This is a genomic window from Xenorhabdus beddingii, from assembly GCF_002127545.1.
GTDB classification, from domain to species: Bacteria; Pseudomonadota; Gammaproteobacteria; order Enterobacterales; family Enterobacteriaceae; genus Xenorhabdus; species Xenorhabdus beddingii.
Genome location: NZ_MUBK01000002.1, coordinates 1 through 57,671, shown reverse-complemented (window position 1 = coordinate 57,671; position 57,671 = coordinate 1). Strand labels below are relative to the sequence as shown.

The 57,671-nt window shown below is 46.4% G+C and carries 54 protein-coding genes, 3 tRNA genes, 3 other RNA genes and 2 pseudogenes (1 of these 62 running past the window's edge); 17 read left to right on the top strand and 45 right to left on the bottom strand.

Features of this window, described 5'->3' with window-relative positions; translation table 11 throughout:
* The 3 genes from Xbed_RS01495 to Xbed_RS01485 form a co-directional block, all read left to right on the top strand.
* Nucleotides 1-493 carry the 3' portion of a hypothetical protein gene (locus tag Xbed_RS01495; RefSeq protein WP_086111180.1) on the top strand. The gene continues 125 nt to the left of window position 1, outside the view, so only the last 493 of its 618 coding nucleotides appear in the window; the start codon falls outside the window, past its left edge; it ends in the stop codon at nucleotides 491-493.
* 65 nt (nucleotides 494-558) lie between these two features.
* Entirely contained in the window at nucleotides 559-1,578 is a 1,020-nt protein-coding gene (locus tag Xbed_RS01490; protein WP_086111179.1) for an NADP-dependent oxidoreductase, read from the top strand.
* Between the two features lie 122 nt (nucleotides 1,579-1,700).
* The gene (locus tag Xbed_RS01485) at nucleotides 1,701-2,675 is read left to right on the top strand and encodes an HlyD family secretion protein (RefSeq protein WP_244182383.1); all 975 of its coding nucleotides are present in this window, start codon (nucleotides 1,701-1,703) and stop codon (nucleotides 2,673-2,675) included.
* A gap of 133 nt (nucleotides 2,676-2,808) precedes the next feature.
* Here the strand turns inward: Xbed_RS01485 and Xbed_RS19675 are convergent, their stop codons facing one another.
* From Xbed_RS19675 to bioB, 6 genes are all read right to left on the bottom strand, one after another.
* Nucleotides 2,809-2,988 (bottom strand): hypothetical protein, encoded by a 180-nt coding sequence (locus Xbed_RS19675; protein ID WP_167371851.1) that lies wholly within the window; start codon nucleotides 2,986-2,988, stop codon nucleotides 2,809-2,811.
* A gap of 364 nt (nucleotides 2,989-3,352) precedes the next feature.
* A complete protein-coding gene (gene uvrB, locus Xbed_RS01480; protein ID WP_086111177.1) occupies nucleotides 3,353-5,380 on the bottom strand; it encodes an excinuclease ABC subunit UvrB in 2,028 nt (675 codons plus the stop codon).
* A 670-nt stretch (nucleotides 5,381-6,050) separates the two neighbouring features.
* Nucleotides 6,051-6,734 carry a dethiobiotin synthase gene (gene bioD, locus Xbed_RS01470; RefSeq protein ID WP_086111175.1) on the bottom strand — a complete coding sequence of 228 codons (684 nt, stop codon included), beginning with the start codon at nucleotides 6,732-6,734 and terminating at the stop codon, nucleotides 6,051-6,053.
* Complete coding sequence (gene bioC, locus Xbed_RS01465; RefSeq protein ID WP_086111174.1) at nucleotides 6,724-7,497, bottom strand: malonyl-ACP O-methyltransferase BioC; 774 nt, start codon at nucleotides 7,495-7,497, stop codon at nucleotides 6,724-6,726. The genes bioD and bioC overlap by 11 nt, the downstream gene beginning before the upstream one ends.
* The gene (gene bioF / locus Xbed_RS01460) at nucleotides 7,481-8,644 is read right to left on the bottom strand and encodes an 8-amino-7-oxononanoate synthase (protein ID WP_086111342.1); all 1,164 of its coding nucleotides are present in this window, start codon (nucleotides 8,642-8,644) and stop codon (nucleotides 7,481-7,483) included. Before bioF ends, bioC begins: the two co-directional genes overlap by 17 nt.
* Nucleotides 8,644-9,684 (bottom strand): biotin synthase BioB, encoded by a 1,041-nt coding sequence (bioB, locus tag Xbed_RS01455; protein WP_086111173.1) that lies wholly within the window; start codon nucleotides 9,682-9,684, stop codon nucleotides 8,644-8,646. The genes bioF and bioB overlap by 1 nt, the downstream gene beginning before the upstream one ends.
* A 96-nt stretch (nucleotides 9,685-9,780) precedes the next feature.
* Here bioB and bioA point away from each other — a divergent pair, with 96 nt between their 5' ends.
* Complete coding sequence (bioA, locus tag Xbed_RS01450; RefSeq protein WP_086111172.1) at nucleotides 9,781-11,049, top strand: adenosylmethionine--8-amino-7-oxononanoate transaminase; 1,269 nt, start codon at nucleotides 9,781-9,783, stop codon at nucleotides 11,047-11,049.
* Between the two features lie 157 nt (nucleotides 11,050-11,206).
* Here bioA and Xbed_RS01445 read toward each other — a convergent pair whose 3' ends face one another.
* From Xbed_RS01445 to Xbed_RS19305, 5 genes and pseudogenes are all read right to left on the bottom strand, one after another.
* A complete protein-coding gene (locus Xbed_RS01445) occupies nucleotides 11,207-11,965 on the bottom strand; it encodes an SDR family NAD(P)-dependent oxidoreductase (protein WP_086111171.1) in 759 nt (252 codons plus the stop codon).
* Nucleotides 11,966-12,091: 126 nt separating this feature from the next.
* Nucleotides 12,092-13,063, bottom strand: a complete 972-nt coding sequence (locus tag Xbed_RS01440; RefSeq protein ID WP_086111170.1) for a LysR substrate-binding domain-containing protein — start codon at nucleotides 13,061-13,063, stop codon at nucleotides 12,092-12,094.
* A gap of 28 nt (nucleotides 13,064-13,091) precedes the next feature.
* Complete coding sequence (locus tag Xbed_RS01435; protein WP_086111169.1) at nucleotides 13,092-13,313, bottom strand: dienelactone hydrolase family protein; 222 nt, start codon at nucleotides 13,311-13,313, stop codon at nucleotides 13,092-13,094.
* A gap of 131 nt (nucleotides 13,314-13,444) precedes the next feature.
* Nucleotides 13,445-14,599, bottom strand: coding sequence for an MFS transporter (locus tag Xbed_RS01430; protein ID WP_086111168.1), 1,155 nt, complete (start codon nucleotides 14,597-14,599; stop codon nucleotides 13,445-13,447).
* Nucleotides 14,600-14,903: 304 nt separating this feature from the next.
* Nucleotides 14,904-15,054, bottom strand: a pseudogene (locus Xbed_RS19305) (IS982 family transposase); the annotation flags it as partial.
* A gap of 119 nt (nucleotides 15,055-15,173) precedes the next feature.
* Here Xbed_RS19305 and Xbed_RS01425 point away from each other — a divergent pair.
* A complete protein-coding gene (locus Xbed_RS01425) occupies nucleotides 15,174-15,797 on the top strand; it encodes a hypothetical protein (protein ID WP_086111167.1) in 624 nt (207 codons plus the stop codon).
* Nucleotides 15,798-16,176: 379 nt separating this feature from the next.
* Nucleotides 16,177-16,749: a hypothetical protein gene (locus Xbed_RS01420; RefSeq protein WP_086111166.1), complete on the top strand. Its 573-nt coding sequence runs from the start codon at nucleotides 16,177-16,179 to the stop codon at nucleotides 16,747-16,749.
* Between the two features lie 106 nt (nucleotides 16,750-16,855).
* On the opposite strand, the gene Xbed_RS01415 is transcribed toward Xbed_RS01420, so the two are convergent.
* Both Xbed_RS01415 and pgl read right to left on the bottom strand, forming a co-directional pair.
* A complete protein-coding gene (locus Xbed_RS01415; RefSeq protein ID WP_086111165.1) occupies nucleotides 16,856-17,446 on the bottom strand; it encodes a hypothetical protein in 591 nt (196 codons plus the stop codon).
* 190 nt (nucleotides 17,447-17,636) lie between these two features.
* On the bottom strand, nucleotides 17,637-18,623 hold the full coding sequence (gene pgl / locus Xbed_RS01410) for a 6-phosphogluconolactonase (RefSeq protein ID WP_086111164.1): 987 nt from the start codon (nucleotides 18,621-18,623) through the stop codon (nucleotides 17,637-17,639).
* Between the two features lie 151 nt (nucleotides 18,624-18,774).
* Here pgl and Xbed_RS01405 point away from each other — a divergent pair, with 151 nt between their 5' ends.
* On the top strand, nucleotides 18,775-19,590 hold the full coding sequence (locus tag Xbed_RS01405) for a pyridoxal phosphatase (protein WP_086111163.1): 816 nt from the start codon (nucleotides 18,775-18,777) through the stop codon (nucleotides 19,588-19,590).
* Nucleotides 19,591-19,672: 82 nt separating this feature from the next.
* On the opposite strand, the gene modC is transcribed toward Xbed_RS01405, so the two are convergent.
* From modC to Xbed_RS01385, 4 genes are all read right to left on the bottom strand, one after another.
* Nucleotides 19,673-20,737 carry a molybdenum ABC transporter ATP-binding protein ModC gene (gene modC, locus Xbed_RS01400; RefSeq protein WP_167371853.1) on the bottom strand — a complete coding sequence of 355 codons (1,065 nt, stop codon included), beginning with the start codon at nucleotides 20,735-20,737 and terminating at the stop codon, nucleotides 19,673-19,675.
* A complete protein-coding gene (gene modB / locus Xbed_RS01395; protein WP_086111341.1) occupies nucleotides 20,731-21,423 on the bottom strand; it encodes a molybdate ABC transporter permease subunit in 693 nt (230 codons plus the stop codon). The genes modC and modB overlap by 7 nt, the downstream gene beginning before the upstream one ends.
* Nucleotides 21,424-21,441: 18 nt before the next feature.
* Complete coding sequence (gene modA / locus Xbed_RS01390; RefSeq protein WP_086111161.1) at nucleotides 21,442-22,212, bottom strand: molybdate ABC transporter substrate-binding protein; 771 nt, start codon at nucleotides 22,210-22,212, stop codon at nucleotides 21,442-21,444.
* Between the two features lie 266 nt (nucleotides 22,213-22,478).
* A complete protein-coding gene (locus Xbed_RS01385) occupies nucleotides 22,479-22,625 on the bottom strand; it encodes an AcrZ family multidrug efflux pump-associated protein (RefSeq protein ID WP_086111160.1) in 147 nt (48 codons plus the stop codon).
* 193 nt (nucleotides 22,626-22,818) lie between these two features.
* Here Xbed_RS01385 and Xbed_RS01380 point away from each other — a divergent pair.
* The 4 genes and pseudogenes from Xbed_RS01380 to gpmA all read left to right on the top strand — a co-directional run.
* Nucleotides 22,819-22,986, top strand: a pseudogene (locus Xbed_RS01380) (TOBE domain-containing protein); the annotation flags it as partial.
* A gap of 104 nt (nucleotides 22,987-23,090) precedes the next feature.
* On the top strand, nucleotides 23,091-24,575 hold the full coding sequence (gene modF / locus Xbed_RS01375) for a molybdate ABC transporter ATP-binding protein ModF (RefSeq protein WP_086111159.1): 1,485 nt from the start codon (nucleotides 23,091-23,093) through the stop codon (nucleotides 24,573-24,575).
* A gap of 198 nt (nucleotides 24,576-24,773) precedes the next feature.
* On the top strand, nucleotides 24,774-25,631 hold the full coding sequence (locus Xbed_RS01370; RefSeq protein ID WP_086111158.1) for a CPBP family intramembrane glutamic endopeptidase: 858 nt from the start codon (nucleotides 24,774-24,776) through the stop codon (nucleotides 25,629-25,631).
* A gap of 225 nt (nucleotides 25,632-25,856) precedes the next feature.
* Complete coding sequence (gene gpmA / locus Xbed_RS01365; RefSeq protein ID WP_086111157.1) at nucleotides 25,857-26,609, top strand: 2,3-diphosphoglycerate-dependent phosphoglycerate mutase; 753 nt, start codon at nucleotides 25,857-25,859, stop codon at nucleotides 26,607-26,609.
* Nucleotides 26,610-26,675: 66 nt separating this feature from the next.
* Here gpmA and aroG read toward each other — a convergent pair whose 3' ends face one another.
* From aroG to sdhC, 27 genes are all read right to left on the bottom strand, one after another.
* Entirely contained in the window at nucleotides 26,676-27,728 is a 1,053-nt protein-coding gene (gene aroG / locus Xbed_RS01360) for a 3-deoxy-7-phosphoheptulonate synthase AroG (RefSeq protein ID WP_086111156.1), read from the bottom strand.
* A gap of 256 nt (nucleotides 27,729-27,984) precedes the next feature.
* A complete protein-coding gene (gene pnuC, locus Xbed_RS01355) occupies nucleotides 27,985-28,701 on the bottom strand; it encodes a nicotinamide riboside transporter PnuC (protein WP_086111155.1) in 717 nt (238 codons plus the stop codon).
* Nucleotides 28,702-29,108: 407 nt separating this feature from the next.
* Nucleotides 29,109-29,167 (bottom strand) — tRNA-Lys (locus tag Xbed_RS01350).
* 38 nt (nucleotides 29,168-29,205) lie between these two features.
* Nucleotides 29,206-29,335: non-coding RNA, RtT sRNA (locus Xbed_RS19670), on the bottom strand.
* 41 nt (nucleotides 29,336-29,376) lie between these two features.
* Nucleotides 29,377-29,506, bottom strand: a non-coding RNA gene (locus tag Xbed_RS19665) — RtT sRNA.
* A 41-nt stretch (nucleotides 29,507-29,547) separates the two neighbouring features.
* Nucleotides 29,548-29,680, bottom strand: a non-coding RNA gene (locus Xbed_RS19660) — RtT sRNA.
* A gap of 37 nt (nucleotides 29,681-29,717) precedes the next feature.
* A tRNA-Lys gene (locus Xbed_RS01330) sits at nucleotides 29,718-29,793 on the bottom strand.
* 31 nt (nucleotides 29,794-29,824) lie between these two features.
* Nucleotides 29,825-29,900, bottom strand: a tRNA-Lys gene (locus Xbed_RS01325).
* A 157-nt stretch (nucleotides 29,901-30,057) separates the two neighbouring features.
* Entirely contained in the window at nucleotides 30,058-30,831 is a 774-nt protein-coding gene (gene cpoB / locus Xbed_RS01320) for a cell division protein CpoB (RefSeq protein ID WP_086111154.1), read from the bottom strand.
* Between the two features lie 9 nt (nucleotides 30,832-30,840).
* Nucleotides 30,841-31,347: a peptidoglycan-associated lipoprotein Pal gene (gene pal, locus Xbed_RS01315; RefSeq protein WP_086111153.1), complete on the bottom strand. Its 507-nt coding sequence runs from the start codon at nucleotides 31,345-31,347 to the stop codon at nucleotides 30,841-30,843.
* A gap of 42 nt (nucleotides 31,348-31,389) precedes the next feature.
* Nucleotides 31,390-32,676, bottom strand: coding sequence for a Tol-Pal system beta propeller repeat protein TolB (gene tolB, locus Xbed_RS01310; protein WP_086111340.1), 1,287 nt, complete (start codon nucleotides 32,674-32,676; stop codon nucleotides 31,390-31,392).
* A gap of 189 nt (nucleotides 32,677-32,865) precedes the next feature.
* Nucleotides 32,866-33,972, bottom strand: coding sequence for a cell envelope integrity protein TolA (gene tolA / locus Xbed_RS01305; RefSeq protein ID WP_167371852.1), 1,107 nt, complete (start codon nucleotides 33,970-33,972; stop codon nucleotides 32,866-32,868).
* 35 nt (nucleotides 33,973-34,007) lie between these two features.
* Nucleotides 34,008-34,439, bottom strand: a complete 432-nt coding sequence (gene tolR, locus Xbed_RS01300) for a colicin uptake protein TolR (protein WP_086111151.1) — start codon at nucleotides 34,437-34,439, stop codon at nucleotides 34,008-34,010.
* 24 nt (nucleotides 34,440-34,463) lie between these two features.
* A complete protein-coding gene (gene tolQ / locus Xbed_RS01295; protein ID WP_086111150.1) occupies nucleotides 34,464-35,153 on the bottom strand; it encodes a Tol-Pal system protein TolQ in 690 nt (229 codons plus the stop codon).
* Nucleotides 35,150-35,554 carry a tol-pal system-associated acyl-CoA thioesterase gene (ybgC, locus tag Xbed_RS01290; RefSeq protein WP_086111149.1) on the bottom strand — a complete coding sequence of 135 codons (405 nt, stop codon included), beginning with the start codon at nucleotides 35,552-35,554 and terminating at the stop codon, nucleotides 35,150-35,152. The genes tolQ and ybgC overlap by 4 nt, the downstream gene beginning before the upstream one ends.
* Nucleotides 35,555-35,668: 114 nt before the next feature.
* Entirely contained in the window at nucleotides 35,669-35,956 is a 288-nt protein-coding gene (gene ybgE, locus Xbed_RS01285) for a cyd operon protein YbgE (RefSeq protein WP_086111148.1), read from the bottom strand.
* Nucleotides 35,956-36,072 (bottom strand): cytochrome bd-I oxidase subunit CydX, encoded by a 117-nt coding sequence (cydX, locus tag Xbed_RS01280; RefSeq protein ID WP_086111147.1) that lies wholly within the window; start codon nucleotides 36,070-36,072, stop codon nucleotides 35,956-35,958. The genes ybgE and cydX overlap by 1 nt, the downstream gene beginning before the upstream one ends.
* Nucleotides 36,073-36,083: 11 nt before the next feature.
* Complete coding sequence (gene cydB, locus Xbed_RS01275) at nucleotides 36,084-37,223, bottom strand: cytochrome d ubiquinol oxidase subunit II (protein WP_086111146.1); 1,140 nt, start codon at nucleotides 37,221-37,223, stop codon at nucleotides 36,084-36,086.
* Between the two features lie 14 nt (nucleotides 37,224-37,237).
* Nucleotides 37,238-38,809 carry a cytochrome ubiquinol oxidase subunit I gene (gene cydA, locus Xbed_RS01270; RefSeq protein ID WP_086111145.1) on the bottom strand — a complete coding sequence of 524 codons (1,572 nt, stop codon included), beginning with the start codon at nucleotides 38,807-38,809 and terminating at the stop codon, nucleotides 37,238-37,240.
* Nucleotides 38,810-39,454: 645 nt separating this feature from the next.
* Nucleotides 39,455-40,324, bottom strand: coding sequence for a succinate--CoA ligase subunit alpha (sucD, locus tag Xbed_RS01265; RefSeq protein ID WP_086111144.1), 870 nt, complete (start codon nucleotides 40,322-40,324; stop codon nucleotides 39,455-39,457).
* Nucleotides 40,324-41,490 (bottom strand): ADP-forming succinate--CoA ligase subunit beta, encoded by a 1,167-nt coding sequence (sucC, locus tag Xbed_RS01260; RefSeq protein ID WP_086111143.1) that lies wholly within the window; start codon nucleotides 41,488-41,490, stop codon nucleotides 40,324-40,326. The genes sucD and sucC overlap by 1 nt, the downstream gene beginning before the upstream one ends.
* Before the next feature lie 238 nt (nucleotides 41,491-41,728).
* Complete coding sequence (gene odhB / locus Xbed_RS01255) at nucleotides 41,729-42,946, bottom strand: 2-oxoglutarate dehydrogenase complex dihydrolipoyllysine-residue succinyltransferase (protein WP_086111142.1); 1,218 nt, start codon at nucleotides 42,944-42,946, stop codon at nucleotides 41,729-41,731.
* Nucleotides 42,947-42,959: 13 nt separating this feature from the next.
* Nucleotides 42,960-45,767, bottom strand: coding sequence for a 2-oxoglutarate dehydrogenase E1 component (gene sucA / locus Xbed_RS01250; protein WP_086111141.1), 2,808 nt, complete (start codon nucleotides 45,765-45,767; stop codon nucleotides 42,960-42,962).
* A 332-nt stretch (nucleotides 45,768-46,099) separates the two neighbouring features.
* Complete coding sequence (locus Xbed_RS01245; protein ID WP_086111140.1) at nucleotides 46,100-46,816, bottom strand: succinate dehydrogenase iron-sulfur subunit; 717 nt, start codon at nucleotides 46,814-46,816, stop codon at nucleotides 46,100-46,102.
* A gap of 37 nt (nucleotides 46,817-46,853) precedes the next feature.
* Complete coding sequence (gene sdhA, locus Xbed_RS01240) at nucleotides 46,854-48,620, bottom strand: succinate dehydrogenase flavoprotein subunit (protein ID WP_086111139.1); 1,767 nt, start codon at nucleotides 48,618-48,620, stop codon at nucleotides 46,854-46,856.
* Nucleotides 48,621-48,968 carry a succinate dehydrogenase membrane anchor subunit gene (gene sdhD / locus Xbed_RS01235; RefSeq protein ID WP_086111138.1) on the bottom strand — a complete coding sequence of 116 codons (348 nt, stop codon included), beginning with the start codon at nucleotides 48,966-48,968 and terminating at the stop codon, nucleotides 48,621-48,623.
* Nucleotides 48,962-49,351, bottom strand: coding sequence for a succinate dehydrogenase cytochrome b556 subunit (sdhC, locus tag Xbed_RS01230; RefSeq protein WP_086111137.1), 390 nt, complete (start codon nucleotides 49,349-49,351; stop codon nucleotides 48,962-48,964). The genes sdhD and sdhC overlap by 7 nt, the downstream gene beginning before the upstream one ends.
* A 624-nt stretch (nucleotides 49,352-49,975) precedes the next feature.
* Between sdhC and Xbed_RS01225 the strand changes: the two genes are divergently transcribed.
* The 5 genes from Xbed_RS01225 to Xbed_RS01205 all read left to right on the top strand — a co-directional run bounded on the left by Xbed_RS01225 (nucleotide 49,976) and on the right by Xbed_RS01205 (nucleotide 55,866).
* Nucleotides 49,976-51,259: a citrate synthase gene (locus Xbed_RS01225; protein ID WP_086111136.1), complete on the top strand. Its 1,284-nt coding sequence runs from the start codon at nucleotides 49,976-49,978 to the stop codon at nucleotides 51,257-51,259.
* A 463-nt stretch (nucleotides 51,260-51,722) separates the two neighbouring features.
* Complete coding sequence (locus Xbed_RS01220) at nucleotides 51,723-52,853, top strand: 3-oxoacyl-ACP synthase III family protein (protein WP_086111135.1); 1,131 nt, start codon at nucleotides 51,723-51,725, stop codon at nucleotides 52,851-52,853.
* A 25-nt stretch (nucleotides 52,854-52,878) separates the two neighbouring features.
* Complete coding sequence (locus Xbed_RS01215) at nucleotides 52,879-53,133, top strand: acyl carrier protein (protein ID WP_086111134.1); 255 nt, start codon at nucleotides 52,879-52,881, stop codon at nucleotides 53,131-53,133.
* Nucleotides 53,130-54,737, top strand: coding sequence for an amino acid adenylation domain-containing protein (locus Xbed_RS01210; protein WP_086111133.1), 1,608 nt, complete (start codon nucleotides 53,130-53,132; stop codon nucleotides 54,735-54,737). The genes Xbed_RS01215 and Xbed_RS01210 overlap by 4 nt, the downstream gene beginning before the upstream one ends.
* On the top strand, nucleotides 54,721-55,866 hold the full coding sequence (locus Xbed_RS01205; RefSeq protein ID WP_086111132.1) for an acyl-CoA dehydrogenase family protein: 1,146 nt from the start codon (nucleotides 54,721-54,723) through the stop codon (nucleotides 55,864-55,866). The genes Xbed_RS01210 and Xbed_RS01205 overlap by 17 nt, the downstream gene beginning before the upstream one ends.
* A gap of 71 nt (nucleotides 55,867-55,937) precedes the next feature.
* On the opposite strand, the gene Xbed_RS01200 is transcribed toward Xbed_RS01205, so the two are convergent.
* Nucleotides 55,938-56,783 (bottom strand): helix-turn-helix domain-containing protein, encoded by an 846-nt coding sequence (locus Xbed_RS01200; protein WP_086111339.1) that lies wholly within the window; start codon nucleotides 56,781-56,783, stop codon nucleotides 55,938-55,940.
* Between the two features lie 122 nt (nucleotides 56,784-56,905).
* On the opposite strand from Xbed_RS01200, the gene Xbed_RS01195 reads away from it, so the two are divergent.
* On the top strand, nucleotides 56,906-57,671 hold a 766-nt coding region (locus Xbed_RS01195), incomplete at its 3' end, for an MFS transporter (RefSeq protein WP_086111131.1).

Genomic DNA, 57,671 nt, shown 5'->3' with positions numbered 1-57,671 from the left:
GCTAATCAGCGCTGGTTGGGCCTCATTTCTCGCGCTACAAAGCAAAAATCGTCAGGCTACACTGGCCGTTGTGCTGATGATCCTGCTTTCCGGTCTATGCCACTATTTATTCCTGCGTCATCCGGCGTGGCTGCCCGTTCAACGGGAGGATGTTTTTCTGTCGCTAAGCAGCGCATTAACGATTGCGGTGGTTTTCCTTTTTTATTCGCTACGCGGTGAACCCGTTATCCAGACTTTAGCCGAACAGGCAAGACCACAACTTAGGACACTGAACATATACGGCTCACCAGCCTATTTTCGCGTCTGGCAAGAAATATCCCTGACATGGGTAGCCGTTTATCTGTGCAAAGCGATCCTAGTTTACCTACTGTATTACTTACACAGTTCATTATTGAATACATCCCTGCCAGTGGTTGGGTGGCCGTTAACGCTGGCGATGATATTTTTTAGTGTTCGCTGGCCACGTTATCGTTGGCAGGCAAAAACGAAGTAGTCCTGAGTTTTTGCCTTACACCGAGAGAGTCACCCATAACCTACTTGTTTAAAGGTAAGCAGATCATGATACATTACGAAAACAAAGCCATCGTACTGGTCAGGCACCCTGAAGGCCCCTTACAACTCAGCGAGTTCCGCATGAAGATAACGCCTGTGAGAGATCTGGAGCCAGGCGAATTCCTTATCGCCAATCAGTGGTTATCGCTGGATCCCTACATCCGCTCACGCCTGAACTTCAGTACAGATTATGTTAACTCCATCCATTGCGGTGACGTTGTCGCCGGAGAAACGGTCGGCGTTGTGGTGGCGTCTCGCAACCCGAACTTTAACGAGGGCAGCAAAGTCTTCGCATATTCAGGCTGGCAGCAGTACTACATCAGCAACGAGCGAGATTTTATTGTTCATACCTTGCCGCAGGTCGAGCTACCCGACACCATTTTTCTGAATACCGTGGGTACACCAGGACGCGCTGCCTATTTTGGCATGATGCGTATCGCTAAACCGCATGCAGGGGAAACATTGGTGGTATCAGCGGCCTCTGGCGCTGTGGGATCAACCGTAGGGCAGATTGGCAAAATGGCGGGCTGTCGGGTAGTAGGTATCGCTGGTAGTGAAGAGAAATGCCGGTATGTCGTTCATGAGCTTGGTTTTGACTTCTGCGTTAACTATCGAGACAGCGATTTCAAACACCAACTGCGCCAGGCTTGCCCGAACGGCATCGATATTTACTTCGAAAATGTCGGTGGCCGAATTTCGGTGTTGGTCGCACAATTATTAAATGACGGTGCCCGCGTACCGGTTTGTGGCAATGCGGCTAATTACGATCAATCATCCAGCATTGCAGCTTCCAGCCCTGCTGACTTTTTTTCCTCTCTGCCAAATCCGCCTGTTAACCGTTTCTTTCTGGTAACGGAATGGTTTAAGGATTACCCGGAATCGGATGCGTGGCTATTGAATGCACTTCATGACGGAAAACTTAAATATCGGGAAACGTTAATTGATGGGTTGGAAAAAGCTCCGCAAGCTTTTATCGATCTCTTAAACGCCAGACATTTTGGAAAACAAATTGTCAGGATTAGCTGATCTATATCGTCAGGAAATGTTGTCTCCACTTTTTCCTGCGGTTGTACATCTTATGCGTTATGCGGCAATTGCCAATGAAATACGTTAAAAAAATCTTTATTCTATTCATTGTGGTTTCGATAATGGCTGGTTTCCTGTACTGGTTATTATACTGGCGCTATATCCAGACTACCGATGATGCCTATACCCAAAACGATATCACCAATATTAGCGCCCGTGTTAGCTCTCAGGTGATGATGTCCTATATCACCGATAACCATGAAGTAAAGCAAGGGCAGCTTTTAGCTGTTCTCGACGATCGCTCTTATAAGGTCGCGATCCTGAAAGCAGAAACTGATGTTGCAAAAACGACGGCTGCGCTGAGTAATGCGCGGGCTAATGCAAAGATGCAAGAAAGCATCATCAACCAGTACAACAGTGCTCTTATTTCAGCCAAAGTTAACGAAAAATATGCCTCTCAAGAGTTGAGCCGCGTCAACCAACTTGGTGCACACCATTATATCACCCAGAGCGATATAGAAAAAACTGACAGCATGCACAAAGTCGCCGTTGCCGACGTAGCAAAAGCACAAGCAAGTCTAGAGACTCAGCAGGCTAAACTGGCGGTGCTGAAGACCACCATTGCACAGGCTCAGGCGCAACTAAAACGTGCGCAGGCCAGCCTAGCGGATGCACAACTACAATTAACCTATACGCGAATTATTGCGCCTGTTTCCGGAGTGATAGGAAACCGTAATCTTCAGATTGGTATGTTTACCCAAGCCGGGCAAACTATCGCCAGTATCATCCCCAAACAGCAGCCGTGGGTTATAGCTAATTTTAAGGAAACGCAGCGAGGCAGGATGAAGCCAGGACAAGCTGTTGATATCACTATCGATAGCTATCCCGGTGAAGTGTTTAAAGGCCACATTGAAAGCCTAGCGCCGGCGACCGGTTCTGTGTTCGCACTTTTGCCCGCCGATAACGCCACTGGGAACTTTACAAAAATTGTGCAACGTTTTCCGGTCAAAATTGTTTTCAATAAACCGATAGCAATGGCGATCGGGTTATCTTGCGAGGTCACAATAGATACACGTCATATGATTTTGTCGCATTAGCACGTCATGATTTGAGTAACGTCCACTATTGCTGTGAGTTCAACCGATGGATGCAACACATTGGTTAAATCGTTCTGCTGGTAATTTTTGGGCCTGTTTAATGAGAGCTGATATCACAGTTGTTGTTTTATTGTCACTGATTTTGGCGAGCATAACGTAACCCTTCACCCGTTCTCCATTGACACAAAAGTGTGATGGTTATCTCTTGATCCGTTTTTTCTCTTGCTTGCTCCAGCCAGACCACGCAGGGCATCGCCGACCACTGAGCGCACTGAAAGACACGAATACGGTCGTACGTTGTCTGCCCAATCAATGGCTGATCCGTTTGTGGCGGACATGTGGAGCCAAATAAGACCCCGACTTACCGTCATCAGGTGTTTGAGTGCTCCCCTGGTCAGATAATCCTTTCAGTTAAAATCCCCCATTTTAGTGTTGGTTGGAAAGCAAGGTGAGATGACCGGAGGCTTACGCTGAACGCAGCAGACCCTTGAAGCACAGGATATTCCCTACCGCCATGATCGCGAATTATTACGGCAGGCCATCGAGCACACCCTGCAAAAATTGGGTTAATGATTTCCGGCGCTTGAGTCGATAACGGGGCAGATGGAGAGCGGGATGACTCACTCTCCATGCCGTGTTTATTTCGATGTTGCAGGCATCCCACTCAAGCATGGCATTTAAGCGTTGGCAATAAACTGCGCCCTCAATGCCTGTACCTGATCACGAACGTTGGCCGCCTGTTCAAATTCAAGATCCCGTGCATGTTGGTACATTTTATCTTCCAGTTCACGGATTTTAGTCTCTAACTCTTTCGCCGAAAGTTTATGGTAATCATCCGCGCCCAAAGCAACTTTGCCTTTGCCTTTCGTTTTGCCTTTGCCATTGACTGATTGACCAATTTTCAGGATATCGCCGATTTTTTTGTTCAATCCGGTTGGCACGATACCGTGTTCTTCATTAAATGCCTGCTGTTTGGCACGACGGCGCTCAGTTTCCCCAATGGCTTTCGCCATAGAATTCGTGATCTTGTCCCCGTACAAAATCGCCTTACCATGCAAGTTACGCGCTGCACGGCCAATCGTCTGGATCAGGGATCGTTCTGAACGCAGGAAGCCCTCTTTATCAGCATCTAAAATCGCCACGAGGGAAACCTCTGGCATATCCAAGCCTTCCCGCAGCAAGTTAATCCCGACCAATACGTCAAATTCCCCCAAACGAAGATCGCGGATAATTTCCACCCGCTCGACCGTATCAATATCGGAGTGGAGATAACGTACCCGCTCGCCATGCTCTTGCAAATATTCGGTCAAATCTTCCGCCATGCGCTTGGTGAGGGTGGTGACCAACACTCGCTCATTTTTCGCTGCACGGAGACGGATTTCAGACAATAAATCATCCACCTGAGTTGCCACCGGACGAACTTCAACTTCAGGGTCAATCAGCCCCGTCGGGCGTACAACCTGTTCCACTACTTCGTTGCCGGATTTTTCCAGTTCATAGTGGCCGGGGGTTGCTGAAACATAGATGGTCTGTGGGGCCAGCGCCTCAAACTCCTCAAACCGCAATGGGCGGTTATCCAGCGCTGAGGGCAAACGAAAACCATATTCCACCAGTGTTTCCTTGCGGGAACGATCCCCCCGGTACATGCCACCAATCTGTGGAATGGTGACGTGAGATTCGTCCACCACCAGCAAACCATCTGCCGGAAGATAGTCAAACAGGGTTGGGGGCGGTTCACCGGCGGAACGGCCTGACAGATAGCGGGAATAATTCTCAATGCCAGAGCAATACCCCAATTCATTCATCATTTCGAGATCGAATTGTGTTCGTTGGGTGATACGTTGCTCTTCCACTAACTTATCTGACCCCAGCAACAGCTTACGCCGTTGAGCCAATTCAACCTTAATTTCTTCCATCGCCTGAATAATTCGCTCACGCGGTGTCACATAGTGGGTTTTGGGATAGATGGTATAACGCGGCATATTGTACTGAACCTGACCGGTCAGCGGGTCAAACAGGGAAAGACGCTCAACTTCATCATCGAACAATTCAACGCGCAGCGCATGTTGATCCGACTCTGCGGGAAAAATGTCAATCACCTCACCACGAACCCGGAATGTCCCACGCTGGAAAGCCTGATCATTGCGGCTGTATTGCAGTTCCGCCAAACGACGCAGGATCGCCCGCTGATCAATTAACATGCCCTCAGTTAAGTGCAGCATCATTTTCAGATAACTATCGGGATCACCCAGACCATAAATCGCGGAAACGGAAGCCACGACAACCACATCACGACGTTCCAATAAGGCTTTTGTTGCCGATAGGCGCATCTGCTCGATATGCTCATTCACTGACGCATCTTTTTCAATAAAGGTATCAGAGCTTGGCACATAGGCTTCGGGTTGGTAATAGTCATAATAGGAAACAAAATATTCCACCGCATTCTCAGGGAAAAATTCTTTCATTTCGCTATAAAGCTGCGCAGCCAATGTCTTATTGGGTGCGAGGATCATGGTTGGCCGATTCAAATTTGCGATAACATTGGCGATGGTAAACGTTTTGCCTGAACCCGTTACCCCAAGAAGTGTCTGATGAGCCAGACCATCTTCCAGCCCTTCCTGTAATTGGCTGATAGCCGAAGGCTGATCACCGCCAGGTTTGAAATCAGAATATAACTTGAATGCCTTGTTTGTTTCTTTACTCATTTTTCCCCCACATTTATGTACAAATGTACAAAAGCCCCCATGCCTATCCGTACACAAAAAAAACCTCTTTATGATACTGGATAAAAAACCAGCTTCAAGTCAGTTAGCAAAATAATATTTTTTTATTTTTAAGAGAAGACTCAAGCAGTACAGTAGCGAGAAACTATAATTTACCGCAGAGTGATATTAACGGTTGTGTAACATTGGTGGCCACTATTTTTATCCCCAGATAATGAGCTTGCTTTTTTCTATTTTTGTATTAGCTACTGAAATGATAAAGCATCGAATAACAAAGGAAGGTAAAAATGGATTGATTTTATTTAATGAGTTGATTTTTATCATAAAAAAAATCAAGGAGAGAATAACAGCAAATCTTGCGCAGACCGCGTATTATCTTGCATCGGAATACTTTTCTAAAACTAACACACAGGGTTATCCACAGGAATAGTGGATAACTCAGCAAACCCTATTGGGCATGGGAGGTTGCGGAGTTATCTTCGTTTATCAATTTTTCCTAAAATGGCATATTTTTATCCCGTTTTGGAATGGGTTTACGCTATTTGTTGATCAAAAATGGATCAAACCTTGTTGAAATAACACGGCTTTGCCACCAGAAGATCACATTAACGATCCCTGCGGAAAATGATTTTAGCTAACGCAAAGTAAACAATTAGTTAACCAATGAATCAATGCTTATATATTCCCCTATTTTATTATTATCAAAGGAGCCGCCCAAATGGGGAATAATTCCCAACAACGGCGCCGTAATCATGCGCGTCAACGTCGCCAAATACTCAGCCTGACGCTGACCTGCGGGTTCAATTTCATTGGCAACCCAACCTGCCAGTTTCAATCCTGAATGTTGAATCGCTTTTGCCGTGAGAACGGCATGGTTAATACAACCTAATTTGATCCCCACGGTCAAAATGACCGGTAAGTTCTCCAGAATGACCCAATCAGCAAAAGTCGTGTTTTCCGATAATGGCGTATACCACCCTCCCGCCCCTTCAATTAAAACCCAGTCAGATTTTGTGATCAGGGCTTCCAAGCCTTGTGATAATACGGAAAAATGAATTGGCTGATTCAGTTCAGCGCTCACGATATGGGGCGATGTCGGCTCCACAAACGCCAGAGGGTTCACTTCCTGATAAGTTAATGGCACGGCACTATTCCGTTGTAAAGCCAGTGCATCCCCATTACGTATCCCTGAAATCGTCATGTCACTGCCTGACGCCACGGGTTTATAACCTGCTGTTTGATATCCTTTTTTATTCGCCGCTTGCAGTAAGGCACAACTGACGACGGTTTTACCCACCTCAGTATCAGTTCCGGTCAGAAAATATTTATTTGTCACAATAAATAACTCCAAAAACAAGGTGATAGCTTAATGGGTAGTGCCCATTATTCCGTGGATAGGCTTCAGCAAGCGCATTTAAACGTTTTCGGGTCATTAACCCCTGCTGGCGACCGTGATGAAGATGCGTCGCCCCGATCCCTTTCAAAGAATTCAGCAAAGGCAGGAGCTGTGGATAATGCTGGCAATATTGCCGAAGAATGACTTTATGTCGATAAGGCTGGCAGGCTTGTGTGATTTCCCGCTGTGGCAGAAATTGATTCGTGTGCCGGTAATTATCCACTTGTCCCCACGCGGTTTCCAGCTCATGCAGTGATCCCTGTGCGAGCGTGGAAAAGACGATAAGGCCACCAGGGCGGGTAACCCGGTAAAACGCCTGCAAAGCACATGGCAAATCATTACACCATTGCACGGCCAGATTGCTGAAACAGAGATCTACGCTGTTAGCTGCCAGTCCCAAGTGTTCGATATCCCCTTGCAGGTAATAATCAGCAGCGTGTTGTCTCCGGGCGTGACTCAACATACCAGCAGCCAGATCCAATGCGATGACGTGTTTGTTTTGCTGTTTCCAACGGGCACTAAAAAAACCGGTTCCGCACCCCGCATCCAATACCCGCGCACCGATATTTTCCGCTTGTGCCAGTTCCATCAAGTATTCACCGGTTTGCTGTTGCAGTCTGGCCACCGTGTCATATTTGGAAGCCGCCCGCCCAAAAGCGCCTGCAATCGCCTGTTTATCAACCGGTTTAACCGCCAGATCCATGTTGTGCCTCCCATAATGCCGCCAGTAATAGATCAATATCCTGTCGTGTGTGACTCGCTGTCAGTGTAATACGCAAGCGGGCGCTTTCAGGGGGAACGGTCGGCGGCAGTATGGCTTTAACCCATAGGTTTTTCTGCTTAAGACGCTGAGATAATGCAATCGCCTGTTGATTGTCACCGATAATCAGCGGCTGAATGGCCGTTCCTGAATCCATCAACGCAAAAGGTAAGTGCTGCGCTTCATGGCGAAAATAGCGAATGTTGTTGTGCAGCATCTGACGTAATTCATCTCCTGCCCTGATTTGTTGTACCGCTTCAGAGAGAGCCACTGCCTGCGCAGGGGGCATTGAGGTACTGTAAATTAGATGGCGAGCGAACTGGAGCAGGTATTCTGCAGTTTGCCCATCACATAAAATGGCCGCCCCGCTCAACCCAAAGGCTTTGCCAAAGGTGACAACCAGGATCTCCGGTTTGACATCTTGCACCCAACAACTGCCACGCCCTTCATCACCGTGAATTCCGATGCCATGGGCATCATCCACCATCAACCAACTCCCTGTGGATCGGGCTTGCTGCGCAATGGCTTCAAGCGGCGCACAATCGCCATCCATGCTAAAAATACCTTCCGTGACGACCAGTGTTTTACCTGCACACGCTTTTGCCAGATGGTGCTGCAAAGAATCCACATCATTATGCAGAAAACGCCGAAGCTGGGCGGGAGAGTGCATGGCCGCTTCCATCAGGGAGGCATGACTAAGACGATCCGCAATAATGCGATCCGCTTTTTCCATCAAAGCCGCAATCACGCCCTGATTGGCGGCATAACCCGAAATAAACAGCAAGGCACGCGAGTAGCCCAGCCATTCAGCCAATTGCTGTTCCAGTGTGTCATGTGCTTGTGTATAACCCGTAACATGTCCCGAACCTCCACTACCCACACCATATTGCTCCGCACCCTGCTGCCATGCCGCAATAATCCGGGGATGTCGGCTCAGGCCAAGGTAGTCGTTACTGGAAAAATTGAGATATTGACCGTCCGGAGTAGACAATAAGCGTCCATCAGCGCCCTGATGGACTTGTCTGCTGCGCCATAAAGAGGTTCCCCGACGTTCGGCCAAACGCCGGGAGAGTGAATCTGACCAGTTCATCATAGTGCCGCATTATAAAATTGTTCGTTATCCGCATGATGAAAAATGGCTTCAGTCAAATTCTGTTGCTGCTGATTATCCCCAAATGCCGTCTTTGTCTGTTGCGGGTTAATCCCCAAACGGCGGAACAACTGGAGATCTTTATCTTCGCCCGGATTCGGCGTGGTCAGCAATTTACAGCCATAGAAAATAGAATTGGCGCCAGCCATAAAACACATGGCCTGAGTCTGTTCATTCATCTGTTCACGCCCGGCGGATAAGCGAACATGAGATCCGGGCATCATGATCCTCGCGACGGCAATCGTGCGGATAAAGTCAAAAGGATCGACATCTTCATTGTCTTCCAATGGTGTTCCCTTTACTTTTACCAGCATATTGATCGGTACACTTTCCGGCGGCTTCGGTAAGTTCGCCAATTGCACCAGCAATGCCGCCCGATCGCGTATTTGTTCACCCAAGCCAACAATGCCGCCTGAGCAGACTTTAATGCCGGCATCCCGGACATTATCCAGTGTATTCAGCCGATCCTGATAACTGCGGGTCGTGATGATATTGCCGTAAAATTCAGGCGAGGTATCCAGGTTATGGTTGTAGTAATCCAGACCTGCCTCGGATAAGCGCCGGGCCTGAGACTGATTCAACATTCCCAGCGTCATGCAGGTTTCCATTCCCAGCGCCTTGACTTCCCTGACCATTTTTTCCAGATACGGCATATCACGCTCATGCGGATTCTTCCAGGCCGCTCCCATGCAAAACCGGGTTGAACCGGCATTTTTAGCCTTGTGCGCGGACTCAATGACTTTTTCCACTTCCATCAACCGCTCTTTTTCCAGACCTGTTTTGTAACGGGAACTCTGTGGACAATATTTGCAATCCTCGGGACAAGCGCCCGTTTTGATCGACAACAACGTACTGACCTGTACCTGCTGTGGATCAAAATGTTCGCGGTGCACCTGCTGTGCCTGAAATAACAATTCAAAAAAAGGTTTATCAAACAATCCTTGTGCTTGCTTGATAGTCCACTGTTGACGTTCGCTCACAATAACCTCTCCAATGTGAAAAAATGTTGTCAGTTTAAATAACGCCGTTATCATGTCAACCAAAACTAACGTCAATAGGTTTACAACAAAGTGATAATGAATCCTTCGGATATTGAGTTTGACCGGCGCCATATTTGGCATCCCTATACCTCCATGACTCATCCACTGCCCACCTATCCTGTCGTATCTGCGGCAGGTGTGGAGTTAGTTTTATCAGATGGCCGCAAGTTAATTGATGGTATGTCCTCATGGTGGGCTGCCATCCACGGCTATCATCATCCTGTACTCAATCAGGCAGTAAAATCGCAGCTCGATAAAATGTCCCATGTTATGTTTGGCGGCATAACCCATCCCCCTGCGGTGGAACTGTGCAAGCAATTAGTGGCGATGACGCCGGCTCCTCTGGAATGTGTTTTTCTGGCGGATTCTGGCTCTGCCGCGGTAGAAGTTGCCCTAAAAATGGCATTGCAATACTGGCAAGCCAAGGGAGAAACGCGCCAGCGCTTCCTGACCCTGCGTCACGGTTATCACGGCGATACTTTTGGCGCCATGTCTGTCTGTGATCCCGACAACTCCATGCATAATTTGTATAAAGGCTATCTCCCAAACCATCTGTTTGCTGATGCGCCTCAATGCCAGTTTGGTGATGAATGGCAGCCGGAGGATATCGATTCTTTTAAACGCTTATTACTGCAATATCATGCTGAAATCGCCGCCGTTGTTCTGGAACCGATTGTTCAAGGGGCAGGCGGAATGCGGATTTATCATCCAGAATATCTGCGTCAGGTTCGCCGGCTCTGTGATGAATATCAGATCCTGCTGATTGCCGATGAGATCGCGACCGGATTTGGACGGACAGGCAAACTCTTTGCCTGTGAACATGCCCAAATCGAGCCGGATATTTTATGTTTAGGCAAGGCATTGACGGGGGGATATATGACATTGTCAGCCACACTGACGACCCGTCATGTTGCAGAAATCATCAGTCAAGGTGAAGCGGGTTGTTTTATGCATGGCCCAACTTTTATGGGAAATCCGCTGGCATGTGCGGTAGCCAGTGCCAGTCTTAAATTACTTTCTGACAGCCCGTGGCAGCAACCTATTCAATCCATCGAAGCTCAACTAAAAGCAGAATTACGGCCGTTAAAATCACATCATGCCGTCGCAGATGTTCGGATATTGGGAGCCATAGGTGTGGTTGAGATGAAACGCCCCGTTGATGTCGCTTCACTGCAACGCCATTTTGTTCAACAGGGTGTGTGGATCAGGCCATTTGGCCGGTTAATTTATTTAATGCCACCGTATATTATTCAACCAGAACAACTATCAAAACTGACCCATGCGATCGCTGATTCAATGGGTTAAAACTTGAAAGACAGCGGGTCACAGGGCAATCGCCCTCCCGTGTGACCCAATATCAGGTCGGCGTGGAGGAAATGCCTAACCGAAGTCAGCAAGCAAGGCTTTTTTCAGAAATGGAAAAATCACCAGCGATGTTAGATCAAGTGACGATGAATACCATTTAACGCATGCCCCCTGTGGTAAAACCGCCATCAACCTTAATCTCTTGCCCGGTAACATAGCCTGCATCTTCAGAAAGCAGCCAAGCGACCGTTCCGGCTACATCTTCAGCGACCCCATTGCGTAATAGCAGGGAGTGAGCGGCAAGGCTTTTAGCGACCTCTTCAGGCAGGGCTTCAGCCGCCATTGGCGTCAGGATAACCCCCGGACTGATGGCATTGACTCGTACCGAACGTACGCCCACTTCCGCTGCCAAGGTGCGCATCAGCGCCAGCAGTGCAGATTTGGTGGCAGCATAAATACCGGTTCCGGGCATAACGCTGCCGGTAGTCCAGGAAGCGTTAATCAGGATCGCGCCCTCAGGCATAAAGGGCAGACAGTGTTTGATCGTGAGGAACGTTCCGATCAGATTAGTGGAAAATGGCGCAGTAAAGTCCCCTACCTCCGCCTCCGACAGCGGTTTGAAATCACCCAATACTCCGGCATTAGCAAACAGACCATCTATATTGCCAAGCTGCTGATGAGCCTGAGCAAAAGCAGCTTTTACCTGCTGCTCATCAGCAATATCACAACTCAGTGCCAACGCCTTAGTTCCCTGCGTTCGTACCTCCTCAGCCAACTGGTTGAGTGGCTCCAGCCGCCTGCCGATCAACACCAAATTAGCCCCTTCTGCTGCCAGGCGCAGCGCTGCCGCCCGTCCAATACCAGTTCCGGCTCCGGTGATACACACGTTTTTTTGGCTGAATCGTGAAATGCTCATTTCTTGTTCCGTACAATTGTTATTGCCGGAATAATAAAACAAAAGAAGTGAGTAATAATCAGAGCAATACTTTATAGACAGGAAAGCAGGATTTTCCAATAGCGGCGCAGGGCAGCCTTTTAACCTTCAGACCTTCCAGTGGTTCAAACCAAAATCGATTACCGCACGCATTTTTGCCGCCGAGAATTTATCCTGTCGGTAAACCATATTGACTGGTTTACTTATCAGCTTTTCGTTGGTGAATAACCTTACCAGCGCCCCGGAGGTGAAATCCTGACTGAGCAACACCTCCGGCTGCATAACAATCCCTACCCCAGAGAGCGCGGCCTGACGCAGAGCCTCGCCATGATTGATACTAAGATTATCATTCACCTCCACGGAGAAGCCGGTGTTGTCCCGCTGGAAACTCCAGTGCCGAGGAGCCATTTTCAGCCGGAAACCAATACAGTCATGTTCAGAAAGTTCTTCCGGTGACGAGGGGAAACCCCGCTCATTCAGGTACTCAGGCGCGGCGGCTACCGCCATGCGATACATCCCCAACGGACGGGCAACCAGTGATGAGTCCTTGAGCACGCCGATGCGGATGGCGATTTCGATTTCGTCAGCCACTAAATCCATCACCGAATCGGTGAGGAACAGATCGACATCGATCCTGGGATAACGCTTCCTGAACTGACCCAGAGACGGCGCGATCACGTGTGTGCCAAAAGTGATCGGCGCGGTAATGCGCAGCAGACCTGTTGCTTCGGTGTTCATACTGGTAATGACGTGTTGCGTCTCATTAACCATGCCCAGTACCTGAGTACAGTGCTGATAAAACAGTTTTCCCGCTTCAGTCAGCCCTGTCTGCCGGGTGGTCCGGTTCAGGAATTTAACGCCGAATTGCTTTTCAAGGTTGCGAATATACAAGCCAACCATCTGCGGCGTCAGCTCTGAGCACGCCGCCGCAGCAGTCATACTGCCCTGATCGACCACATCAACAAACACTTTCATGCCTTTTAGCAAATCCACGTAACTGCACCCCGGGTGACCAACACCTTCATCCAGTAAATCTCGATTTTTCAGTAATTGTAAAATTTTGTCAACCTGCGGCCACAAAGCAATTCTTAAGATTGGTTACCCGGGATCAGTGCTTTTGATACAGTTTGGTGTCAGGCTGACCATAAACCGAAACCACGCCAAAACAAAGCAGCTCCGTGCGGCTAAATTCAAAAGCCAGAAATCCCCCACAACAGAAGCCGACGACAAACAGGGATCCGTACAACTGCCAGTGGTTTTCGAGTCCGAAATAGTGGCTTATCAGGATTTCCCATGTTTCAAGCAGGTTATCCAGAGCGTGGTTGATCACGCAATCCGCCTGATCATAGGATATTGACCGATGTTACCCACACCAATCAATAATATTGTTTCACCTTTATTTACTTCCTAGTTATGAGGTAATTAACTATTTAATCAGCATTTTTTCGCTTGGTCGCTGAATCAGCTGACCATTTTAACCGGCGAACCTGCTTTAACAATATAAGCAAATACCAGCCCAAGCGCGGTCACTGCCGCCGCGACAATCGGTAACTCTACGACTTTCATACCATAATCCAGCACCCAGGCTCCCAGCCATGCTCCTCCGGCATTTCCCAGATTGAATGCCGCAATATTGAAGGAGGATCCCATCACTACCGCCTCGCTGGTTGCCTGCATCGCCTGTACCTGTAAAGGTGGGATGGAGGAGAACATAACTGCACCGAATACAAAGATCAGGATCACGGTCAGGACCTTAGAACTGGCAAAGAAACCGAGTGCCAGCAGTACGATAATCACCGCAGCAAGGGAGACCATCAGCGCCAGATGCACGCTGTGATCGGTCAGGCGGCCGCCTAATGGGTTGCCGATAACCATACCCACGCCAAAAATAAACAGCAGATAAGAAACCGCTGTTACCGGAAATCCAGAAGCCTCCGTCAGGAACGGCCCGAGATAAGTGAGAGCAGTAAATATACCGCCGAAGCCCAGTACGGTCATCAACAGCGCCTTAATTGCCCGGGGTTGCAGTAAAATGGCAAATTCCCGCGCAATATTTTTTGGTGCCTCGCTTCTTACGTTAGGCACGATGGCTGCTATCGCCACAGCGGCGATAACGCCAATAACAGAGCAGGCGATGAATGAGCTTCTCCAGCCAAAATATTGCCCGACAATGGATCCGATCGGTGCACCGAATACGTTTGCCAGAGTTGCGCCTAAAAACATAGCGGCAACTGCACTGGCCTGTTTATTTTTCGGCACTAGCTGTGTGGCAACCACTGCGCCTAATCCGAAAAAGGATGCCTGAGCAAGAGCGGCTATCACACGAGCAAACATCAGCAATTGATAACTGGTTGCTAGCGCACAAGCGACATTGCCCACAATGTAGAGAACCATTAGCGCGATAAGCGCTTTTTTACGCTTAAATTTAACCATCAGCGGCGTCAGAATTGGCGCGCCGATGACAACGCCCATGGCATAGGCGGTTACCAACATGCCCGATGAGGAAATAGAAATGGACAGATCGTTACTGATATTAAGCAAAAGCCCGACAATAACGAATTCGGTGGTGCAAATGGCAAACGCGCCTATTGCCAGGGCATAAACTGCTAAGGGCATGATTAAATATTCCTGTCATTATAATAAGAACAAAAAGTTATTAATACCAAGTAGTCTAAGTCTCATATCTTCCGACAACTAAATAAATGGAATAATATTTACTTTTTTTGAAAGCAAAATTTTCTAATGAAGAGCTTTAGATTTCTATATTATTCATCAATATATCAATGCCCGCACTGACACGACGGGTGTATATCTCGAAAGTCAATGATAGGAAGTGTCTATTGGGGATATAATATGCCGGAAGTTCATTTTGAAAATCTTTATCTTGGAGGTGTCGTACAGAACATTCAGTCTATTATCAAAGGATCAAAATGGTCATGATTTCACCGGCCCATATGTGGCCTTGCCGAGGCGCAGACGACACCCGTTGTCAAGCCAAAATTGCGCCCATTGAGGCATGAAAAAATGCAAAAATCGTCGACACCACAGAAAATTTCAATTAAGTTGTCCATAGCCTGTTCCTTTTTAGAACGGTTTTTTATTCGTTTAAAATTCTGATCCCGGAATAGTCTTTTAGTTCAATTTATTATCCATAATTCGAGTTAATTAGAAAAGAAATAAGGAATAAATCATGAGTGACATTGATAAAAATGCTCATTATGAATTTGATAATTACATTTTCAAACTAAACACCAGAGACACAGGAAATCATTTAACTATAGAAAAACAGAGCAATAATAGGATCTTATTCTCAGATTCTTTTGATAAAATCGAGGATATTTTATTATTAGGTAAAAAAATTTATATTAAATTAATTGATAAAGAAAAACCCATTGCCATTAAATTTTCTATCTTTTCTAATAAATTTGAAGCATTTAAAGTTTATCAAAAATTAGAGCGGGCGTTTCATGACCATAAATTAAAAACGGAATTTAATGAGTTGTATGGAAAATATAAGGAAGAGGCAGAGAGTGTTTATAACAAATACATTAAGGTGTGTGATAGGTTCAAGAAAAGTATGCGCGAAGCAGGTAGCACCTATGTCAAGCTACAAAATAAAAATAAGGAGTTAACTAACAAAGTGAATATGTTGTTAGACCAAAAACAAGATTCAGATACTAGTAATAAGTTAACTACAAAATGTATAAAAACATCAACCGGTAAGAGTGTTAACGATGTACATCATAACAATAATCCTGAGGAGGATGTTCCAGAGCAAGATCACGAAAATTCAGTTAGAAAATACAGGACTTGACAACCCTATCCTTAAGTTTGATAGCGATAATCATCACAGGCTTCATTCGTGTTTCTGATATTGAGTTTGGCGACAATTATCAGATCATAGATGAAGCCTTTTTCCTATCTAAAATAAACGGTTATTGCTTAAAAATGTAATGAACGCATATCAATCACTTAGCCTTGGCAATTCGGGCTAATATAAATTAGCGGCAGATTCATCTGATAATTTAATTTACCTGTTTGATAAAAAATAAAAGCACGTTAATATATCCTCAAAAAACACTCACTGACAAATATTAATTACCAAATTCAGGCACCTAATATCACTCAAAAATAAATTCTCTGATATATTCCCTGTAGCAATCATATACATTAAAGCGAAAGAGGAATATATTATGCATAATGAAAATTCAATTACGCCTTCTAACGAAGAGATGTTGACTGTATTTGAGCAGTCCAGAAATAGATATGCACAAGAGATTCTGCATTATGAAACGCTTGTGAAAGAAAAGCCAGAATTAGCTCACCTGTTTACAGAGAATAATCAGGTTAGCCCATTAGCTTCTCCTGCCCTGAAACAAACCGAATTTGTCAGTGGGCACTTCAACATTAATACCTATCACCAATATGGCAGTTATCCCTTTATTCAGGTATCATCTTATCCTGCTATAATCGGACATGAACCCAATACAGGGAAAAAGACCCATTTCAATGGCTATATTTATGGCAGTCATAACCTGCCAATAATAAACTTTAATAATATTCACCTTGGTGGAATAGTACAACATGCTCAAAGCATTATAAATACGCCACTCAACTTCCAGCTTTTTATTTACCCAAGAAATATCGCTCTGCGTATTTTTAGAGGCAGTATCTATTTAGGTGATCTGGTTTCCTTGTATCAAAATCATATTTTGATCACATATCCAATTGTTTTTTCTGGAGTTGGAACGTTTAATTTAGCTTAAATTTAAGTTGTATTAATTTATTACTCCAATATAACGTATTGATTTTATAATAAATAGTTTTCTATTTTCAGTATTATGATAAAGGAACATATCGCCAGCCACATTGTTAATGATGTGGCTGGCGGTATTTGAATGCGTCAAATGGACCCGTTTTTATCAAGTCAAATGTACCTATGGGTAGAAAGATGCGATCTTTATTACGCGTATTGTCATTTCGCATAAATTTTAAATTATTAGTATAACAATAAGAAATAGGCTTAATATAAGAATCTTCTGTAAAGATAGTATAATTAGTGATGTCATGCGCATTTCCTTTATTGAGATCAAAGGAATAGACATGTTTAACGGTTTTTATTTTTGACTTTATTAACCTTGATATTTCCTTCAAAAAATCATTCACCTGGGTTTTTTTACCCCTGCAAAACACACTTATCGCCCCGACTATATAGACATCAGAAAAATTAGCATAGGCAGGAATGGATTTTTGATATCCCAATATAATTTTTAACTTTTCTTTTATTTCTGCTATTGTCGTAGCAAATGTTAAATGTATTCCGGCATATATGGCAGGATAGCATGTGTTCGTTCGAAAAATAACAGCCACACAGCACAGTATATTAGGAAACTGTAAATATTTTCTTGAGGCACCTACATTGTCCTCAGGTAATTCTACTTTATCATCATCTATATATTTCATTGTCTTATGCTTAATATTAATATCATTAATGGATATAAGTAACGATTCCTTACTAACATAATTTTTTAATAAAATACTATAGATTTAAAAAAAACAAAATACGCATTTAAACAAAATTAGATTGAAAATAAATAGTTCATTAGAAACAATAGGGTAAATACCACCGCGCCCAAAATGGCGCGGCTCAGATTTATAATGCCAATACCGTAACCCACATTGGGCCTTTACCCACGGGATAACGTGCCAGTTGGGTGAGTTTCCCTGAATATTTATCAATATGCGATACTGAAATGTGATCCGATTTTTGTCCCGATGCAATCAGGAAGTTACCGCTGTGATCAATGGCGAAACCACGAGGCTGGGATTCTGTTGGGTAATGTCCGGCTAATGTCAGATGATAACCCTCTTCTGACACAAGAAAATGGCTGATCACGCTCTCTGAACGTTCACTGGTATAAAGATGGCGACCATCCGGTGTCATGTGAATATCGGCCGACCAACAAACGCTGGAAAAACCCGTTGGCAGTGAGTCAATCGATTGTACAGTGCGATATTTTTCCCATTTGCGCAGAACATCAACCGTTGAATCCAACTCATTAATACAATAAATCGCCTGTTTTTCTGGATGGAATGCCATATGACGCGGGCCTGCACCTGCTGCCGTGGTAATTTCATCAGCCCTGCTTTCTGTCAAATAACCACATTCGTCCAGATTGAAAATACGGATGTGATCCTCTTTCAGACATGGAACCAGTAATTGGCGGTTTTCCCGATCAATATTGGCAGAATGTGGAGCTTGCAAGCCTTCCACAATTTGGGTTGGTGCTTTGACGATCCCATTTTCATCAATAGGATGAACGCTTAAGTTATTGAAGCTGTAAGAAGCCGAAAATAAAAAACGTCCTGCTCTGTCGGTTGATATATGAGTAGGGCTACCCGGCAATGGAGTAATCGCTTGCTGCTCAAGACATCCATCTTCCCCGATGCGATAAGTCACGATGTTGAATTGAGGACGAATTCCCACATATAAATGTTTACCAGTAGGATTAACCACCATTGGCTGTACTTCACCGGGTGCATTCACTGTCTGAAGAAGCGAAAGTTCACCGGTGACATTCAGCGACCAGACGTGAATTTGCCGGCTATTTGGGCTGGCTGTATAAACCACCTGTTTCATTTTTTCTCCTTAATCCTTCATTACCATTTCATTGATCTGTAACGACCCTTGAAAATATTGCTCTGCTAAACTGCCCACATAAATAACAGTTCACTATTTTTAACTACGGTATAATAGTTGCTTACATCATCGACAACCAAGAGGCCAACTCATGTCATATCGCGTTATCGCGCTGGATCTGGATGGAACACTGCTCGATCCACAAAAACGTATTTTGCCGGAATCACTGGCCGCCCTGAATGAAGCCCGTCAATCTGGTATCAAAATTTTGATTGTGACTGGTCGCCATCATGTCGCCATCCACCCTTTCTATCAAGCGCTACAACTCGATACTCCCGCCATTTGCTGCAATGGGACTTATTCATATGACTATCCCGCAAAGAGGATATTGGCTTCTGACCCTCTTTCCATTCAAGAAGCCATGCAAACTCTTTCTTATCTGCAAGGCACGGAAATTGAACATTTGATGTATGTGGATAATGCCATTTTATATGAATTTCAACATACGGTAGCACGAACTCTTGCATGGTCAGACTCTTTACCTGAGCATCAACGTCCCAATATCCGACAGGTCAGCCATTTTCAGGATGCCCTCCAAGAGGTGAGTGCCATCTGGAAATTTGCCACCAGTTCATCAAATTTAGGGAAACTCCGTGAAATCAGCGAACAAATTGCAGAAAACGTTGGGCTTGAGTGTGAATGGTCATGGTTTGATCAAGTGGATATAACCAAAAAAGGTAACAACAAAGGGATGCGTTTGCAGCAATGGGTGGAATCTCAGGGCATGAGTATGAAAGAAGTGATTGCTTTCGGTGACAATTATAACGACCTTAGCATGTTGGAAACGGCCGGACTTGGCGTTGCCATGGGAAATGGCGTCGATGCCGTCAAAGAGCGGGCAGATATTGTCACACGGGATAATACCCACCCCGGTATCGCTGAGGTCATTCGCAAATACGTCCTGTAGTGACCTTTGTCATCATGGGGAGCAAATCAGTCGTGAACGGTTTTCAACTGCGCTCCCTACATGTTTTATTCCCCGGTCTGCCTTATAAGTGACGATTCAACGAAACACTCTTTATCTGCGCATACAGCCATTGCCCGACACGAAGGTTAAGTTCTTCCTTCGCCCAGAGGGTAATTTTCGCCCACAAATCATGTTCATTCAGCGCCAGTTTGACATCGACCTGACCACCGTCTTCAAAAATTTCAATGACTTTTACCTGCAAGGTATTACGAATACTACTGGCTTTGGGGGGTTCCAAAACTAAGGAAATATCTGATGCATCAATGCGGATACGCAAGTCAGTCCCCGGCGCTGCGTCAATTTTCGGCAACCACAGGGCTTTATCCGCCGCCGCCACTGCGGTCATTTGATAACGCTGATGATGTTCCATCACAGACACTTTCAGTATGCTGCTAAGGTTCTCTTTTTGCAGCCATGGGCGCAGTGCACTATTCGACCAGACTTCCTCTAAGGTCCCCGTCGCCCTGATTTTTCCCTTATCCATGACGATGACGTTATCTGCCAAACGCAAAATTTCATCCAGACTGTGGCTGACATAGAGGATCGGGATTTTGACATCTTCGGACAGTTTTTCGAGATAAGGCAATAATTCGCGCTTACGTGGTAAGTCCAGTGATGCCAAGGGTTCATCCATCAACAAAATTTCAGGGGCAGTAAGTAATGCACGGCCAATCGCGACTCGCTGTTTTTCTCCGCCAGACAGTGTGATGGGAAAACGTGACAGTAAATGTTCAATGCCCAACAGGGCAATGATAGTGTCAAACTGCGCTCTCATCTCTGGCGCCATAGCGTATTGTAAATTGCCTTTCACCCGATAGTGGGGAAAAAGACGGGCATCCTGAAAAACATAACCAACCCGACGCTTTTCCGCTGGCAGGCAGATATTGTGTTCCGTATCCACTAAGGTACGACCATTTAAGACAATCCGGCCTGTTTGCGGCTGGGTCAATCCCGCAATGACATTAATCAGTGAGGTTTTTCCTGCTCCCGAAAGGCCAAATATGGCGGTAATGCTTTCGGTCGGCAAAGCGGTCTCAACCTGCATGTGCAGCTCACCCAAACGCTGCTCAAAATCCAGTTCTAACATGCTGCCCCCAAACGTTTTCTCCCCCAACGTGTTAACCATTCGGAAAACATCAAGGAAATCAGAGCTAATACAATGGCAATCACACACAAGCGGGCTGCGGCTGTTTCAGCGCCGGGCATTTCTATCAATGTGTACATGGCAAGGGGAATGGTTCGGGTTTCCCCGGGTATATTCGAAACAAAAGTGATAGTAGCGCCAAATTCTCCCAACGCGCGGGCAAACGCCAGTACCGCCCCCACAATGATACCGGGTAATGACAGCGGCAAAGTAAGGGTGAAAAAAACTTTAAACGGACTCGCCCCCAATGTTCGCGCGGCCTGTTCCAGACGCTGATCGATACTCTCCAGTGACAACCGGATGGCTCTGACCATCAGCGGAAAAGCCACCACGGCCGAGGCCAATGCCGCGCCTGCCCAATTAAATGCGAAACTGACACCAAACCAGTCATAAAGAAATTCACCCATCACTCCGCGACGCCCCATGCTGATGAGCAACAGATATCCCACCACCACCGGCGGTAATACCAGTGGCAGATGGATAATGCTGTCAAGCAGGGATTTGCCAAAAAACTGACAACGCGCCAGCATCCATGCCATTAAGATCCCGAATGGCAAACTGAATAGGACGGCGATCCCTGAGATTTTTAAGCTCAGTAAAATAGCCTGCCATTCATATTCACTTAATATCTCCAAAAGATTCAGTTCCTACAGTGGATTAAAGCCATAACGTTTAAAAATTGCCGTGGCTTCAGGGGTTTTAAGATAGTCATAAAAATCACGCACCGCCTGTTTTTCATGGCCTTTAATTATCGCAACCGGGTATTCCACCGGTTTATGGCTTTCTGGTGGAAAAACGCCCACGACTTTCACTTTGTTGCTGGCAATGGCATCCGATCCATAGACAATCCCCAGCGGTACTTCTGCCCGCTCCACCAGCGCCATACCACTGCGCACGTTGTGGGTACGGGCCATGTGTGGGTTCACCGCATCCCATGCTTTCAGATATTGCAGTGATTGTCTGGCATAAATGCCAACAGGCACATGGTCGGGATCGCCAACAGCCAAACGGCCTCCTGCCAACAAGGTTGTCCATTTTGTATCTTGATTGATATCGATTTTTTCCAGCTTACTCTCTTTAGGGGCAATCAGGACAAGTTGATTACCCAACAAGGTATGACGGGTATTCTCAGTAATGGATTGTTTATCAGAGAGGTAGTTCATCCATTGTTGATCGGCAGAAATAAAGATATCGGCCGGCGCTCCTTGTTCTATCTGACGTGCCAGTGTTGAAGATGAGGCGTAGGAAGCAACAACATCCCCTTGTTTTTCTTTATTATATTGAGCGGCAATATCGTCAAGTGCATTGGTCAATGAAGCGGCAGCAAATACCGTCACCTTATCGGCTGCCCAGACGTTTCCGGCAAGCGCAAAAGAAACGACGGCACCTGTCAGTAACTGATAAACTTTCTTTTTCATTTTATATTCGCCTAAGAGAATCAATGTAGTGCGTCGTATATAACAAGATATAACGTTAAATTAAAATGCCATTCTGATATTAATCGGCAAATTGTGAGCCAGTTTTAGCTTTTATATTAATTCAATGCAAAGGTTGCGGAGCCACGTTCCCGGGATGAGGGGTCATGTAATGCGGCAGGCGTAGAAATAGTAGAAATAGTGGAAAAAACAAACCCGGTTTGAGATAACCGGGTCATAGAAACGCTGGCAATCAAATGAGATCGAAATTACCGTTCAATACCTTGACCTTGCGTTTCATTTTTGGAAATGACGTTAAACAATTCCCCAAGCCCATAAATCAACCCCAAAATCATTGCCATCACAACAGGTACCATGACCAGCGCCAGCACCATACTGCCAATCAATTCAAACATACAAACCTCATCTCATCAATGACCACCATTCAGTCATTCTAGACAATAAAAAAGTAACCGTAACCGGCGAAACGTGCGATTCTTACCATACGTTATAAAAACCCGTTATTCTATAAAAAACAGTTACCCTATATACCCAAAATAATTCGAGTGGCATCGCGGCGGCAAGGGAGCGAACCCAACAAAGAGGCAACTTGAAACAGGAGCAGAATACAGTGAAATTATTCTGACACTTGATGGCGGTGAATCTCTTTGCGTGACGTTATCAAATCAGGAAATGGAACGCCTGAAACTCCGACCCGGTGATTCTGTCACCGCGCTTTTCAATGCCGATAAAGTGATTATTGCAACTTTGTGCTGAATATTAATTCTTAACTAATAACAGACAACTGTACATTGACATTAGCCATTATTACGCTTATTTCTGGTGATCCTTTAGTTGATGTTGCTTAAAAAGGAAGAAGAATGTCTGAATTGCAAATAACGCAAGGTAGTTTCCGTTTAAGTGACACCCGTACCCTACGGATACCGTCACTAAAAATTATTTCTGGAAAAAGTTGGGCTTTTGTCGGGGCAAATGGCAGTGGAAAATCTTCGTTGGCCAAGGCGCTGTCGGATGAATTAATTCAACTGGCCGGTGAGCGTTATGGCTCATTTCATACCCCCATACGCCTCTCTTTCGAACAATTGCAAAAACTCATCGACGAAGAGTGGCAGCGCAACAATACTGATTTACTCAGTGAAGGCGAGGAAGATACCGGGCGCACTGCCGCAGATATTATTCAGTTTCATCATAAAGATAGCGAGTTGTGCCTTGAATTGAGCGAGTATTTTGGGATTAAGGATCTGCTCTCGCGACGGTTCAAATACCTGTCAACTGGGGAAGTCCGCAAGGTTCTGTTGTGTCAGGCTTTAATGTCTGCTCCCGACCTACTGATCCTTGATGAGCCTTTTGACGGACTGGATGCTTATGCACGAAGCCAACTTTCCCAATTACTGGGATCACTGGCAGCAAAAGGCATTACTTTAGTTTTGATATTAACCCGATTCCATGAAATTCCTGATTTTGTCGAACATATCGGTGTATTGGCAGATTGCCACCTGATTCTGGCCGGAGAAAAACCAAAGATTCTGGCAGGATCTCTCGTGGCACAATTGGCACACAGTGAAGTGCTGAAAAATATTCATCTGCCTGAAACAGATGAATACTCTGCGGATAAGCAACTTCCAGCCGATCAACCTTTAGTTTCAATGCACAATGTCATCGTTCAGTATAATGATAAACCCATTTTGCACGGTCTTGACTGGCAAGTGAATGCGGGTGAACACTGGCAGATTATCGGGGAAAATGGGGCAGGTAAATCAACGTTGCTCAGTTTGATCACCGGTGACCACCCCCAGGGTTACAGTAATGAATTAATATTATTTGGCCGGCAACGAGGAAGCGGTGAAACTATTTGGGACATTAAGCGCCACATTGGCTATGTCAGTAACAGTGTCCATCTCGAATATCGGGTTAACATCAGCGTTAGAAATGTCATTCTTTCTGGTTTTTTTGACTCGATAGGACTGTATCAGGCCGTTTCAGATCGGCAACAGCAGTTAGCTGATGAATGGCTGGATTTACTGGGATTATCTGGAGAAACAGCAATTAGCCCGTTTCACGGCCTGTCCTGGGGGCAACAACGGCTCATTTTGATTGCCCGTGCTTTAGTCAAACACCCTGCCTTACTGATCCTGGATGAACCCTTGCAGGGGCTTGATCCCCTCAACCGTCAATTAGTACTTCGCTTCATTGATATCATGATCTCCAATGGGAATACGCAACTTTTGTTTGTCTCTCATCATCAGGAGGATGCGCCGGAATGTATTACTCATCGCCTGAGATTTGTGCCTGATGGTGATGCTTACCGATATGAAACTGACCGCGTTCTCCAAGAATGCCCGTAATCCCTTTCTTTTCTTAACCGGCTCCCTCTCTAACAGACAGGGAGCCTGCGTTATCCCTTCAAACCATGATTTTGTAAAATCAAACACGATTTTTTTGATATTTTTATTATTATTTTTGAAATTTTTAACGATTACTATAAAATCACCGCCTATTTTTAGACTATTTCGTTGTTTTTTTCAAAGATAATAGGGAATTATATGGCTTGGTCATTACTTGCCGTTTCGTTGGCACTTTTGGATAGTCGCCGGAAAATTGCTTTTCTTATCGCACTCTTCGCGATCATCGCGGGGATCAGCACTAACGTACTGACCTACCCCGCCATAATCACACTCATCGTGATTACCACCTTGGGCGCAACCCTTGTTTATTGTAGAAAACATGATGACAAAAAACATGATTGCAAAAAACAGGTTGTTCTCAGAAATCTCATAGAGGTGTTATTACTCATCTCCGGTATTTTGCTGTTTATACATTACCTTCCCGGTTTTCATAATCTCAAATATCTGGACAAAGTACAGGTAGGCCCACTCAGTGCGCCTTTTTCAATGTATTTCAACTTTGACAAGGCGCTGCTGCCATTCATTTTATTATGTTGTATGCCCACTTTGTTTACCCGAAAACCGTTGGTTAATGCTCCTCCACATGGGTGGGCGTTATTAATCGCAGCAATTCCGGCATTATTGTGGCTTGCAACTGTATTAGGCGGATTAGCCGTTGAACTCCATCTGCCCAGTTGGTTTCCGGCTTTTGTCGCCGCCAATATTTTCTTTGTCTCTCTCGCTGAAGAAGCCCTGTTTCGTGGCTATATTCAGCAAAAGTTGAGTCAGTGGATGAACCCTTACTTAGCCTTGGTCATCACTTCCCTGCTTTTTGGTGCAGCTCATTTTGCCGGGGGAGGCTTGCTGATGATTTTTGCTACATTGGCCGGGCTGATTTATGGCCTGACGTGGATGTGGAGCGGCCGTTTATGGGTCGCGGTGGCTTTCCATTTTTCACTCAATCTGATGCATCTGCTGTTTCTCACCTATCCAATAAAAGCTGTGGTCATGCACTAAGCTGACTCTGATCTGAACTGTCGCCTCCCATGACCGGGAAACAGTTCAGATCATAAACTATCTTCGATCTTCCCAATCAAATAACGCTCTGTCGTGACTGTCACCAAATATGATTTAAAACAGGCATGACGAGACTATTGTTTGCCGTTTCGGTCTATCGCGCCATATAATGCCCGCAGCGATCATTTCATTTCGTATTAAAAAGTACTGATAGGAGTTTAAGCTATGGCTGTAACTAAACTGGTTCTTGTAAGGCACGGAGAGAGCGAGTGGAACAAAGAGAACCGTTTTACTGGCTGGACTGACGTTGAACTGTCTGACAAAGGCCGCTCTGAAGCACAACAAGCGGGTCAATTGTTGAAACAAGAAGGTTTCTCTTTTGATTTCGCCTATACTTCTGTTCTGAAACGTGCCATTCACACTTTGTGGAACATTCTGGACCAAGTCGATCAGCAATGGCTGCCAGTTGAAAAAAGCTGGAAACTGAATGAACGTCACTATGGTGCATTGCAAGGTTTGGACAAAGCAGAAACGGCTGCCAAGTATGGTGATGATCAAGTTAAATTGTGGCGCCGTGGCTTCGCTATCACTCCTCCTGATTTGACCCAGGATGACGAACGTTACCCAGGTCATGATCCTCGTTATGCCAATCTGAACCCGGAAGAGCTTCCGGTTACAGAAAGCCTGGCAACCACCATTGAGCGTGTTGTTCCGTATTGGGAAGAAGTCATTAAACCTCGCGTAGAAAACGGTGAGAAAGTCATCATCGCAGCTCACGGTAACTCCCTGCGTGCACTGGTGAAGTATTTGGATAATATGGGCGAAGAAGAAATTCTTGAGCTGAATATTCCAACGGCTGTGCCATTAGTTTATGAGTTTGATGAGAATATGAAGCCTATCAAACACTATTATCTGGGCAATGCTGATGAAATCGCGGCAAAAGCGGCGGCGGTAGCAAACCAAGGCAAGGCCAAGTAATCTGTAGAGATTCAAGCAAAAAAAGCCGGAGTAACTTCCGGCTTTTTTGGGGGTTTTAGTGATAAATCAGCCTCTACGGCTCTGGATAGCCTGGGCCAACTGGCGAAGTAACGTTTCCGTATCTTCCCAGCCAATACACGCATCTGTCACACTCTGACCATAAACCAACGGTTCGCCGCTATCCAAACTTTGGTTCCCTTCGACCAGATGGCTTTCAACCATGACGCCAATAATGGCATTTTCGCCACCCGCGATTTGACCACAAACATCAGCCCCCACATCCATTTGTCTCTTGAACTGCTTGGCACTATTGGCATGACTGAAATCGATCATCACACGGGGAGCCAATCCTGATTTCTCCAAGCCTTCCTTAACCGCATTGACATGTTTGGCACTATAATTGGGTTCTTTACCGCCGCGCAGGATAATATGACAATCGTGATTGCCTGTTGTATTAACAATCGCTGAATGCCCCCATTTCGTAACAGATAAGAAACAGTGTGATGAGCTGGCCGAATTAATGGCATCAATGGCGACTTTAATGGTACCATCCGTGCCATTTTTGAAACCCACCGGACAAGAAAGCCCGGATGCCAATTCACGATGGACCTGAGATTCTGTTGTACGAGCCCCTATTGCCCCCCAGCTCATGAGATCTGCCAAATATTGAGGTGATATCATGTCAAGGAATTCACCCGCCGCAGGCAGCCCCATATCATTGATATCGAGCAGCAGTTTACGGGCAGTACGCAACCCATCATTAATATCAAAACTACAATTCATATTCGGATCATTAATCAATCCTTTCCAGCCTATGGTCGTGCGGGGTTTTTCAAAGTAAACCCGCATAATGACTTCCAAATCGGCTTTCAACTCTTCACGCAATTTACTTAAACGTTCTGCGTATTCTAAAGCCGCTTGTGGATCATGAATTGAACATGGGCCAATCACTACCAATAGACGATCATCTTTGCCAAATAAAATATTATGAATAGATTCACGTGCCTTACGAACAGTAATAGCACTATCTTCTGTCGCCGGAAATTTTTCGAGTAATGCAACCGGTGGTAATAATTCCGTTATTTTTCTTATTCTTATATCGTCATTCTGGTAGTTCATTGTCCTTTCACCTAATGTGTTTACAGTTATTTGAAATAATTTTGTGATCTCAATCTAACTGTTAGGCGTTGTGCTGTAAATAATCTTTGTGAGTAAAAAAGGCGGCTTTTTTTATAGAGAATACCATGTAACGTAAAAATGGTGCTGACTCAGAGGATTGGACTAACAAGGAGGGAATAAATTGAGGCAAAACACTAAATAACAGCCCATAGACAGATTGATTAGCTATGGGCTGTTATTGGTTTTGTTTTATATTTTATTCTGGCTGCTGTCCATTATGTTTAGCTGCCTTAATCCACAGACGAGCGCCATTCAGTGCAATACCTGTCAAGATAATATATTGCAACGACATCGCCAAAACGCCTTGATGATAATAAATCGCTACACTAATGACATTGATAATCACCCATATCAACCAGTTTTCGACATGCTTGCGAGTCATCAATATCATGGCCACGATCGATAATATGGTCATTACCGAATCCCAGAATGGGAAAGCGTCAGGCGGTAAATCAGGCATGATAATAGTACTTCCCATTCCCTGTAGGGCAAGCACCACCACTTTTGCCATATAACCAAATATTTGATCGATATTAAACGTCATGACCAATATGGCAAAGATGGAAATCGCAGCAACAATAGCCATCTGCTTGGGGCTGAGCCAACGAATTTTCAGTTCTGCTTGTTTTTGCTCATTCACTCGGCTCCATGCATACCAACCATAGATATTGGCCGCGAAGAAAAAGATTTGCAGAATAAGGCTGGCGTAGAGTTGAATTTGAAAGAAGATTACCGCGAAGAGTGAGACATTAATTAATCCAAATAGGTAATTAATGATTTTTTCCTGACTGGCGAGCCAGATACATAACAAACCCGCGATCGTACCGATAGCCTCGATATATGAAGGCTGATAACCAACTATCTCTAATGGAATTTTATTATTGATGCTGAAAAAGCTGCTGAGAAAATCCATGCTTTCTTATCCTTACCCTAAGTAATGTTTAGTATATCAATACAAAAAACGTAAAATTACGCGATAAATAGGCCACCTTGCCCTTTTGTGTTTTTCATACTAAACAAGATAGCGAACCTATCAGTAAAATTCAATACACATTTAATATTCAATCAAAACTACCCCTACTACACTTTTATAACAACTTATTGATGATATTGGTATTAATGTGTGTGATACGATTTAACTATCCACTACTACGAAATCTATAGGGCACATGATTGTGTAAATAATGATGCAGAATGAAACTATTATCACTCCCATATATGTTTATCGCTTGGATACACGAGATGAACAAAAAATTTTTGCTCATGGATTTACTAGCTACTCACCCTTCGGGCCGATGCTCACGCATCGTTGTCTCGCTTCGCTCGGCTCGAACCTGCGACCCATTGATTAAAAGCCAACGGCTCTACTGACTGAGCTAACGCCCCATCTAAGGAGTACTTGATTTGAGGATTTAGATGGTGGGTCGTGCAGGATGATTCGGCCTCCGGCATCACCCTTCGGGCCGATGCTCACGCATCGTTGTCTCGCTTCGCTCGGCTCGAACCTGCGACCCATTGATTAAAAGCCAACGGCTCTACCGACTGAGCTAACGACCTATCTAAGGAGTACTTGATTTGAGGATTTAGATGGTGGGTCGTGCAGGATGATTCGGCCTCCGGCCTCACCCTTCGGGCCGATGCTCACGCATCGTTGTCTCGCTTCGCTCGGCTCGAACCTGCGTCCCATTGATTAAAAGCCAACGGCTCTACCGACTGAGCTAACGACCTATCTAAGGAGTACTTGATTTGAGGATTTAGATGGTGGGTCGTGCAGGATGATTCGGCCTCCGGCCTCACCCTTCGGGCCGATGCTCACGCATCGTTGTCTCGCTTCGCTCGGCTCGAACCTGCGACCCATTGATTAAAAGTCAACGGCTCTACCGACTGAGCTAACGACCTATCTAAGGAGTACTTGATTGAGGAGTTAGATGGTGGGTCGTGCAGGATTCGAACCTGCGACCAATTGATTAAAAGTCAACTGCTCTACCGACTGAGCTAACGACCCATCTAAGGAGTGCTTGATTTGAGGATTTAAATGGTGGGTCGTGCAGGATTCGAACCTGCGACCAATTGATTAAAAGTCAACTGCTCTACCGACTGAGCTAACGACCCATCTAAATCTGCTTGGCAAGTTATCCCTGCCAACGGCGGCATATATTACTGATTTCTCAGCGTGGCGCAACGTTTATTTTATAAAACTTGTTTAAATGCCTACTAATCAGACAATTATCCCCAAAAAGACCGATAAATGACCTTTCGGGGATAATAATTACTTCCCAGAAAGTTTTTTCTCGGCCATTTTTGCCGCATTAGTACCAGGGTATTGTTTAACAACCTGCTGATAAACCGCTTTCGCTTTATCTTTCTGGCCTTTTTCCTGCATGATCAAACCCACTTTATACAGGGAATCACTGCTTTTCTGTGATTTGGGGTAATCTTTTACCACAGTCGCAAAATAGTACGCTGCGTCGTCTTTCTTACCTTTGTTGTAATTCAACTGCCCTAACCAATAATTGGCATTCGATAAGTATTTAGACTTAGGATAGGTTTTGACGAAATTTTGGAATGCTGCAATCGCCTTATCATATTCTTTGGTGTTAATCGCCAAAGAGACGGAAGCATCATAATCCCCCTTCTCACTTCCCGTCGCTTGCACAGCAGGCTGTTTACCGTCGGTTTGTGTCGAAGGCGTAGCATTATTACTTTCTGAATTTGAACCTTCCGCACCTGACGGATTGATGATTTTATCTAATTGCAGATAAAGATCTTTCTGGCGTTCAATAATCTGATTTAACTGATACTGATTTTCCTGAATTTGACCACGGAGTGTATCGATATCACGTTGAGAATCAGAAAGCTGTTGCTGGAGCTGGGTTAACAATTGGCTGTGAGCGTCAGAAATACGCTCTAATTGGGAGAGGCGCTCATCGGTGGAGCCTGAGCCGACATTACTGATTGGCGCTCGGGCGGTAGCGGCCCAAGGAGCCGCTACGCCAACCAATAACGACAGACCCAACACATAACGTCTGAAGTTACTGTTCATGCATTACTCTTAGTATACGATTACAGCGCGACGGTTTTTCGCGTATGCTGCTTCGTCATGGCCAAGTACAGCTGGTTTTTCTTTACCGTAAGAAACGATAGCGAGTTGATCAGCAGGAACACCTTTGCCTTGCAGATACATTTTCACTGCGTTCGCACGGCGCTCACCCAGAGCGATATTATACTCTGGAGTACCACGCTCATCTGCATGACCTTCGATGGTAGCTTTAACAGATGGGTTAGTACGCAGGAATGCAGCGTGTGCATCCAGAATCTGAGCAAATTCGCTGCTGATATCATACTTATCGAAACCGAAGTATACGATATTGTTGTTTTGCAGCTCTTGCATCTGCTGACGTGCTAATTCTTCAGCAGACAGACCTGCTGCTTTAGAAGAATTATCAACAGTGCCTACACCAGACTGATCATTGTTGCCATTTTTGTTAGTGCTGCATGCTGCTACGGCCATGATCGGTAAAGCTAACATCAGCCCTTTTAGCACTTTGTTCAGTTGCATCTCTTTGATCCTTTTATAGTTTGCCATACATATTATTATGCATCACAGATACGGCGACCAGGCAGGAGATTTTACCTGTCCATCGGTTGCCGGAAGACGCGCTTTGAAACGCCCATCAGTCGAAACTAGCTGCAATACAGTTCCCCACCCTTGAGTGGAGCTATAAATCACCATAGTGCCATTAGGTGCGATACTCGGCGTTTCATCCAGAAACGTATCCGTCAAAATTTGGACAGATCCCGTTGCCAGATCCTGCTTGGCGATATGCTGACTGCCACTTGCCGAGCTAACCATCACGATAAAACTACCGTCAGAGCTAACATCTGCATCTTGGTTCTGTGATCCTTCCCAAGTTAAGCGTTGTGGAGCACCGCCATTAATATCGATTTTGTATAACTGCGGACGACCGCCCTGGTCAGAGGTATAGACCAGTGTCTGGCTATCCGGCATCCAGCTTGGCTCAGTATTATTACTGCGGCCATCGGTAACCTGACGGATTTGACCGGAAGCTAAATCCATCAGATAAAGATTCAAACTGCCTGTTTTAGATAACGCAAAGGCCAGTTTAGTCCCATCCGGGGAAAATGCAGGCGCTCCGTTATGACGCGGGAACGAGGCGACCTGACGTACAGCACCGGTTGTCAGCGTTTGAATAACCAGTGCAGAACGACCGCTTTCAAATGTCACATAGGCAAGTTTGGAAGCATCTGGCGACCAAGCGGGTGACATCAACGGTTCTGGTGAGCGATGTACGGTAAATTGGTTATAGCCATCATAATCCGCAACACGCAGCTCATACGGATATTTACCCGCACTGGTATTTTTGACGACATACGCTAAACGGGTACGAAACGCCCCCTTAATACCGGTCAGTTTTTCAAATACCTGATCACTGACGGTGTGTGCTGCATAGCGCAACCATTTTTTTTCAACCGGGAATTGTTCCTGTGCCAACACCGTTCCTGGTGCACCGGCAACGTCAACAAGCTGGTACGAAACAAGGAATTTACCATTCGCACCTGGCTGAATATGCCCAACAACCACTGAATCTATACCAAGAGCAGTCCATGCGGCAGGTGTTACCTCTGATGCCGTTGTTGGCTGTTGCGGCATACGAGAGGGATCGATTGGATTAAATTTTCCACTATTCCTCAAATCTGCAGCTACAATTGAACCAATAGCTTCCGGAGCATCACCTGCCCCTGTCCATTTAAATGGGACAATCCCAATAGGACGAGCAGAATCAACACCCTGTGTAATTTCAATGCGAACTTCGGCATGGGCAACGGCTGCCCACATCATTAAAAAGCCCAGTACGACTTTAAACATCGGTTTAAAAGCATGCTTCATCATCTCTCCCTTATCGCGATCTTTTGTCTGTCCGCAATAATCGCCGGATTCTAACAAACGCTAACAAACAAAACTAGATACCTAAATAAAATCTAATAATTTTGTTTGTATATATAAATTATTCGAAGCCTCATCTGGCAAATAACGTTTCTCTACCAAATATTTACCTTACTTCGGCTTAAAGTCTAGTGTGAAACTCTTGAAATGCTCATAAATCTCTTTGCTTGGCGGACGTGGCATTTTCGTCTGACTAGCCGCCGCAAGCGCCGCCCTGCATAACGCGGGATCACCTGATCCTGTTGCGATATCAATCAGCAATCCGTCTGATGCCAGTTTTATCTTTAATTCACAGGTACGACCGATATACAAGTCTGGGTCACGAAAATTCTGCTGGATTGCAGACTGAATCTGCCCCTTGTAATTATTGATATCCGCATCTGAAGGGCCGCTTTTCTTACCACCACCTTTTCCAGCGGCAGTCGCCCCACCCTGTTTAGGCGAGTTGGACGTCAAGCCACCTAACAGATCATCAACCGCCTGAGCCTGTTTTGCTTCTTCTGCCTTGGCTTTTGATTTTGCCTTAGCTTTGGCTTCCGCCGCAGCCTTAGCCTTAGCTTCCTCTTCCGCTTTTACTTTGGCTTCGGCGGCTGCCTTAGCCTTAGTTTCTGCTTCCGCTTTAGCTTTTGCCTCCGCTTCCGCTTTGCGTTTTACTGCTTCTTCGGCTTCTTTCTTCGCCTGGGCTTCCGCTTTCTGCCGAGCCTCAGCTTGTTCTTTTAGAATCCTTTCTTTTTCTGCCTGTGCTTTTGCAGCCGCTTCTTCCGCCTGTTTCTGCTCTTCACGCGCTTTGGCAGCCGCGGCATCAGCTTGCATCTGCTCTTCACGCGCTTTCGTGGCAGATTCATCAGCCTGTTTTTTCAGAGCCTCAGCCGCCTGTTGTGCTTTAATTCGCTCTTCTTCAGCAACCTTCAAGCGTTCCTGTTCCTCAGCTTGTTTTGCCCGCAATTCAGCGGCTTGCTGTTCAGCTTTCTTCTTCCGCTGCTGTTCAGCTAACCTTGCATTGGCCTGCTGCTGTTGCTGCTGGTTATATTGCTGGGCAACCGCACTCGGATCGACCATCACCGCATCAATGACAGAACCGTCTTGTCCGCCGCCGCCCATTTCTGTTTTTTGCACTAAAGAACCCCAAATCAGAAACCCGATCAGGAGAACGTGCAATATTACCGAAATAATAATGGCGCGATTCAGCTTATTGTTTTGTTCGCTTGTCTTTCCCACACTCGACATCCAGAAACTTTAAGTGATAGCCGCCATCAGGCCCCAATAGGCTGGGTCATTAAACCCACCGATTTTACACCCGCCTGATGAAGCATATTCAGCGCCTTGATGATTTCATCATAAGGGACATCCTTAGAACCACCAATCAAGAAAACCGTTTTCGGATTGGCTTTCATCAAGGTTTGGGCTTCAGCAACGATTTGCTGTTCAGGTAATAATTCCAAACGTTCCTGGTTCACGACCATGCTGTACTGCCCTACCCCAGAAACTTCTACAATGACCGGTGGATTATCAGAGCTAGAAACTGTTTTTGAATCCACCGCCTCGGGTAAATCGACTTCTACACTTTGCGTGATAATCGGTGCTGTTGCCATGAAGATCAGCAACAATACCAGCAACACGTCCAGCAAGGGGACGATATTGATCTCGGATTTTAGCTCACGTTTGCGACTACGAGTGCGCGCCATTCGCTGAGTTCCCCTGACTATTTATCACGATTTACTGGTATTGGAAGCAAAGGCCTGACGGTGCAGAATGGCCAAAAATTCTTCCATAAAGTTATCGTAAGTTTGCTCTAATTTGTTAACACGCTGGTTCAAGCGGTTATACGCCATCACCGCAGGAATAGCCGCAAATAAGCCGATAGCGGTTGCAATCAGGGCTTCCGCAATACCGGGGGCAACCATTTGCAGGGTTGCCTGTTTTACTGCACCCAAGGCGATAAAGGCATGCATGATCCCCCAGACTGTACCAAACAGACCAATATAAGGGCTGATGGAACCGACTGTTCCCAGAAACGGAATGTGGTTTTCCAATGTTTCCAATTCACGGTTGAGGGAAATGCGCATGGCACGGGAAGTTCCTGTGATAACCGCTTCTGGGGCATGGTTATTTGCCTGATGCAACCGGGCAAATTCTTTAAAACCCGCATGGAAAATCTGTTCGGTGCCAGTTAGCGAATCACGGCGTGACTGACTTTCCTTAAAAAGACGTGATAACTCAATACCCGACCAGAATTTATCTTCAAATGCTTCCGCCTCACGACTTGCCGCATTAAGAACCTTTGTCCGTTGGATAATGATTGCCCAAGAGGCGATAGAAAAGCCGATCAAAATTAACATGATCAACTGCACTAAAAAACCGGCCTTAAGAAATAAATCAAGGATGTTCATGTCAGTCACTGCTTAAACTCCGCGACAATAGACTTTGGAAGCGCAATCGGCTTCATTTGAGATGAATTCACGCAGACAACCAAGCATTCTGCGCTGCTGACAACGATGTCATTGCAATCAATAATTTGTTGAATAAATGTCAGAGAAGCGCCACGAATATTCGTAATTTCGCTTTCAACAACCAGCTTATCATCCAGTTTTGCTGGTTTCCGATAGTCAATAGTCATGCGGCTGACAACAAAGCCAACTTGCTGATCTAACATATACTGTTGGTGAAAACCTTTTTCACGCAGCATTTCTGTACGGGCTCTTTCGTAAAAAGCCAAATATCGAGCGTGATAGACTACACCACTAGCATCAGTGTCTTCATAGTAAACACGGATAGGCCAACGGAATAACATATTAATCATATAATCCTAATTCGGCGAATTGACGCTGTCACTATACTCAAGACAATAGCGCTTTGGAATGACTTGTCAGTAAAAAAAATTTATAGGCCAACGGCCTATAAAATTATAATTAGTTTACTTAAAGAAATGGTATAAGCCAAAAAGAAGAATGAAAAATGCAGGTAACGGGTGAAAAAACAAGTGCCAAATAATACGCTTAGGGTGAAATCCGACACCAAAAGTGATACCAGAACAGACTGCCCAGACCAATAAGATACCTTGCCATATCTGCAATGAACTGGTGTTGGCAGCAAAACGCGCTGGCTCCCAGAATACACATGAAGCAAGTGCCAATGCCATGATGAGGATAAGGGCCCTCAACAAGCCCTTATCCATCAGTTGGTAGCATCTATCAGCCAACATTATTTTTCGTCACTCTCAGTCGCTTTTTCTGATTCATTATGCTCAAGTGCCAAAGCCGCAATGACAGCGAAACTACACGCCAAGAGCGTTCCGAGAATCCAAGCAAAATACCACATGCCTATGCTCCTTAATACAGCGAGTGTTTGTTGTTTTCAATATAGTTTTTATCCAAACGCCCAAACGTTTTGTAGTAACACCAAATGGTGTAAGACAACACAATAGGAACGAAGATGAGCGCAACAACGAACATAATTTGCAACGTCCACTGACTGGATGTTGCATCCCACATAGTCAGGCTAACATTCGGATTAAGGCTTGATGGCATCACAAACGGGAACATGGCAATACCTGAAGTCAGAATAATGCAAGCGACTGTCAGTGATGAGAACAGAAATGCCCAAGCTCCTTTATCCAATCGGGTTGCCAGCATCGTCAACAGGGGGAGAACCACACCCAATGCCGGTATTGCCCACAGGATCGGATAGTGATTAAAGTTAGTCAGCCATGCACCGGCCTGCTGAACAACTTCTTTATGCAGTGGGTTGGAGGGTGCCGTTGTCTCCAGTCCACCGGTTACAACATAGCCATCAATACCATAAATCAGCCATATCCCGGCCAATAGGAATGCCACTGCCGTTATCGCTGCACAAACCTGAGTCGCTGTGCGGGAACGCAGATGCAATTCGCCAGTTGTACGCATTTGCAGGTAAGTTGCACCTTGTGTCACGATCATCATCAGGCTAATCACACCCGCCAGCAGACCATAAGGGTTCAACAAGCCAAAGAACGAACCTTCATAGGAAACGCGCAGGTAGGAATCCACCGCCAGAGGAACACCTTGCAATAAGTTACCAAATGCGACGCCAATAACCAGAGCCGGTACAAAGCTACCAATAACCAGTCCCCAATCCCACATATTGCGCCATCTGCTATTTTCCAGCTTAGAGCGGTAATCAAAACCCACCGGACGGAAAAATAGCGCGGCCAATACCAGAATCATTGCCACATAGAAACCAGAGAAAGCGGCAGCATATACCATGGGCCATGCCGCAAACAGGGCACCACCGGCGGTAATTAGCCAAACTTGGTTACCATCCCAGTGTGGAGCAACTGAGTTAATCATGATGCGGCGTTCGGTATCATTTTTACCAATGATTTTCAACAGGATACCGACTCCCATATCAAAACCATCAGTCACTGTGAAACCGATCAGCAACACACCAATCAGCAGCCACCATATAAATCGTAATACATCATAATCAAGCATAAGTGGACTCCTGCTTACTCAATATTGTTCGCTGAAGAAACTGTTTTTTGTTCAAAATGGTAACGTCCGGTCTTAAGGCTGCTTGGGCCAAGACGGGCGAATTTGAACATCAAAAACATCTCTGCGATCAAGAACAAGGTGTACAGACCACAAATCAGTACCATTGAGAAGATGAGGTCGCCAACACTGCGTGTTGAAGCTGCTACAGCGGTTGGCAGAACTTCACCGATTGCCCAAGGCTGGCGGCCATATTCTGCAACAAACCAACCCGCTTCAACGGCAATCCACGGTAATGGAATACTGAACAATGCCGCACGCAGCAGCCATTTATACTGGCCGATACGGTTACGGACAACGCTCAGGAATGACAAACCAATGATCAGCAGCATGATAAAACCTGCGGCAACCATGATACGGAATGCAAAGTAGAGCGGTGCTACACGAGGAATCGAGTCTTTCACGGCAGCTTTGATCTGCGCTTCGGTCGCATCAGTGACGTTTTCGGTGTAACGTTTCACGAGCATACCGTAACCAAGATCTTTCTTGCTTTCGTTGAACGCGCTACGAACATGGGGATCAATATTGCCCGAACGCAACTCTTCCAGCAGTTCATACGCCTTGATACCGTTACGGATACGCTGTTCATGCTGACTCATCAAATCACGCAGACCCACAACGGGGGTATCTGTAGAGCGAGTGGCAATCAGACCTAAGACATAAGGAATTTGGATGGAATATTTGTTTTCCATTTTGTCTTGATCAGGAAGACCAATCAGTGTGAATGAAGCCGGCGGGGGCTGAGTTTCCCATTCTGCTTCAATCGCAGCCAATTTAGTTTTCTGCACGTCCCCCATTTCATACCCGGATTCATCACCCAGGACAATGACAGACAGTATCGCAGCCATACCAAAACTTGCAGCAATGGCGAAAGAACGTTTGGCAAACGCCAAATCACGTCCCTTGAGCAGATAATAAGAACTGATGCCCAATACAAAAATGGCGCCAGTGACATAACCCGCAGCAACAGTATGGACAAATTTCACCTGAGCAACGGGGTTAAGTACCAGTTCACTGAAGCTCACCATTTCCATTCGCATGGTTTCGAAGTTGAAATCAGAGGCAATCGGGTTTTGCATCCAACCATTCGCAACCAGGATCCACAATGCAGAGAAGTTAGAGCCTAGTGCAACCAGCCAGGTAACCGCCAAATGTTGTTTCTTACTCAAGCGATCCCAGCCGAAGAAAAACAGGCCAACGAATGTGGATTCGAGGAAGAATGCCATCAGACCTTCAATGGCCAGCGGCGCACCGAAAATATCACCGACATAATGTGAAAAATATGACCAGTTAGTTCCGAACTGGAACTCCATGGTCAAGCCCGTTGCGACACCCAAGGCAAAGTTAATACCGAATAACTTACCCCAGAATTTTGTCATATCTTTATAGATTTGTTTGCCGGAAAGAACATATACCGTTTCCATGATCGCAAGCAAAAACGCCATACCCAGCGTTAATGGCACGAACAGAAAATGGTACATGGCAGTTAAGGCAAACTGTAATCGTGACAGTTCGACAATATCAAACATCTTGACTCCTTGCTCCTAGCAGGAAGACACCGACTTGCGGCAACCCGACCCCGTAAAACGAAAGTCTCGTAACTACCAGCAATAAATGCCTCAAACACAATCATGAATTATTAACGACATCAAAAATTCAGTATATACCACAATAATGTTACGCCTATATTTACATACAATAAATAAATTTTACGTGACTCAGCTTAGAATTCTGAATATAGGTCAACAATGTCGTACATTCCCAGGCTAATATCTCTATATCTTAGATCAATTTAATCAAGTTTAGCTAAAAGATTCCAGAGTAATAAATTGATTTTAGTCAATTTTTTCCTCATTTTGTTAATCTTTACAGCTATTATTTCATTCTAGTTTACTGCGTGTTAATAGATTGTTATTTCCAATGGGCTGTAATTTCTTTTTTGCTGTAAAAAGCATTAGAAAATTAACTTTTCCTTTTCATTCTTTAATGAATATATTTTTTCAATAATTTAAATTAAATTAATCCAATAAATAGATCTCCCCAAATCCAGTTAAATTAAATTGAAAAATAATCCACCTTATAAATGGACTAACTCACTGTTAATATTATGAATAAAAACAAAAGGCTGCCTTGTGGCAGCCTTTTTCTATAAAAATAGCTTATTTTTTAACTAATTATACCAGTAACGCTTTTACAGCATCGCCAATGTCGGCAAGACTGCGGACGGTCTTAACACCTGCGGCTTCCAGCGCAGCAAACTTTTCATCTGCCGTCCCCTTACCACCTGCAATAATCGCCCCCGCATGCCCCATACGCTTACCTTTAGGCGCAGTGACACCAGCAATATAAGCAACGACAGGTTTAGTCACATGATCTTTGATATAAGCTGCCGCTTCTTCTTCTGCTGCTCCACCGATTTCACCAATCATCACAATGGCTTCTGTCTGTGGGTCTGCCTGAAACAGTTTCAGGATGTCAATAAAGTTTGAGCCGGGGATTGGGTCGCCGCCGATACCCACACAGGTAGATTGGCCTAACCCTGCGTCCGTGGTCTGCTTAACGGCTTCATAAGTCAACGTACCAGAACGGGATACAATACCCACTTTACCCGCTTTGTGAATATGACCCGGCATGATACCGATCTTACATTCACCAGGTGTAATCACGCCCGGACAGTTAGGGCCAATCATGCGAACACCCGCTTGATCCAGTTTTACCTTCACGGTCAGCATATCGAGCGTTGGAATGCCTTCTGTAATCGTAATGATCAACTTAATGCCTGCTTCAATCGCTTCCAGAATGGAATCTTTGCAGAAAGGGGCAGGAACATAGATAACCGATGCGGTCGCGCCAGTCGCTTCAACCGCTTCACGCACGGTATTGAATACAGGCAGTCCCAAATGCTCAGAGCCACCTTTACCCGGTGTTACACCGCCAACCATTTGAGTACCGTAAGCCATCGCCTGCTCGGAATGGAATGTACCCTGACTGCCCGTGAAACCCTGACAAATCACTTTGGTGTTTTTATCGATTAAAATAGACATTATTTATCCCCCGCTGCTGCGACTGCCTGTTTAGCTGCGTCTGTCAAACTCGTGGCGGCAATGATGTTCAAACCACTGTCTGCCAGTTTTTTAGCGCCCAGTTCAGCATTGTTTCCTTCCAGACGAACAACTACCGGTACGTGAACACCCACTTCTTCCACCGCACCAATAATGCCGTCAGCAATCAAATCACAGCGGACGATGCCACCAAAGATATTGACCAAAACAGCTTTAACATTTTCATCTGACAAGATGATTTTGAATGCTTCAGTAACACGTTCTTTTGTCGCGCCACCCCCCACATCAAGGAAGTTTGCCGGCGCGCCACCGTGTAGTTTGACAATGTCCATCGTTCCCATTGCCAGACCCGCACCATTCACCATGCAACCAATGTTGCCATCCAGCGCAACATAGTTCAGTTCCCATTGGGCCGCCTGAGCTTCACGTGGATCTTCCTGTGAAGGATCGTGCATTTCACGCAGTTCAGCCTGACGGAACATGGCGTTACCATCTGCGCCCAGTTTCCCATCAAGACAGATAAGATCACCTTGGGTTGTGATAACTAACGGGTTGATTTCAACCATAGCCAAATCACGCTCCAGGAATAAGTTTGCCAATCCCAAGAAAATTTTGCTGAATTGACCCACTTGTTTACCCGTTAAACCGAGTTTGAACGCCAATTCACGGCCTTGATACGGCATAGGGCCAGTCAGTGGGTCGATAATGGCTTTATGAATCAGCTCGGGCGTTTCTTCCGCCACTTTTTCTATTTCGACGCCACCTTCAGTAGAGGCCATGAACACTACACGACGTGTACCGCGGTCAACAACCGCACCAAGATACAGCTCTTTGGCAATATCGGTTGCCCCTTCCACCAGAATCTGATGAACAGGCTGTCCCTGTGCATCTGTCTGATAAGTTACCAGTCGTTTACCTAGCCATTGTTCAGCAAAAGTGCGGATATCTTCCTTACTGTTGACGACTTTCACGCCACCAGCCTTACCACGGCCACCTGCATGAACCTGACATTTAACGACCCAAGGGCCTGAACCAATCTTGGATGCTGCTTCTTCTGCTTCGCGCGGAGTGGTACAAGCATAGCCAGCAGGTGCTGGTAAACCATACCGTGCAAAAAGTTGTTTTGCCTGATACTCGTGTAAATTCATGATGTTCTATCCATAATTTTATTTAAGAAAGGTAAATTACCTTCTATTTTGTTGCTCTGGATATGACCAGCCCGAAGGCTGGCCTGCATATACATTTTTACATCAACGTCGTACTACTTCAGACTGGCGGAGTTCAACACGCTCCGCCGATATACCCGTCATACTTCAAATTGCCTCTTTGTTGGCTACGCTCACTCACCGCCGCGATGCAACTCGAACTATTTTGGGTATAGTGATGCTATACATCCAGCAGCAAACGTGTTGGATCTTCCAGCATTTCTTTGATGGTCACCAGAAAGCCCACCGATTCACGACCGTCGATCAGACGGTGGTCATAGGAGAGCGCCAGATACATCATTGGGAGGATCTCAACCTGACCATTAACTGCCATTGGACGATCTTTGATGGCATGCATGCCAAGGATCGCACTTTGTGGTGGGTTAATGATCGGGGTGGACATCAAGGAGCCGAAAACACCGCCATTAGTAATGGTGAAGTTACCGCCAGTGAGTTCTTCAACGGTCAGTTTACCGTCGCGGCCTTTGATAGCCAGCTCTTTGATGCCTTTCTCAAGATCAGCCATGCTCAGTGCATCTGCATCACGCAACACAGGGGTCACCAGACCGCGTGGTGTAGAGACGGCAATGCTGATATCAAAATAGTTGTGGTAAACCACATCAGTACCATCAATGGAAGCGTTAACTTCTGGATAACGTTTCAGTGCTTCAACTACCGCTTTCACATAGAAAGACATGAAGCCCAAACGCACGCCATGACGTTTTTCAAACACATCACCATACTGCTTGCGCAGTTCCTGAATTGGCTTCATGTTGACTTCATTGAACGTCGTCAACATCGCTGTATTGTTTTTCGCTTCCAGCAGACGCTCTGCGACACGCTTGCGCAGACGCGTCATCGGTACACGTTTTTCACTGCGATGTGGCAACGAAGAGTGCTGTGCAGAAGGAGCAGGCGCAGCAGATTTACCACTCTCTTTTTTATTTGCAGCAAGGTATTTTTCTACGTCTTCACGCACAATGCGTCCGCCAACGCCGCTACCTTTGATGACAGCAGGATCTAAATCATGTTCTGCAATCAGGCGACGAACGGCCGGGCTTAATGCATCATTGCTTTCTTCTTCCAAAGAAGCCGTCTGGCGCTGTGCAGGAGTTGCTTCTGTTTTTTCTTTTACGTCAGCAGGTATGCCGGTGCTGTCACCCAGACGGATACGACCGAGCAGTTGTCTGGACAGAACAGTGGCTCCTTCTTCTTCCAGAATCGCTTCCAGCACACCCGCTTCACTTGCCGGCACTTCCAGCACAACTTTGTCCGTTTCGATTTCAACCAGCACTTCGTCACGCTCTATGGCATCACCGGGTTTTTTATGCCATGTCGCAACAGTGGCATCTGCGACAGATTCAGGAAGGTCTGGAACCAGAATTTCTACGCTACTCATTTTCTATCCTTATTTATTCAACGTTCAATGCGTCATCAACCAGTGCTTTCTGTTGCTGCTGGTGAACAGACGTATATCCCACAGCCGGGGAAGCAGATGCTGGACGACCTGCATAACGTAAAGAAGCCCCAAATGGGATCGCTTCACGGAAATTATGTTGACTGCAATACCAAGCCCCTTGGTTCAGTGGCTCTTCCTGACACCAGACGAAATCATGCACATGGGCATACTGTTCAAACTGAGTCTGCAAGTGCTGACGTGGGAATGGATACAGCTGTTCAATACGCACAATGGCGACATTGGTCTGTTCATTCTTACGACGCTGTTCCAGCAGGTCGTAATAAACTTTACCGGAACAAAGTACAACACGTTTAACACCTTTTGGATCTAAGGCGTCGATTTCACCCATCACAGGTTCGAATTTACCGTTAGCCAATTCATCCAGACTAGATACCGCCAAGGGATGGCGCAGCAGCGATTTAGGTGACATAACAATGAGCGGACGACGCATACCACGCAGGGCCTGACGGCGCAGCATGTGATAAACCTGAGCCGGGGTCGAAGGTACGCAAACCTGCATGTTTTGCTCTGCACACAGTTGCAGATAACGCTCCAGACGTGCCGATGAGTGTTCTGGCCCCTGCCCTTCATAACCGTGCGGCAGCAGCATAACCAGACCACACATACGGCCCCATTTCTGTTCGCCGGAACTGATGAACTGGTCAATCACAACCTGAGCCACGTTAGCAAAGTCACCAAACTGGGCTTCCCAAATCGTTAGGGCGCGAGGTTCTGTTGTTGCATAACCATATTCAAAGGCCAGTACCGCTTCCTCTGAAAGTACAGAGTCCCATACTTTGAATGGACCCTGACTATTGTGAACATTTGCCAAAGGGACATAAACAGACGCATTGGTCTGGTTGTGGATAACAGCATGGCGATGGAAGAACGTACCACGGCCCGCATCTTCACCGGAGAGGCGCACAGGAATGCCTTCATCAACCAGCGTCGCATACGCCAGTGTTTCCGCACCACCCCAGTCAAACAATTTATTGCCGTTAGCCATCTCTGCACGGTCGCCATAAACCTTTGCAACCCGTGAATGCATTTCCACTTCAGCGGGAACAGTACTGATGCGCTTACCGAGATCTTGCAGACGTTTCATCTCCACTTTATGCGGATACTCATCATCCCATTCGTGGTTCAGGTATGGCTCCCATGTGAATGAATGCAGCCCCATTGGACGCCATTCATCAACAACACATTCACCATGATCCAGTGCATCACGATACAGGTTAACCATTTCGGTAACTTCATTGGCAACCAACAAACCTTCGGCAATCAGTTTGTCTGCATAGATTTTGCGTGCTGTTGGCTGTTTTTTGATTTTCTGGTACATCAGTGGCTGGGTTGCACTGGGTTCATCAGCTTCGTTATGACCGTGGCGACGGTAGCAAACCAGATCAATCATCACGTCACGCTTGAAGGTATTGCGGAAATCAAGCGCCAAACGGGTGACGAAGGCAACTGCTTCAGGATCATCCGCGTTAACGTGGAAGATCGGTGCCTGAACCATTTTCACAATATCAGTACAGTATTGTGTTGAGCGGGCATCTTTCGGATTAGACGTGGTGAAACCAATCTGGTTATTGACCACAATGCGAACAGTACCACCGACTTCATAGCCGCGAGCCTGAGACATGTTCAGTGTTTCCTGAACAATCCCCTGCCCGGTTACCGCCGCATCACCGTGGATGGTGACAGGCAGAACCATGTTACTGCGGCCTTCATCAAGACGATCACGACGGGCACGTACTGAACCGATCACAACAGGGCTGACAATTTCAAGGTGAGATGGGTTAAAGGCCAATGCCAGATGCACCGGTCCCCCTTCAGTTTCGAAATCGGAAGAGAAACCTTGATGGTATTTCACATCACCCGTGCCAAGGTGTTCTTTGTGTTTGCCCGCAAACTCGTCGAACAGATCGACCGGTTTTTTACCCAACAGGTTGACCAGAACGTTCAGACGGCCACGGTGAGCCATTCCCAACACAACTTCGCGGGTATCCTGTTTACCTGCGTGGCGGATCAACTCTTTCAACATCGGGATAAGGGCATCGCCACCTTCGAGGGAGAAACGTTTCGCCCCCGGGAACTTGGCACCTAAATAGCGTTCCAGACCTTCCGCTGATGTTAATTCCTTCAGGAAGCGACGCTTTTCTTCCTTCGTGAACTGTGAACCCACTGCCACAGACTCCAGACGTTGCTGGATCCAACGCTTTTCTTCTGTATTGGTGATGTGCATGTATTCCGCACCAATTGAACCGCAGTAAATGCGCTTCAACTCGCCATACAAATCAGCCAGCTTCATGGTTTCTTTGCCAATGGCAAAAGAACCCACATTAAACGTTTCTTCGAAATCCGCCTTTGTTAAATTATGGAAAGCAGGATCGAGATCTGATACAGGTTCCTGTTTCCATAATCCCAATGGATCAAGACTTGCATTCTGGTGTCCGCGAAAGCGGAATGCGTTGATGAGCTGCAAAACTTTAACTTGCTTTGCATCCATTGCTGGATCGCTGACTGAAGTGTGATAACGAGTGGCATCCTTTGCCAGACGACGGAAGTAATCTCGTGTCTGTGAGTGAAGTTGTTCCCCGCTAAATCCTGCATCCGGTAATTGTTGGAAAATTTCTCTCCAACTTGCATCAACAGAATTAGGATCGGTTATATAGTCTTCATAGATTTGCTCTATGTAAGACTGGTTTGCACCAGCCAGAAAGCTTGAGTCCAACCAGTCCTTCATTGCGCCGTTCTGCATTGTGATCCCTTAAGCTTTAAAAGCTTTAGTTTTCGCCGTGGTTAACAAATTCCGCTTATATTAGCGGTGTTGATAAAAGGTTCATTTGGACGTGCTTAATGCATGTTCTCTATTTGGGTTTTCCTACCCTTCAAGGAACCTTTAAAAACTGATATTCAGTTTTTAAAGGTTTCTTTATTTAGGAACATAGGCCGTCTTTTGCAGTAGGCAATTTATCATTTTTCATTCTTTATGCCCCCCACAGATTTGATATTTCTTTCAAAATTGTGGAGGGCAACATTATATGCACTATTTGCACGCAATTTATGTGCTATTTATGCACAAGATTCCATTTATGCGCTGTGTTTCAGCAGCATAGATTTAATATGGCCAATCGCTTTTGTCGGATTCAATCCTTTAGGGCATACGTTGACACAGTTCATGATCCCATGGCAGCGGAAAACACTGAATGCGTCATTCAGATTGTCCAATCGTGAAGTTGTTTCCGTATCACGGCTATCAATCAGAAAACGGTACGCAGCCAAAAGACCGGCAGGGCCAATAAATTTATCAGGATTCCACCAGAACGACGGGCAAGACGTCGAGCAGCAGGCACACAAAATACATTCATACAGGCCATCCAGTTTCTCACGCTGTTCTGGTGATTGCAGGTGCTCACGCGCGGGTGGGTTTTTGCCGTCATTGAGCAGGTAAGGACGGATCTTTTCATACTGAGCGTAGAATTGCCCCATATCCACAACCAGATCACGAACAACAGGCAAACCGGGCAATGGACGAATAACAATTTTCTTATTGCCACGGCGCAGGGCTGAAACCGGCGTCACACAAGCCAAACCGTTTTTGCCATTCATATTCACGCCATCAGAGCCGCAAACCCCCTCACGGCAAGAACGACGAAATGCCAGAGTGGGATCTTGTTCTTTTAGCTGGATTAACGCATCCAGCAACATCATGTCACGCCCTTCCGGTGCTTCCAGCGAGTAGTCCTGCATATGAGGCGCATCGTCTACATCTGGATTATAACGATAAATTGAAAATTCAAGTTTCATAATCTATTTCTCCGCAACTGGAACATCAGCAACGCAATCAGTAAGAACGCACTTTCGGCGGGAAAGCGTCACGCAGCGTTGGCTGCATATTCACTTCGCGACGAGTCATGCTCTCAGTTTGCGGTAAATACAAGCTATGACACAGCCAGTTAGCGTCATCACGGTCCGGATAGTCAAAACGGCTGTGGGCACCACGGCTTTCTGTACGGAAATTCGCCGCAACCGCCGTTGAATAAGCGGTTTCCATCAGGTTATCCAATTCCAGACATTCGATGCGCTGAGTATTGAATTCTGATGAAGTATCATCCAGACGAGCATTTTTCAGGCGTTCACGGATCACTTTCAGCTCGTCCAGCCCTTTTGCCATCGCATCACCTTCGCGGAATACTGAGAAGTTGTGCTGCATGCAGGATTGCAAAGATTTGCGGATTTCAACCGGATCTTCACCGGATCGCGTGTTGTTCCAACGGTTCAGACGCTGCAGTGCAGCATCAACATCGGATTCGCTGGCATCACGGCTGGTTCCTTGTTCCATCAGGCACTCTTTCAGATGCAGACCTGCGGAGCGACCAAATACCACCAGATCCAGCAGTGAGTTACCACCGAGACGGTTTGCCCCGTGAACGGATACACAGGCAATTTCACCCACGGCAAACAGACCCGGAATCACCACATCTTCGCCTTTTTCGTTGACTGTCAATGCCTGACCCGTGATCTTGGTTGGAATCCCCCCCATCATATAATGGCAGGTCGGAATAACGGGGATCGGTTCTTTCACCGGATCTACGTGAGCGAAAGTCCGGGATAATTCGAGGATACCCGGCAAACGGGATTCCAATACATCCTTGCCCAGATGATCCAGTTTCAATTTCGCATGAGGTCCCCATGGGCCATCACAACCACGGCCTTCACGGATTTCAATCATGATGGAACGTGCAACTACGTCACGGCCGGCAAGGTCTTTGGCATTTGGTGCATAACGCTCCATAAAGCGCTCACCCTCTTTATTCAGCAGGTAACCACCTTCACCACGGCAGCCTTCTGTGACCAGAACACCCGCACCGGCGATACCGGTTGGGTGGAATTGCCACATTTCCATATCCTGAACAGGGACACCGGCACGCAGCGCCATACCAACACCATCACCCGTATTGATATGCGCATTGGTTGTGGATTGGTAAATACGACCAGCACCACCGGTTGCCAGAATGGTTGCCTTGGATTTGAAATAAACCACTTCACCGGTTTCAATACAGATAGCGGTACAACCAACAATTGCGCCATCCTGATTTTTAACCAGATCCAGCGAATACCATTCAGAGAAAATAGTCGTGTGATTCTTTAAATTCTGCTGGTACAGGGTATGCAACAGAGCGTGACCTGTACGGTCAGCGGCGGCGGCAGTGCGGGCAGCCTGTTCGCCACCAAAATTTTTGGATTGTCCACCAAATGGACGCTGATAAATACGGCCATTATCCAGACGGGAAAATGGCAGCCCCATATGTTCCAGCTCCAGAATGGCTTCCGGACCAGTTTTACACATGTATTCGATGGCATCCTGATCACCGATATAATCGGAACCTTTTACCGTATCATACATGTGCCATTCCCAGTCATCGTCATGGGTATTGCCCAAAGCAACGGTAATCCCGCCCTGCGCTGAAACAGTATGAGAACGAGTCGGAAATACCTTGGAAATCAAGGCACAGGATAAACCCATTTGTGAAATTTGCAGTGCAGCGCGCATACCTGCGCCACCCGCACCAATAACAACAGCGTCAAACTCTCTGACTGGCAGTTTCATTTATGCACCCCACACAACAATTGTTCCGTAAATTAAATAAGACAGCAGCGCCACAATAATCACCAGTTGCAGCACCAGACGCAGTGCGAGTGGTTTGACATAATCTGTCAATACCTGCCACATACCAATCCATGCATGAACCAGAATGGAAAGCAGTGCCAATACCGTGAACACTTTAGTGAGAGATGAGGAGAAGAAACCGCGCCAGACTTCATAGGTAATATCCGACGTTGTTGCGACGAAACCAACGAGATAGAGGACGTACAAAACAATAATAATTGCAGATGCCCGCAGCAGCAGCCAATCCTGAATACCTGTACGACCCAATGCGGATGCGTTGCTTACCATAATAATACCCCAGCCAGAATAGACAGAATAACGGCGATCACTATTGCCACTTTGGCAGACGCACTACCGGTAGCGAGATTTTCTTCCAAGAAACCAAAATCCATCAATACATGGCGAATACCCCCACAAATGTGGTAAGCCAGCGCCGTCAATATCCCCCACAGGATAAATTTGGCGAAGAAGCCAGTCATGATTTCAGATACTTGTAGGAAGCCCTCCTGCGAAGACAGTGACATACCCAACAACCACAGCAAAATGCCCACTGCGATAAAGGTGATGACGCCTGAGATACGGTGCAAGATCGATGCTATCGCGGAGACGGGTTGGTTAATCGTCCGCAGATCAAGGTTGACAGGTCTTTGTTTTTTCACAATTTTGCCCACAAAGCTTTTTTTTATTTTCCATCCTCCGGGCCTGGGCAGGAATCAGACAGCGCTAAGGGGATACAAAGACACAACATAATTAAATTAACAATCCTTACATGTTTATCAAAAGTTGTGATTTGGTTACGCTGGGTGCTCCTACATCAGGGTAATCCGGAGACCTTACGGAAGTATAAGTACTTCACATTGTTATTACAATTGCCACACAATATGATTGTTAACATTTAGCTTGAACAGTGAGAAAGATCACGCTTCAAACATTTATCATAAAAACCATTATCTTGTTTGACAATAATTAAACATTTACCTTACATATATGTCGTTATATATTATCTATCATCGTTTTCCGATGAAAAAATAGACTTAACGAAAAGCAGAAGTTATGTAAAAGTATCGTATAAGCACAAAATGGTAACATTTATTGTCGATAATACTTTAAACATAATTCCCGGAAACTTTTTAACAACCTGAAAACCATTGTCGTCCGTAATGAGATTTCAGCGTTATAATGTGATACCAGCCTGATTTTAAACTCTCTCCGGTAGCACAATGCCTTCGGCACAGTATAAATTGCGCCTATCTGGTTGTTAGGAGGTTACAAAAATAAGCGCTAAGGAGATGTAAATGGCTGATAAAAAGGCTACGTTGAACATAAATGGTTCAGCTGCTATCGAACTAGACGTACTAACGCCGACCCTAGGTTCTGAAGTGATTGACGTTCGTACCCTCGGCTCAAAAGGCTTCTATACCTACGATCCTGGCTTTACTTCCACTGCCTCCTGTGAGTCGAAAATCACCTATATTGATGGCGATGAAGGCATTTTGCTGCACCGTGGTTTTCCTATCGATCAGCTCGCAACGGAATCAACCTATCTGGAAGTCTGTTATATTTTGCTGTACGGCGAACCCCCTACCCCCGAAGAATACGAAAAATTCAAAACGACGGTGACTCGCCATACGATGGTCCACGAACAGATTACCCGCCTGTTCCACGGTTTCCGTCGTGATTCCCACCCAATGGCTGTACTTTGTGGCGTGACGGGTGCACTGGCCGCTTTCTATCATGATGCACTGGATGTCCATAATCCTCGCCACCGTGAAATCACGGCTTACCGCCTGCTGTCCAAAATGCCAACGGTCGCGGCAATGTGTTACAAATATTCCCTTGGGCAGCCTTTCGTCTATCCACGTAACGATCTTTCCTATGCAGCCAACTTCCTGCACATGATGTTCTCAACACCTTGTGAAGAATATAAGGTTAACCCTGTACTGGAACGCGCCATGGATCGCATTTTCATTCTGCATGCGGATCATGAACAAAATGCCTCAACGTCAACAGTACGTACCGCAGGTTCTTCTGGTGCCAATCCATTTGCCTGTATCGCCGCAGGGATTGCATCCCTATGGGGGCCAGCACATGGCGGAGCCAACGAAGCCTGTTTGCGCATGCTGGAAGAGATCCAAACGGTCGATCACATCCCTGAATTCATTGCCCGCGCCAAAGATAAGAATGACTCTTTCCGCCTGATGGGTTTTGGACACCGGGTTTACAAAAACTACGATCCCCGTGCGACAGTGATGCGTGAAACCTGCCACGAAGTGCTGAATGAACTGGGCCTGAATGACAGCCTGCTGGAAGTCGCGATGGAATTAGAGCGTATTGCCCTGAACGACCCGTACTTCATTGAGAAAAAACTGTATCCAAACGTCGATTTCTATTCTGGCATCATTTTGAAAGCCATGGGGATCCCATCAACCATGTTCACTGTGATTTTCGCCATTGCCCGTACTATCGGCTGGATTGCTCACTGGAATGAAATGCATGATGAAGGTCTGAGGATCGCACGTCCACGCCAGCTTTACACAGGTCATAGCCAACGTGATTTCGAGAGCCGGTTAAAAAAATGACTTAGTCACGTCAATAACACTATTCACATTCTGAATAATACATTTCTGCACCTCTAAAGTCGGTTTTTATTCTGACTATTAGAGGTGTAGTTTTTTTTGATTAATATAAATCATTACTTTAATAACGAAAAAAATATAACAAGGTGTCTATTCACATATAATTACCCTACAACCAGTAAATATAAATACATTTTACTATCAATAACATAGATAAATTCACCCACTTAAAATAAACGTAAATTTATACATATTTAGACACTCCCTTAATAATAAAGAAAGGTCTATTCTGGCAGATTTTTATTGCCGTCATACGCACCTAATGCTCACAATGCCTCCCGGTGTTGATATTGATATCGTTATCGATTTTGACGCCGAATCCATTTTTCTACCAGAACCTTGGTGTTCAAATTAATTTAAACAGAGCTCTGGTTAACTTTGCCCTTAAATTCTTTTGGGAGATTATATGCGATCAGCAGGAATTCAAGCGTTAGCTGTGTATTTACCTGATGGAGTACGTACAAATGCTTGGTGGGGTGGAGAAGTTCCACCACAGGAGAACAAGCCGCCAGCCATGGCATCAGCCTCGGATAGTTCATCCAAGCGTCGGAAAGTCAACCCATACGATGCCGCGATGGAACGTTATCTGGAAGATCCTTTTTTCGGCAGCGTTGAGCGCCGTGTCGTGACAAATGCTGAGGGAAGTGTAGAACTCGGGGTTGAAGCCGCACGTCGTGTATTGGATGCGGCGGGTATTTCACCCAATGAGGTGGATTGCCTGATTGCGGTGTCGATGTTCCCCGATCGAATCGGTTCGGGTGACGCAGGGTATCTTGCGCAGGCACTGGGAACCGGGGGCGGAGCGTTCAACGTGGAAGCCACCTGTGGTGGGTCCATGTCGGGGTTATTAACAGCATGCGCCTGGGTGCAGGCAGGACTGAAAGAACGCATTCTGGTTGTGACAACATCTAGGCTATCACGTGCAATCGAAGCGGACGATGTCACTCTGCGGCTGTGCGGGGATGCTTCAGCGGCATTTCTGGTCGGGCCAGTAGAGGATGGATTTGGTTTATTGGGCGCTGAGTCTTTACACACCGGCAAGACCTGTGGGACTTGGCTGCTGGATGCGGTCGAGGACACTGCGGGAACCACACTCGCAGGGCAGAAGATTCGTTTGCGCGTAGATCCCTCCATCTCCCACGTGCTGCGTGCCACGGCTGAACCCTACCTCTTACAGACGGTTGAAGGCGCACTGGCGAAAGCCGGGCTGGAATTGAAAGATATTGACTTCGTTGTGGTGAACACGCCGACCGCTTGGCATGCAGAATTCTCCGCCAATGTGTTGGGTATCGAGCCTAGCCGTGTCGTGAATACTTTTCCGCAAGTTGCCAATATAGGGCCGGTACTGGTGCCGTTCAACGCCTATACCGCAGCGGCTGAGGGTCGCATTAAATTCGGCGACAACGTGCTGATGTACGGATTTGGTGGTCAGGCTGAAGCCTCTGCAGCCATATTCCGCTGGCCAAACGTCATTCTGGCCGCCCCCCCCAAAGCAGCCTCTGTCATCAATCCGACAAGTCCAAGTGAACATTCATAATCCATTGCCATTAGAGGAAAACACCATGTCTAACACCTTGATTAAAATTCGTGCTTTTGTGATCGACAATATCCTGAAAGGAGATGACTCTGATATTTCTGATGACCTGAATCTGGGCGAATCAGGCATTCTTTCATCGTTGGCGACCATGCGTCTGGTTTCATTTATCGAGGATGAATTCAACATCATAGTCGGTGTCAGTGATCCAAGGACACGCTTCACAACTATCCGCGAGATCGCACTTTATGTTAATGAGAAGTTGTCAGGAGTTGAAAAATGACAACCGAAACTGTCTTGTCGGAACAACTTGAGCCTTTGATGGACTTGGCGAAATACTTAGACAACACCACAGCACGAAACCCTGGTGCCCGAGCTGTCGTTGATTCTGATGGTTCAGCAATAAGTTACGCAGAACTTTCCTCTGCGGCAGATAACGTTGCCGCTTTTCTCCATCGGAAGGGGGTTGTCGCCGGTGATCGGGTGGGGCTTTTCATGCACAAAAGTTCCCGCACCCTCGCGGCTATTTTTGGCATACTCCGTCTGGGCGCAACATACGTGCCTACGGATGTAAATAGTTCAGGTTTACGGGCATCAACTGTATTCAGAGATTGCGATGTTCGAATCATTTTTACCGATCCTGAATCTGCGTCACATCTGATACAAGCCGCCCCCGAACTCGGATCTCGCGTCGTTGTCATGCAGCCACATCACAAGGAGCTGAACGGCACACGTGAGGAACGGCAAACGCTGGACATACGGCACGGGGAAAAGCCCGACTCTTCATATCCACGCAGTATGCCGGATGCGGATCGGCTCGCGTACATCCTGTACACATCCGGTTCTTCCGGGACACCAAAAGGCGTCGCGATAAGCCACCGCAACGCGGTTAGCTTCGTCGAATGGGCTTCCGCCCTTTTCAATGTGACAGAAGAAGATCAGGTATCCAGCCACGCCCCATTCCATTTCGACCTATCGATCTTCGATATCTATGTCTCGGTGAAGAATGGCGCGTGCATTCACCTCATTGACGCCGATCTTGCCGCGAGTCCACGGCATCTTGCCACATTCATATCCAACCGGGAGATCACGGTCTGGTACTCAGCCCCTGCCATTCTGGGAATGTTGGCCGAACAACACAAAGCAGGCAGCCCTACCCATAACCGGCTGAGACTCGTACTCTTCGCGGGAGAAGTTTTTCCGGTCACTAAGTTGCGCAAACTGATGCACCTGTGGCCTGAACCAACCTACTACAACCTGTACGGTCCCACAGAAACCAACGTATGCACTGTTTACCAAGTGCCCGCGTTCATGCCAATAAACCGGATCGAACCCTTGTCGATAGGTCACCCCTGTGATCACTGTGAAACTATCGTCGTCGATGAGCATCTACAGCCCGTACCCGACGGCGAACCTGGCTTGCTGTGCGTCGCAGGGCCTTCTGTCTTTACGGGTTATTGGAATGCGCCCGAGAAAACGACTCAGCGCATCTTCCACCTGGACAACAAACGTTGGTATAACACCGGAGATAGGGTTCGCTCCTCGCCTGAGGGCTACATCTTCATGGGACGGCTTGATCGCATGATCAAACGTCAGGGATACCGGATAGAGTTGGACGAGATTGAATCATGTTTGATGGCTCATCCCGAACTCACGACCTGCGCGGTAGTCAGTTCTGAGAACGACGGAAATACCACCATCACCGCATTTCTCGTCGCTTGCGATTCCTTGATCTCCCCAATGGATCTGAGTAGGTTCTGTTACGAACGGCTTGCACGCTACATGGTTCCCGACCATTTCAGCTACCTGCCTGATCTTCCCCGCACCTCGACAGGCAAGACCAACTATCAGCTTCTGGAGCACCAATGCCATGCCAAACCAAATTGATGAACAACGGATATCGCTGCGCGATAATGCTGCGCATTTTGCCCGCGACCAGCTAAGCACAGATATAGCAGCCTCCGACCATGCCGGTACTTTCCATCGGGACGGCTGGCAGAGATGCGCCAAATTTGGACTCATCAGCATGGCCATCCCCAAAGACCTCGGCGGCGCTGGCGCACCACTGTCCGACCTTCTCGCGGTCATGGAGGGGCTGGGGTATGGTTGCGAGGATCTGGGCCTGTTGTTTTCACTCAACGCCCACCTGTGGACCGTTGCCATGCCTCTGGCCATCCACGGTACACCGGCACAACGTTTACGCTTTTTACCCGGTCTGATGGACGGCTCACTGATTGGAGCCAATGGCTCGACGGAAGAAGAAGCCGGGTCAGACGTGTTCTCCATGCGCACCCATGCAGTGCGGGATGGCGACAGCTATATCCTCAACGGTTCGAAGATGTACATCACGAATGCCCCCATCGCCGATCTTTGTGTCATCTACGCCACGATCGACCCTACACTGGGTCCACTTGGCGTGACAGCTTTTCTGGTCGAGTCAACGAACCCAGGCATGGAATTAAGTTCGCCCATGGAGAAAATGGGGATGCGTACCGCCCAAATGGGTCGGATCACGCTCAAGGACTGCCGTGTCCCGGCCGATGCAATATTGGGTAAAGAAGGACGGGGGGTCAAAATCTTCGAAAGTGCCATGGAACACGAACGGGGATGCATTCTTGCCACTACCTTGGGATCGATGCGCCGTAACCTTGAAGCCTGTATTGCACGCGCGCGTACACGCCGCCAGTTCGGCCAACCCATCGGCAAGAATCAGGCCATCTCCCATCGCATCGCGGACATGAAAGTCAGCCTGGATGCCGCACGCGAACTCGTCTACCGGGTCGGACGACTTAAGGACGCCGGCAAAGATGCGATGTTGGAAGCTGCCTGTGCGAAACTATTCGTCTCCGAGACCTACACGAAGTTCTCGTTAGATGCACTGCGGATCCATGGGGCACAAGGCTACCTGGCCGAAAGCCCCACGGAGAGGGAGCTGCGCAATTCCATTGCATCAATCATTTATTCAGGCACATCCGACATTCAGCGTAACATCATCGCCAGTGAACTCGGATTGTAAATCGGCACGCTACCACAGCAAAAAACCGAGATATTACTCAAAAGATCAGGGTAATTTATCCTGATCTTTTTTCATTTCTCTGAGCCAGCCATATATTCTCTTGGAGGTCTTCCCATCGCCTTACGAAAAAACGTCACAAATGCACTATCACTGGCAAAACCCAGTTCCTGGGCAACATAAGACAAGGTTTTGTTCTGGGCCAGCAACTCTATTGCCTTGACCAATCGCCATTGTTGCCGCCACTGCTGGTAATTCATGCCGGTTTCACGCTGGAAAATCCGCGTGATGGTTTTCTCGCTGGCACCAATATAAGTCGTCAGCGTGTGTAATGGTGGCGGCAATTGTTCAAATGATAAACGTGCCAAACGCCGATCCAAAGGCCAAGGTAACAAAGTGGGTTCCCTGCGTGCCTCACGGAGTTCATCAAAAAATACCCTCAGCAGATTGGCTCCCCTGCCTTGACACCAATCAGAATCGAAAGGAGAAACCGCAATCCGCTCCAGAATCGCCTGTAATAATGGCGTGGCTTCCCATATTTCACTGTGGGTTGAAATGAATGCTGTTTCAGAGGTATTCAGGTAAGAAGCATTTAGGAAAAAACCCGTCAGGAAAAAAGTATCCAGATAAATAGAACGATACCCGACAGAACCGCGCATTTCCGCCCGATGCCGTGTCTTGGGCGGTATCCATGCCACTCTGCTTGGCGGCAAGACGGAGATCTGATTTGTCAGCGTAATCTTGATACAGCCTCGCTGAGTAAACAACAATTGCCCCCTATCATGCTGATGGAAGCCAGAATCATGTTGCCCCATCTCTGCCGCAATGCCTATTACCGGCGCATTCAAACCATCCATATTAAAACCATCCATATTCAAAACATCCGGATCAAAATAATCACTCTGTTGCAGCCACGCCATGTCAATTCCTACACCTTCAATGTCCGATGATATAAATAAACTGTCTTTATTATTATAAATAGACATCAAGCAGAATGCTAACCTGACAAACCATCACCCACTGATTCTTAGCAGAAAAAACCATGCACACCAAACCCTCGCTTTGGCTAGCCATCGCATTGATGATGTTCCCGCAAATAGTGGAAACTATCTATAGTCCTGCATTACCCAATATCGCCCATGGGTTTTCTGTCAGTTCAGCACAGGCGGCCCAAACACTATCACTCTATTTTTTTGCCTTCGCCCTCGGTGTGGTGGTATGGGGACGCCTGTGTGATGTGATTGGCAGACGCCCGACCATGATTGCCGGCCTGTCACTCTACGGCCTCGCCTCCCTGCTGGCACTATCGACCCAACAATTCTGGTTGCTACTGATTGCCAGAATGTTATCCGCTTTCGGAGCTGCGGTCGGCTCTGTGGGTACACAAACCATGATGCGCGACACCTACCGTGGTGAAGAATTGGCCCGTATCTTTTCCATTCTGGGAATGGCCTTAGCCGCCAGCCCTGCCATTGGCATGATCAGCGGCTCAACGCTGAACTCTTTTGCGGGCTATAAGGGGGTATTTGCCGGACTGGCTGTTTTAGCCGCTATGTTGACCTGTTGGGCAACGATTCGATTGCCAGAAACACGCCCCACCGACGTGGCAAAAGTGGCTTTATTCAGTACGGCAATCATGATGCTCAAAGATATTTCGATTTGGCGCAATGCGTTTCTGATCGCATTTTTCAATATTTGCCTGTTCAGCTATTACCAATTAGCCCCATTTCGTTTTGAACAACTTGGATTGACGCCGGAAACGTTTGGTTATACTGGCCTGTTATTGGCTTGCGGTGCCGGGGTCGGTT

What these genes read in the sequence shown, in the direction of transcription:
- Xbed_RS01490 (WP_086111179.1), top strand. Translation starts at nt 559, where the DNA reads ATGATACATTACGAAAACAAAGCCATCGTACTGGTCAGGCACCCTGAA.
- Xbed_RS01485 (WP_244182383.1), top strand. Translation starts at nt 1,701, where the DNA reads ATGGCTGGTTTCCTGTACTGGTTATTATACTGGCGCTATATCCAGACT.
- uvrB (WP_086111177.1), bottom strand. Translation starts at nt 5,380, where the DNA reads ATGAGTAAAGAAACAAACAAGGCATTCAAGTTATATTCTGATTTCAAA.
- bioC (WP_086111174.1), bottom strand. Translation starts at nt 7,497, where the DNA reads ATGGATCTGGCGGTTAAACCGGTTGATAAACAGGCGATTGCAGGCGCT.
- bioF (WP_086111342.1), bottom strand. Translation starts at nt 8,644, where the DNA reads ATGAACTGGTCAGATTCACTCTCCCGGCGTTTGGCCGAACGTCGGGGA.
- bioA (WP_086111172.1), top strand. Translation starts at nt 9,781, where the DNA reads ATGAATCCTTCGGATATTGAGTTTGACCGGCGCCATATTTGGCATCCC.
- Xbed_RS01445 (WP_086111171.1), bottom strand. Translation starts at nt 11,965, where the DNA reads ATGAGCATTTCACGATTCAGCCAAAAAAACGTGTGTATCACCGGAGCC.
- Xbed_RS01430 (WP_086111168.1), bottom strand. Translation starts at nt 14,599, where the DNA reads ATGCCCTTAGCAGTTTATGCCCTGGCAATAGGCGCGTTTGCCATTTGC.
- Xbed_RS01425 (WP_086111167.1), top strand. Translation starts at nt 15,174, where the DNA reads ATGAGTGACATTGATAAAAATGCTCATTATGAATTTGATAATTACATT.
- Xbed_RS01420 (WP_086111166.1), top strand. Translation starts at nt 16,177, where the DNA reads ATGCATAATGAAAATTCAATTACGCCTTCTAACGAAGAGATGTTGACT.
- Xbed_RS01415 (WP_086111165.1), bottom strand. Translation starts at nt 17,446, where the DNA reads ATGAAATATATAGATGATGATAAAGTAGAATTACCTGAGGACAATGTA.
- pgl (WP_086111164.1), bottom strand. Translation starts at nt 18,623, where the DNA reads ATGAAACAGGTGGTTTATACAGCCAGCCCAAATAGCCGGCAAATTCAC.
- Xbed_RS01405 (WP_086111163.1), top strand. Translation starts at nt 18,775, where the DNA reads ATGTCATATCGCGTTATCGCGCTGGATCTGGATGGAACACTGCTCGAT.
- modC (WP_167371853.1), bottom strand. Translation starts at nt 20,737, where the DNA reads ATGTTAGAACTGGATTTTGAGCAGCGTTTGGGTGAGCTGCACATGCAG.
- modA (WP_086111161.1), bottom strand. Translation starts at nt 22,212, where the DNA reads ATGAAAAAGAAAGTTTATCAGTTACTGACAGGTGCCGTCGTTTCTTTT.
- Xbed_RS01385 (WP_086111160.1), bottom strand. Translation starts at nt 22,625, where the DNA reads ATGTTTGAATTGATTGGCAGTATGGTGCTGGCGCTGGTCATGGTACCT.
- modF (WP_086111159.1), top strand. Translation starts at nt 23,091, where the DNA reads ATGTCTGAATTGCAAATAACGCAAGGTAGTTTCCGTTTAAGTGACACC.
- Xbed_RS01370 (WP_086111158.1), top strand. Translation starts at nt 24,774, where the DNA reads ATGGCTTGGTCATTACTTGCCGTTTCGTTGGCACTTTTGGATAGTCGC.
- gpmA (WP_086111157.1), top strand. Translation starts at nt 25,857, where the DNA reads ATGGCTGTAACTAAACTGGTTCTTGTAAGGCACGGAGAGAGCGAGTGG.
- aroG (WP_086111156.1), bottom strand. Translation starts at nt 27,728, where the DNA reads ATGAACTACCAGAATGACGATATAAGAATAAGAAAAATAACGGAATTA.
- pnuC (WP_086111155.1), bottom strand. Translation starts at nt 28,701, where the DNA reads ATGGATTTTCTCAGCAGCTTTTTCAGCATCAATAATAAAATTCCATTA.
- cpoB (WP_086111154.1), bottom strand. Translation starts at nt 30,831, where the DNA reads ATGAACAGTAACTTCAGACGTTATGTGTTGGGTCTGTCGTTATTGGTT.
- pal (WP_086111153.1), bottom strand. Translation starts at nt 31,347, where the DNA reads ATGCAACTGAACAAAGTGCTAAAAGGGCTGATGTTAGCTTTACCGATC.
- tolB (WP_086111340.1), bottom strand. Translation starts at nt 32,676, where the DNA reads ATGTTTAAAGTCGTACTGGGCTTTTTAATGATGTGGGCAGCCGTTGCC.
- tolR (WP_086111151.1), bottom strand. Translation starts at nt 34,439, where the DNA reads ATGGCGCGCACTCGTAGTCGCAAACGTGAGCTAAAATCCGAGATCAAT.
- ybgC (WP_086111149.1), bottom strand. Translation starts at nt 35,554, where the DNA reads ATGATTAATATGTTATTCCGTTGGCCTATCCGTGTTTACTATGAAGAC.
- ybgE (WP_086111148.1), bottom strand. Translation starts at nt 35,956, where the DNA reads ATGTTGGCTGATAGATGCTACCAACTGATGGATAAGGGCTTGTTGAGG.
- cydX (WP_086111147.1), bottom strand. Translation starts at nt 36,072, where the DNA reads ATGTGGTATTTTGCTTGGATTCTCGGAACGCTCTTGGCGTGTAGTTTC.
- cydB (WP_086111146.1), bottom strand. Translation starts at nt 37,223, where the DNA reads ATGCTTGATTATGATGTATTACGATTTATATGGTGGCTGCTGATTGGT.
- cydA (WP_086111145.1), bottom strand. Translation starts at nt 38,809, where the DNA reads ATGTTTGATATTGTCGAACTGTCACGATTACAGTTTGCCTTAACTGCC.
- sucD (WP_086111144.1), bottom strand. Translation starts at nt 40,324, where the DNA reads ATGTCTATTTTAATCGATAAAAACACCAAAGTGATTTGTCAGGGTTTC.
- sucC (WP_086111143.1), bottom strand. Translation starts at nt 41,490, where the DNA reads ATGAATTTACACGAGTATCAGGCAAAACAACTTTTTGCACGGTATGGT.
- odhB (WP_086111142.1), bottom strand. Translation starts at nt 42,946, where the DNA reads ATGAGTAGCGTAGAAATTCTGGTTCCAGACCTTCCTGAATCTGTCGCA.
- sucA (WP_086111141.1), bottom strand. Translation starts at nt 45,767, where the DNA reads ATGCAGAACGGCGCAATGAAGGACTGGTTGGACTCAAGCTTTCTGGCT.
- Xbed_RS01245 (WP_086111140.1), bottom strand. Translation starts at nt 46,816, where the DNA reads ATGAAACTTGAATTTTCAATTTATCGTTATAATCCAGATGTAGACGAT.
- sdhA (WP_086111139.1), bottom strand. Translation starts at nt 48,620, where the DNA reads ATGAAACTGCCAGTCAGAGAGTTTGACGCTGTTGTTATTGGTGCGGGT.
- sdhD (WP_086111138.1), bottom strand. Translation starts at nt 48,968, where the DNA reads ATGGTAAGCAACGCATCCGCATTGGGTCGTACAGGTATTCAGGATTGG.
- Xbed_RS01225 (WP_086111136.1), top strand. Translation starts at nt 49,976, where the DNA reads ATGGCTGATAAAAAGGCTACGTTGAACATAAATGGTTCAGCTGCTATC.
- Xbed_RS01220 (WP_086111135.1), top strand. Translation starts at nt 51,723, where the DNA reads ATGCGATCAGCAGGAATTCAAGCGTTAGCTGTGTATTTACCTGATGGA.
- Xbed_RS01215 (WP_086111134.1), top strand. Translation starts at nt 52,879, where the DNA reads ATGTCTAACACCTTGATTAAAATTCGTGCTTTTGTGATCGACAATATC.
- Xbed_RS01210 (WP_086111133.1), top strand. Translation starts at nt 53,130, where the DNA reads ATGACAACCGAAACTGTCTTGTCGGAACAACTTGAGCCTTTGATGGAC.
- Xbed_RS01205 (WP_086111132.1), top strand. Translation starts at nt 54,721, where the DNA reads ATGCCAAACCAAATTGATGAACAACGGATATCGCTGCGCGATAATGCT.
- Xbed_RS01200 (WP_086111339.1), bottom strand. Translation starts at nt 56,783, where the DNA reads ATGGCGTGGCTGCAACAGAGTGATTATTTTGATCCGGATGTTTTGAAT.